This window comes from Actinomadura sp. BRA 177 (genome assembly GCF_013372625.1).
Classification (GTDB): domain Bacteria; phylum Actinomycetota; class Actinomycetes; order Streptosporangiales; family Streptosporangiaceae; genus Spirillospora.
On record NZ_JABXFD010000563.1, the window covers coordinates 1 to 41,539 of the forward strand.

Annotated in this window: 46 protein-coding genes and 3 tRNA genes; 34 read left to right on the forward strand and 15 right to left on the reverse strand. The window is 72.1% G+C overall.

Annotated features, from left to right (window positions below):
* The 5 genes from HUX53_RS31860 to HUX53_RS31880 all read right to left on the reverse strand — a co-directional run.
* Positions 1–150, reverse strand: a 150-nt coding sequence (locus HUX53_RS31860) for a DUF202 domain-containing protein (protein ID WP_176406923.1), incomplete at its 3' end; no start/stop codon positions are given.
* Complete coding sequence (locus tag HUX53_RS31865; protein WP_176406924.1) at positions 147–533, reverse strand: YidH family protein; 387 nt, start codon at positions 531–533, stop codon at positions 147–149. The genes HUX53_RS31860 and HUX53_RS31865, both read right to left, overlap by 4 nt.
* Before the next feature lie 94 nt (positions 534–627).
* A complete protein-coding gene (locus tag HUX53_RS31870) occupies positions 628–1,257 on the reverse strand; it encodes a MerR family transcriptional regulator (protein WP_176406925.1) in 630 nt (209 codons plus the stop codon).
* 59 nt (positions 1,258–1,316) lie between these two features.
* Complete coding sequence (locus HUX53_RS31875) at positions 1,317–3,659, reverse strand: glycoside hydrolase family 3 protein (RefSeq protein ID WP_176406926.1); 2,343 nt, start codon at positions 3,657–3,659, stop codon at positions 1,317–1,319.
* 23 nt (positions 3,660–3,682) lie between these two features.
* Positions 3,683–4,402: an IclR family transcriptional regulator gene (locus HUX53_RS31880; protein WP_176406927.1), complete on the reverse strand. Its 720-nt coding sequence runs from the start codon at positions 4,400–4,402 to the stop codon at positions 3,683–3,685.
* Between the two features lie 80 nt (positions 4,403–4,482).
* Here HUX53_RS31880 and leuC point away from each other — a divergent pair, with 80 nt between their 5' ends.
* From leuC to HUX53_RS31900, 4 genes are all read left to right on the forward strand, one after another.
* Positions 4,483–5,880 (forward strand): 3-isopropylmalate dehydratase large subunit, encoded by a 1,398-nt coding sequence (gene leuC, locus HUX53_RS31885; RefSeq protein WP_176406928.1) that lies wholly within the window; start codon positions 4,483–4,485, stop codon positions 5,878–5,880.
* Between the two features lie 10 nt (positions 5,881–5,890).
* A complete protein-coding gene (leuD, locus tag HUX53_RS31890) occupies positions 5,891–6,478 on the forward strand; it encodes a 3-isopropylmalate dehydratase small subunit (RefSeq protein WP_176406929.1) in 588 nt (195 codons plus the stop codon).
* 259 nt (positions 6,479–6,737) lie between these two features.
* Positions 6,738–6,926 (forward strand): hypothetical protein, encoded by a 189-nt coding sequence (locus HUX53_RS31895; RefSeq protein ID WP_255205843.1) that lies wholly within the window; start codon positions 6,738–6,740, stop codon positions 6,924–6,926.
* Positions 6,927–7,084: 158 nt separating this feature from the next.
* The gene (locus HUX53_RS31900; RefSeq protein ID WP_176406931.1) at positions 7,085–7,363 is read left to right on the forward strand and encodes an HU family DNA-binding protein; all 279 of its coding nucleotides are present in this window, start codon (positions 7,085–7,087) and stop codon (positions 7,361–7,363) included.
* 48 nt (positions 7,364–7,411) lie between these two features.
* On the opposite strand, the gene HUX53_RS31905 is transcribed toward HUX53_RS31900, so the two are convergent.
* Both HUX53_RS31905 and cofC read right to left on the reverse strand, forming a co-directional pair.
* Positions 7,412–7,615, reverse strand: a complete 204-nt coding sequence (locus HUX53_RS31905; protein WP_176406932.1) for a hypothetical protein — start codon at positions 7,613–7,615, stop codon at positions 7,412–7,414.
* Positions 7,616–7,625: 10 nt separating this feature from the next.
* The gene (cofC, locus tag HUX53_RS31910; RefSeq protein ID WP_176406933.1) at positions 7,626–8,300 is read right to left on the reverse strand and encodes a 2-phospho-L-lactate guanylyltransferase; all 675 of its coding nucleotides are present in this window, start codon (positions 8,298–8,300) and stop codon (positions 7,626–7,628) included.
* Between the two features lie 101 nt (positions 8,301–8,401).
* Between cofC and HUX53_RS31915 the strand changes: the two genes are divergently transcribed.
* The 3 genes from HUX53_RS31915 to HUX53_RS31925 all read left to right on the forward strand — a co-directional run bounded on the left by HUX53_RS31915 (position 8,402) and on the right by HUX53_RS31925 (position 11,460).
* Positions 8,402–9,268 (forward strand): 1-acyl-sn-glycerol-3-phosphate acyltransferase, encoded by an 867-nt coding sequence (locus tag HUX53_RS31915; protein ID WP_176406934.1) that lies wholly within the window; start codon positions 8,402–8,404, stop codon positions 9,266–9,268.
* A 17-nt stretch (positions 9,269–9,285) separates the two neighbouring features.
* On the forward strand, positions 9,286–10,275 hold the full coding sequence (locus HUX53_RS31920; RefSeq protein WP_176406961.1) for an NAD(P)H-dependent glycerol-3-phosphate dehydrogenase: 990 nt from the start codon (positions 9,286–9,288) through the stop codon (positions 10,273–10,275).
* A 63-nt stretch (positions 10,276–10,338) separates the two neighbouring features.
* Positions 10,339–11,460: a D-alanine--D-alanine ligase family protein gene (locus tag HUX53_RS31925; protein WP_176406935.1), complete on the forward strand. Its 1,122-nt coding sequence runs from the start codon at positions 10,339–10,341 to the stop codon at positions 11,458–11,460.
* Positions 11,461–11,786: 326 nt separating this feature from the next.
* Here HUX53_RS31925 and HUX53_RS43190 read toward each other — a convergent pair whose 3' ends face one another.
* Complete coding sequence (locus tag HUX53_RS43190) at positions 11,787–11,984, reverse strand: Arc family DNA-binding protein (RefSeq protein ID WP_369009222.1); 198 nt, start codon at positions 11,982–11,984, stop codon at positions 11,787–11,789.
* On the opposite strand from HUX53_RS43190, the gene HUX53_RS31935 reads away from it, so the two are divergent.
* A complete protein-coding gene (locus HUX53_RS31935) occupies positions 11,968–13,254 on the forward strand; it encodes an RNA-guided endonuclease TnpB family protein (RefSeq protein WP_176406937.1) in 1,287 nt (428 codons plus the stop codon). The two genes, HUX53_RS43190 and HUX53_RS31935, sit on opposite strands and share 17 nt — an antisense overlap.
* 54 nt (positions 13,255–13,308) lie before the next feature.
* On the opposite strand, the gene HUX53_RS31940 is transcribed toward HUX53_RS31935, so the two are convergent.
* Genes HUX53_RS31940 through HUX53_RS31955 form a run of 4 tightly spaced genes read right to left on the reverse strand, consistent with a single transcriptional unit; the run spans position 13,309 to position 16,700 of the window.
* Positions 13,309–13,680, reverse strand: coding sequence for a carboxymuconolactone decarboxylase family protein (locus tag HUX53_RS31940; RefSeq protein ID WP_176406938.1), 372 nt, complete (start codon positions 13,678–13,680; stop codon positions 13,309–13,311).
* On the reverse strand, positions 13,673–14,512 hold the full coding sequence (locus tag HUX53_RS31945) for an NAD(P)-dependent oxidoreductase (protein WP_176406939.1): 840 nt from the start codon (positions 14,510–14,512) through the stop codon (positions 13,673–13,675). The genes HUX53_RS31940 and HUX53_RS31945 overlap by 8 nt, the downstream gene beginning before the upstream one ends.
* Entirely contained in the window at positions 14,509–15,243 is a 735-nt protein-coding gene (locus HUX53_RS31950; protein ID WP_176406940.1) for an SDR family oxidoreductase, read from the reverse strand. The genes HUX53_RS31945 and HUX53_RS31950 overlap by 4 nt, the downstream gene beginning before the upstream one ends.
* Positions 15,240–16,700, reverse strand: a complete 1,461-nt coding sequence (locus HUX53_RS31955) for an aldehyde dehydrogenase (protein WP_176406941.1) — start codon at positions 16,698–16,700, stop codon at positions 15,240–15,242. The genes HUX53_RS31950 and HUX53_RS31955 overlap by 4 nt, the downstream gene beginning before the upstream one ends.
* A 118-nt stretch (positions 16,701–16,818) precedes the next feature.
* Here HUX53_RS31955 and HUX53_RS31960 point away from each other — a divergent pair, with 118 nt between their 5' ends.
* From HUX53_RS31960 to HUX53_RS32010, 11 genes are all read left to right on the forward strand, one after another.
* Positions 16,819–18,162: a protein kinase gene (locus HUX53_RS31960; RefSeq protein ID WP_176406942.1), complete on the forward strand. Its 1,344-nt coding sequence runs from the start codon at positions 16,819–16,821 to the stop codon at positions 18,160–18,162.
* 209 nt (positions 18,163–18,371) lie between these two features.
* Positions 18,372–18,445 (forward strand) — tRNA-Leu (locus tag HUX53_RS31965).
* A 5-nt stretch (positions 18,446–18,450) separates the two neighbouring features.
* Positions 18,451–18,541 (forward strand) — tRNA-Leu (locus tag HUX53_RS31970).
* Positions 18,542–18,554: 13 nt separating this feature from the next.
* Positions 18,555–18,638 (forward strand) — tRNA-Tyr (locus tag HUX53_RS31975).
* A gap of 67 nt (positions 18,639–18,705) precedes the next feature.
* Positions 18,706–19,434, forward strand: a complete 729-nt coding sequence (locus tag HUX53_RS31980) for an OBAP family protein (RefSeq protein ID WP_309237532.1) — start codon at positions 18,706–18,708, stop codon at positions 19,432–19,434.
* Positions 19,435–19,518: 84 nt separating this feature from the next.
* Entirely contained in the window at positions 19,519–20,109 is a 591-nt protein-coding gene (locus HUX53_RS31985) for a TetR/AcrR family transcriptional regulator (protein ID WP_309237533.1), read from the forward strand.
* 10 nt (positions 20,110–20,119) lie between these two features.
* The gene (locus HUX53_RS42750) at positions 20,120–21,316 is read left to right on the forward strand and encodes a cytochrome P450 (protein WP_309237534.1); all 1,197 of its coding nucleotides are present in this window, start codon (positions 20,120–20,122) and stop codon (positions 21,314–21,316) included.
* The gene (locus HUX53_RS31995; RefSeq protein ID WP_176406945.1) at positions 21,317–22,096 is read left to right on the forward strand and encodes an SDR family oxidoreductase; all 780 of its coding nucleotides are present in this window, start codon (positions 21,317–21,319) and stop codon (positions 22,094–22,096) included.
* Complete coding sequence (locus HUX53_RS32000; RefSeq protein WP_176406946.1) at positions 22,093–23,433, forward strand: cytochrome P450; 1,341 nt, start codon at positions 22,093–22,095, stop codon at positions 23,431–23,433. Before HUX53_RS31995 ends, HUX53_RS32000 begins: the two co-directional genes overlap by 4 nt.
* Positions 23,430–23,660, forward strand: a complete 231-nt coding sequence (locus HUX53_RS32005; RefSeq protein WP_176406947.1) for a ferredoxin — start codon at positions 23,430–23,432, stop codon at positions 23,658–23,660. The genes HUX53_RS32000 and HUX53_RS32005 overlap by 4 nt, the downstream gene beginning before the upstream one ends.
* Positions 23,657–24,211 (forward strand): nuclear transport factor 2 family protein, encoded by a 555-nt coding sequence (locus HUX53_RS32010; RefSeq protein ID WP_217920156.1) that lies wholly within the window; start codon positions 23,657–23,659, stop codon positions 24,209–24,211. Before HUX53_RS32005 ends, HUX53_RS32010 begins: the two co-directional genes overlap by 4 nt.
* Here HUX53_RS32010 and HUX53_RS32015 read toward each other — a convergent pair whose 3' ends face one another.
* On the reverse strand, positions 24,212–24,670 hold the full coding sequence (locus HUX53_RS32015) for a DUF3515 domain-containing protein (RefSeq protein WP_255205845.1): 459 nt from the start codon (positions 24,668–24,670) through the stop codon (positions 24,212–24,214).
* Positions 24,657–24,890, reverse strand: coding sequence for an Lrp/AsnC family transcriptional regulator (locus HUX53_RS32020; RefSeq protein WP_176406949.1), 234 nt, complete (start codon positions 24,888–24,890; stop codon positions 24,657–24,659). The genes HUX53_RS32015 and HUX53_RS32020 overlap by 14 nt, the downstream gene beginning before the upstream one ends.
* A 133-nt stretch (positions 24,891–25,023) precedes the next feature.
* Between HUX53_RS32020 and HUX53_RS32025 the strand changes: the two genes are divergently transcribed.
* The 3 genes from HUX53_RS32025 to thiD all read left to right on the forward strand — a co-directional run bounded on the left by HUX53_RS32025 (position 25,024) and on the right by thiD (position 27,726).
* Positions 25,024–25,938, forward strand: coding sequence for a thiamine-phosphate kinase (locus HUX53_RS32025; RefSeq protein WP_176406950.1), 915 nt, complete (start codon positions 25,024–25,026; stop codon positions 25,936–25,938).
* A 101-nt stretch (positions 25,939–26,039) separates the two neighbouring features.
* Positions 26,040–26,885: a cellulose binding domain-containing protein gene (locus HUX53_RS32030; RefSeq protein WP_176406951.1), complete on the forward strand. Its 846-nt coding sequence runs from the start codon at positions 26,040–26,042 to the stop codon at positions 26,883–26,885.
* A 40-nt stretch (positions 26,886–26,925) separates the two neighbouring features.
* Positions 26,926–27,726, forward strand: a complete 801-nt coding sequence (gene thiD / locus HUX53_RS32035) for a bifunctional hydroxymethylpyrimidine kinase/phosphomethylpyrimidine kinase (protein WP_176406952.1) — start codon at positions 26,926–26,928, stop codon at positions 27,724–27,726.
* 91 nt (positions 27,727–27,817) lie between these two features.
* Here thiD and rpmB read toward each other — a convergent pair whose 3' ends face one another.
* Positions 27,818–28,012 (reverse strand): 50S ribosomal protein L28, encoded by a 195-nt coding sequence (gene rpmB / locus HUX53_RS32040; protein WP_067632165.1) that lies wholly within the window; start codon positions 28,010–28,012, stop codon positions 27,818–27,820.
* Positions 28,013–28,169: 157 nt separating this feature from the next.
* Here rpmB and HUX53_RS32045 point away from each other — a divergent pair, with 157 nt between their 5' ends.
* From HUX53_RS32045 to HUX53_RS32100, 12 genes are all read left to right on the forward strand, one after another.
* Positions 28,170–29,777, forward strand: coding sequence for a DAK2 domain-containing protein (locus tag HUX53_RS32045; protein ID WP_309237535.1), 1,608 nt, complete (start codon positions 28,170–28,172; stop codon positions 29,775–29,777).
* Between the two features lie 33 nt (positions 29,778–29,810).
* Complete coding sequence (recG, locus tag HUX53_RS32050) at positions 29,811–32,000, forward strand: ATP-dependent DNA helicase RecG (protein WP_176406954.1); 2,190 nt, start codon at positions 29,811–29,813, stop codon at positions 31,998–32,000.
* On the forward strand, positions 31,997–32,563 hold the full coding sequence (rsmD, locus tag HUX53_RS32055; protein ID WP_176406955.1) for a 16S rRNA (guanine(966)-N(2))-methyltransferase RsmD: 567 nt from the start codon (positions 31,997–31,999) through the stop codon (positions 32,561–32,563). The genes recG and rsmD overlap by 4 nt, the downstream gene beginning before the upstream one ends.
* A gap of 24 nt (positions 32,564–32,587) precedes the next feature.
* On the forward strand, positions 32,588–34,045 hold the full coding sequence (locus HUX53_RS32060; RefSeq protein ID WP_255205846.1) for a penicillin-binding protein 2: 1,458 nt from the start codon (positions 32,588–32,590) through the stop codon (positions 34,043–34,045).
* A gap of 119 nt (positions 34,046–34,164) precedes the next feature.
* Complete coding sequence (gene coaD, locus HUX53_RS32065) at positions 34,165–34,647, forward strand: pantetheine-phosphate adenylyltransferase (RefSeq protein WP_176406956.1); 483 nt, start codon at positions 34,165–34,167, stop codon at positions 34,645–34,647.
* A gap of 101 nt (positions 34,648–34,748) precedes the next feature.
* Positions 34,749–35,390: a DUF177 domain-containing protein gene (locus tag HUX53_RS32070; protein WP_176406957.1), complete on the forward strand. Its 642-nt coding sequence runs from the start codon at positions 34,749–34,751 to the stop codon at positions 35,388–35,390.
* Position 35,391: 1 nt separating this feature from the next.
* Positions 35,392–35,571, forward strand: coding sequence for a 50S ribosomal protein L32 (gene rpmF / locus HUX53_RS32075; RefSeq protein ID WP_067632153.1), 180 nt, complete (start codon positions 35,392–35,394; stop codon positions 35,569–35,571).
* Positions 35,572–35,874: 303 nt separating this feature from the next.
* Positions 35,875–36,660, forward strand: coding sequence for a ribonuclease III (gene rnc / locus HUX53_RS32080; protein ID WP_176406958.1), 786 nt, complete (start codon positions 35,875–35,877; stop codon positions 36,658–36,660).
* On the forward strand, positions 36,653–37,531 hold the full coding sequence (mutM, locus tag HUX53_RS32085; protein ID WP_176406959.1) for a bifunctional DNA-formamidopyrimidine glycosylase/DNA-(apurinic or apyrimidinic site) lyase: 879 nt from the start codon (positions 36,653–36,655) through the stop codon (positions 37,529–37,531). Before rnc ends, mutM begins: the two co-directional genes overlap by 8 nt.
* Before the next feature lie 11 nt (positions 37,532–37,542).
* Positions 37,543–37,848, forward strand: coding sequence for an acylphosphatase (locus tag HUX53_RS32090; protein WP_309237536.1), 306 nt, complete (start codon positions 37,543–37,545; stop codon positions 37,846–37,848).
* A gap of 178 nt (positions 37,849–38,026) precedes the next feature.
* The gene (locus HUX53_RS32095; RefSeq protein WP_083946295.1) at positions 38,027–38,224 is read left to right on the forward strand and encodes a hypothetical protein; all 198 of its coding nucleotides are present in this window, start codon (positions 38,027–38,029) and stop codon (positions 38,222–38,224) included.
* Positions 38,225–38,929: 705 nt separating this feature from the next.
* A partial coding sequence (locus HUX53_RS32100) for a chromosome segregation SMC family protein (RefSeq protein WP_176406960.1) occupies positions 38,930–41,539 on the forward strand: 2,610 nt, incomplete at its 3' end.

Sequence of the window (41,539 nt, forward strand, 5' to 3'; positions counted from 1 at the left end):
GCCGCACACGACGGCCGCCGCGACGGCCGCGCCGGGCGCCGACGGCGCGAGCCGCACGCACAGCAGCCCGGCGACGATGAGGGAGAGGGCGGTGCGCGACCAGGCGAGCGCCGTCCGCTCCGGCTGCGCCCCCCGGTCCGCGAGCTTCACTGCGCGACCAGGACGGCGACCAGCAGGACGATCGAGGCGACGGCGATGCCGTAGGCCATGACCGGCGCGAGCGCGGGCGGCGGGAGCGTCTCCTCGCGGCGCAGCGCCCGCTCGGTGCGCAGCCAGCGGCGGAACGCGAGCACGGCGACGAGCGCGCCGGTCGCGGCGAAGACGACCGCGAGGCCGTGCCGGAGCACCGGCTCGACGAAGTCGCCGGCGAGCGCGAGGCCGATGCCGCCCGCGATCAGCGCCAGCGCCGTCCGGATCCAGGCCAGGAACGTGCGCTCGTTGGCGAGCGTGAAGCGGGGATCGGGGTCGCTGCCCTCGGCGAGCAGGCGGTCGGTCCACCGGCCGCCCGGGTTCGGTTTCCTCGTCGCGGTCATCGCCATTCATATTAGGCGACCGAAGTGAATGCCTTTTGCCCGGCCATGAATGCCAATTCCGATTGATTATCTCGGAAATACCTGGTGGACGGGGTCAGCGGGCGCGGAAGCGGTGCGCCGAGGCGTCCTCCTGCGCCAGCCGGTGCAGCGCCGTGAGGACCTGCTCGTACAGGACGGTGGAGACCAGCAGCGAATGGACGGTCCGGCCGCGCGGAGCGCCGTCGGCGACCCGGCCGATCTCGTGCGCGGCGACCTCGGCCGCGGCCTTCACGTAGGGGCGCAGGTCCTTGAGCGTGATCGGGTAGCCGAGCCGGCGCAGCGCCACGAACGTGTGCGCGAGCAGGTCGCGGGCGGGGGCGTCCGCGCCGACCGTCCAGCCCAGCTCGCGGACGAGGGCGTCGACGTCCTCGCGGGCGGCGCGCCAGTGCGGGTCGTACGGCGCGGCGACGTGCGGGCCGATCGCGTGCTGGGCGGTGGCGAACAGGTCGTGCAGGCTGACCCGGTCGTCCTCGACGGCGGAGATGATCTGCTGGATCGCCGCCACCGGCAGGTCGCCGACCTCGCGCAGCGCGCTGATCAGCCGCAGCCGCTCCAGATGCCGGCCGTCGTACTCCGACCGGGTCGCGCTCACCGCCGAGCCCTTCGGGAGCAGGCCCTCCCGGATGTAGAACTTGATCGTCTGGACCGTCAGCCCGCTCCGATCGCTGAGCTCGGAGATCTGCACCGGCGTACCCCCTTCACCGAGGGTCAACGGTATCGAGGTCGGGGGATTGGATACCGGCACTATCCAATGTCTGTCCGAGTTGTACCGGTTCTCAGGTCGGTGACCGAGCGGCCCGCCCGGAGCGCGCAGGGGACGGGGAGCCGCTCGTCCAGCGTGATCCGGACCGTGACCGAATCGCCGGGCGCCGCCTCGGCGACGGCGGAGCCCGCGAGCCGGACCGTCCCGCCGGCGAACGCGTAGCACTGGACGACCTCGCGGCCGGCCCGGCTCCCGGTGTTGTGGACGGTCACCTCCGCGACGCCGCCGGAGACCGTGAGCGACTCGTACTCCCACGTCGTGTAGCCGAGCCCGTGCCCGAACGGGTACGCGACCTGGGCGGACGTGTAATGCCGGTAGCCGATCGCGGTGCCCTCGGCGTAGTCGAGCGTCCCGTCCTCGGCGGGAACCGGCGACAGGACACCGTCGTGCGACGCGGGGAACGTGGTGGGCAGCCGCCCGCCGGGCTCGGCCGCGCCGATGAGGACGTCCGCGACCGCGTCGCCGCCCTCCTGGCCGGGCAGCCACGCCCACAGGACGGCGGCGACCTCGTCCCGCCACGGCATCAGCACGGGCGCGCCCGCGTTCACCACCACGACCGTGCGCGGGTTGGCGGCGGCGACGGCGGAGACCAGTTCGTCCTGGCGTCCGGGCAGCGCGAGGGACGTGCGGTCGAAGCCCTCGCTCTCCACGTCGTCGTTCGTCCCGACGACCACGACGGCGGCGTCGGCGTCGCGGGCGGCGGCCACGGCGGCGGCGAGCGCGTCGTCCTCGGCCGGGCGCGGCTCGTGGTAGCCGATGCCGAACGCGGCGCCGAAACTTCTGGGCGCGGGGGTGTAGCGCAACTCGACCGGAACGGGCGCGCCCGCCTTGAGATCCACCTCGACACGGTGTTCCGGCGGGCGCAGCAGCGCCTCCACCGGGTCGCCGTGGTCGGGCGTCAGGGTCACCGCTGCCCGGGTCTCGGCCACGCGCAGCTCGTACTCGCCGGCGCCCGCGATCGCGAACGTGTGCACACCGTCCTCGGCCGGGGTCATCGACGTGCGGGCGACGATCCGGGCCGTGCCACTGGGGATCCCGCCGAGGAAGACGAAATGCGCCGCCTTGCGGTGCTGCGACTCGATCAGCGTTCCACCGGCGTCGAAGAAATCGAGCCGCACACCGCGCTCACCCGTCTCCGGTTCGGTCGTGAGTGCGAGCGGCAGGGGAGCAAGCCGTGGATGCGGATAGACGCCCGGACGGACGATCAGCTCGGTGCCGTCCCCCAGCGCCCGGCGCAGCCCGTCCACCGGCGTCACGACACGATCGGGATTGACGTGCGCGCTGCCGCCGCCCTGCGCGCTGAACCGCACCGCGTTGGGGCCGATCACGGCGAGCCTGCGCGGGGCGTTCAGCGGCAGCGCACCGTTCTCGTTCCGCAGCAGCACGGCGGCCTGGGCGGCGGCCTCCCGCAACTGCGCGCGGGCGTCGGAAGGCGTGGTCACCGGCGGCGGGTCGGGGAAGCCGTCGAGCGCACCCACGCGCGCGGCCAGCCGCAGGACGCGCAGCACCTTGTCGTCGATCAGCTCCTCGGCGACCCTGCCGGCGCGGACGGCCTCGACGAGCCTGTCCCGCCACGGGCTGGTGGGGAGGCCGGGCATCTCCACGTCCATGCCGGCGCCGGCGCTCTCCTCGGTCGAGCGGATCGCCGTCCAGTCCGAGACGACGACGCCGTCGAACCCCCAGCGCTCCTTCAGCACGCCCGTCAGCAGCTCGCGGTTCTCCGTCATGGACGTCCCGTTGACCTTGTTGTACGCGGCCATCACCGCCCACGCGCCCGCCTTCACGGCCTCCTCGAACGGGCGCAGGTACAGCTCGTCCAGGGCCTCCTCGCCGATGCGCGCGTCGTAGGACATGCGGGCGGTCTCGGAGTCGTTGCCGACGAAGTGCTTCACCGTCGCCGCGACGCCCGCCGACTGGACGCCCTTCACGAACGCGGCGCCGACGCGGGCGGTGAGCAGCGGGTCCTCGGAGAAGTTCTCGAAATGCCGGCCGCCCAGCGGCGTCCGGTGCAGGTTGATCGTCGGCGCGAGCTGGACGTGCACGCCCTTGTCGCGCGCCTGGGCGCCGTTCAGCCGCCCGATCCGCTCGGCGAGCGCCGGGTCCCACGTCGCGGCGAGCGCCGTCGGGTTCGGGAACAGCAGGCTCGTGTGACGTTCGTCCCAGGTGGTGCCGCGGACGCCGGACGGTCCGTCCGACATGACGAGACCCCGCAACCCGATCCGGGGGATGGGGCGCAGGGTCCAGAACCCGTCACCGGTGAGCAGATGGACCTTCTCCTCAAGGGTGAGGTCCGCGAGCCGTTCACGAAGGCGGGATTCGTCCATCCGCCGACTCTACGTTCCGGGGGTCAGGAGGCGGTGCGGCGCATCCCCTCGGAGATCTTCTCGGCGGCGGCGGCCACGGGGGGAGCGTGCAGGCGCCCGGGCGAGCGGGTCAGGCGTTCGAGCGGCCCGGACACGGAGACGGCGGCGATCACCCGTCCGCCCGCGCCGCGGATGGGGGCGGACACCGATCCGACGCCCTGCTCGCGCTCGCCCACGCTCTGCGCCCACCCCCGCCGCCGGACGGCCGACAGCGTCGTCGCCTCGAACTTGGCGTTGCGCAGCCCCCGGTGCAGCCGGTCGGGCTCCTCCCAGGCGAGCAGGATCTGCGCGGCCGAACCCGCCGTCATCGGCAGCGCGGCGCCCACCGGGATGGTGTCGCGCAGGCCGCTGGTGCGTTCGGCGGCGGCGACGCATACCCTGACGTCCCCCTGGCGGCGGAACAGCGAGGCGCTCTCACCGGTGAGGTCGCGCAGCTGGGCGAGGATGGGCTGGGCGATCGCGAGCAGGCGGTCCTCGCCGGCGGCGACGGCCAGCTCGGCGAGCCGCGGCCCGAGGATGAAACGCCCCTGCGTGTCGCGGTGCACGAGGCGGTGGTGCTCCAGCGCGACGGCCAGCCGGTGGGCCGTGGGGCGGGCCAGCCCCGTCGTCTGGACGAGCTGGGCCAGGGAAGCCGGGCCGGCCTCCAGCGCGTTCAGAACGAGAACGGCTTTGTCAAGTACGCCGACTCCGCTAGAGTTGTCCATGTCTTGATATTGCCGTCTCGTAATATGAGATTGCAAGTCGAGGTGACCGAGACCACGGCGATGACGAAGAGGTGGGAGCCATGGGCCGAACACTGGCCGAGAAGGTCTACGACGCGCACGTCGTACGGCGCGCCGAGGGTGAGCCCGACCTCCTCTACATCGACCTGCACCTCGTCCACGAGGTCACCAGCCCGCAGGCGTTCGACGGGCTGCGGATGGCCGGCCGCCCGGTCCGCCGCCCCGACCTGACGATCGCCACCGAGGACCACAACGTCCCGACCACGGACCTGCTCAAGCCCATCGCCGACCCGGTGTCGCGCACCCAGGTCGAGACGCTGCGCAAGAACTGCTCCGACTTCGGGGTCCGGCTGCACCCGATGGGCGACGACGGCCAGGGCATCGTGCACGTCATCGGCCCGCAGCTCGGCCTGACCCAGCCCGGGATGACCGTCGTCTGCGGCGACTCGCACACCTCCACGCACGGCGCGTTCGGCGCCCTCGCGTTCGGCATCGGCACCAGCGAGGTCGAGCACGTCCTCGCCACCCAGACGCTGCCGCAGGTCCAGCCGAAGACGATGGCCGTCACCGTGGACGGCGCGCTGCCCGAAGGCGTCACCGCCAAGGACCTGATCCTCGCGATCATCGCCCGGATCGGCACCGGCGGCGGCCAGGGCCACATCATCGAGTACCGCGGCGAGGCCGTCCGCTCCCTGTCGATGGAAGGCCGCATGACGGTCTGCAACATGTCCATCGAGGCCGGCGCCCGCGCCGGCATGATCGCGCCGGACGAGACGACCTTCGAGTACCTCAAGGGCCGCCCGCACGCCCCGCAGGGCGCGGACTGGGACAAGGCCGTCGAGTACTGGACGTCCCTGCGCACCGACGACGACGCGGTCTTCGACAAGGAGATCGTGATCGACGCGGCCGAGCTGACCCCGTTCGTCACCTGGGGCACCAACCCGGGCCAGGGCCTGCCGCTCGGCGGCTCCGTGCCCGACCCCGCGTCGTTCACCGACTCCGTCCAGCGCCAGTCCGCCGAGCGCGCCCTGGAGTACATGGGCCTCACCGCCGGGACGCCGCTGCGCGACATCAAGGTCGACACCGTCTTCGTCGGCTCCTGCACCAACGGCCGCATCGAGGACCTCCGCGCCGTCGCCGGCGTGCTGCAGGGCCGCAAGGTCGCCGACGGCGTCCGCATGCTGGTCGTCCCCGGCTCCATGAAGGTCAAGAAGCAGGCCGAGGAGGAGGGCCTCGACGAGGTCATCGCCGCGTCCGGCGCCGAGTGGCGCGAGGCCGGCTGCTCCATGTGCCTGGCGATGAACCCCGACAAGCTCACGCCCGGCGAGCGCAGCGCCTCCACGTCCAACCGCAACTTCGAGGGACGCCAGGGACCCGGCGGCCGCACCCACCTGGTGTCGCCCGCCGTGGCAGCCGCCACCGCCGTCACCGGCCGCCTGACCGCGCCCGCCGACCTCTAAGGACAGCCCAATGGAAGCGTTCACCACCTACACCGGGCGCGCGGTCCCGCTGCGCCGCAGCAACGTCGACACCGACCAGATCATCCCGGCCGTCTGGCTCAAGCAGGTCAGCCGCACCGGCTTCGACAAGGGCCTGTTCTCCGCCTGGCGCGAGGACCCGGACTTCGTCCTCAACCAGCCCCGGTACGAGGGCGCCGGCGTCCTGGTCGCCGGACCCGACTTCGGCACCGGCTCGTCCCGCGAGCACGCCGTCTGGGCCCTGCAGCAGTACGGCTTCCGCGTCATCATCGCGCCGCGCTTCGGCGACATCTTCCGCAACAACTCCACCAAGATGGGCCTGCTCCCGGTCATCCTGACCGGCGACCAGGTCGAGGACCTCCAGACCCGCGTGGAGAAGGACCCGACCCTGGAGATCACCGTCGACCTCGACAAGCGCGAGGTCCGCTACGCCGACGTGGTCGCGACCTTCGAGATCGACGACTACACCCGCTGGCGCCTCATGGAGGGCCTCGACGACATCGGCCTGACGCTTCGCCACGCCGACACGATCAACGACTTCGAGAAATCCCGCCGGACCTGGTTCCCCACCACGGTCTGACCGGAGCCTCCACCGTGGGTCACCGCCGCTGACCAGCGGCGACGCGGTGATCTTGCGTGGGAGCGGTGGTTCTACGCGTGGCCCGTGCCGCCCGGCGCCCCAAGGCGCCGGGCGGCACGGGCCACGCTTAATACACCCCGGGCGTGTTGAGCGGTAGGGGCACCAGGGACAATTTCCGTGATGCCATGCTCGCCGAGCGTTTGGGGGAAGGGAATTGAGTGCGGTCCCGTGGAGCGGACCCAAGTGGGACGATCCCGCGTTGACCCAGCTTGCGCGGCAGTTGCGTGATGCTCACAAGGCGGTCGCGCCGCTTCCGCCGGAGACCCGGCAGCGCCTCATCCGGCACCTGCTGGCGATCACCGATCTGGCGAAACGGGACGCGGGGCTGGCCGCCCGCAGGCTGGACGCGTTCCTCGCCGATTTCCAAGACGGCCCCGACGTCGGTTAGCGTGCGCAGTGGCCGGATCCGGTCCGGTCACCCGGCGAGACGGGGGCGAGGCCGACAAAAACGCCAGCGACACGCCAACTTCTGCGTGCAGGTGATTGTGTCCACGCTGACGCTCCCTTAGTTTCGTTCGGGCAAGGGGGGAACTAGAGGAGTAACCCATGAACAAGCGTGAGCTGGTCGACGCCATCTCTGACCGGCTGGGCAGCAAGAAGGCCGCAGCCGAGGCCGTCGACGCCATCCTGGAGGCGATCCAGACCGCCGTCGCCAAGGGCGACAAGGTCGCGATCACCGGGTTCGGTTCGTTCGAGAAGGCCGACCGGCCTGCCCGTACGGCCCGCAACCCGGCAACGGGCAAGACCATCGACGTTCCCGCGACGTCCGTGCCGAAGTTCAAGGCCGGCGCCGACTTCAAGAACCTCGTGGCCGGCAAGAAGTAGCCTCACCGCGACAGCGCCCGGGACCGCCAGGTTCCGGGCGCTGACGCATTACGAGGGCAGCGGGAACGTCGAGAGCGTCACCGCCGAGACGCGGCCGCCGTCCAGGGCGAGCCTGACGCGCTGGCCGAAGCGCAGCAGCCGCAGCCCGCCCGCCGCGAACGCGTCCGCGTCGAACGGCAGTTCCGTCCCGTCGTCGAGCAGCACGCTCCCCGTGCGGGTCTCCGCGTCGAACGCCTTCACCGTCCCCTGCATGAGCGGAACTCTAGGCCAACGAGGGGAGCCGGGACGCGACCTCGGCGGTGCGGGGGCCGGTGCCGAGGGCGAGGGCGGTGCGGAGGTCGTCCGGGGTGTCGACGTCGCGGCGGACGCTGTCGGTGCCCGGGAGGAGGATCTCCGCGGCGCCGCGGGAGCGGTGCGCCGCGCGGGAGCCCCCGCCGAACGCCGGGGCGAACGGGACGCCCGGACGGGCCGTGTACAGCGTCGTGCCGACGCCCGCCGCGTCCGGGACGCGCCTCCGGCACGGCGGCCGCGGCGCCGAGGCGCGGGCGAGGTCGTCCGGCCGCAGAGCGGGCAGGTCTGCCGAGAGGGCGCCGACGCCCCCGTCCGGGGACAGCTCGCGGCCCCGGCCGGCGCCGTACACCAGCGCCGGGTTCAGGCCGGCGTCCGGCACGTCGGGCACCACGCGGGCGCCGAGGGCGGCGAGGTCGGCCGCCGGAAGGGGATCGTCGGTGACAACGATCACGTCGCGGACCCGGTCGCAGCGCAGCGCCGCCGCGACCGTGTCGGCCGCCACGGCGAGCGCGAGCGCCTCCCGGTGCGGGCCCGCGGCCCCGGCCATGCGGGTCTTGGCCCTGGCCAGGACCTTGACGGGAACGACGAGCGACCAGTGGAGATGAGGCGCGCCGTGCGCCGCGGAGGACCCTGCTGCTGTAGACATGGCAACTCGACACTATGCGCACGCAACCGCGACACTTGAGGACACCCCATGTTCATCCGGGGGATGAACCGAGGAGGGGACGGAATGAGGAGGGGACGGGCATGAGCCACGGGTACTCGCCGGGCTGGCGGAAGCTCACGATCGTCATCCTGCGCCCGCTGCTGTTCGGGCTCCTGAAACGGGACTGGCGGGGCCGGGGCAACGTACCCGGGAAGGGCGGCGTCATCATCGCCGCCAACCACATCTCCGAGTCCGACCCCCTCGCGCTCGCCCATTTCGTCTACGAGTCGGGCCGCTACCCCGTCTACCTGGCCAAGTCCACGCTGTTCGACGTGCGGTTCATCCGCGCCGTGCTGCGCGGCACCGGCCAGATCCCCGTGTACCGCGACCGCGCGGACGCGGCGCAGGCCCTGGAGGCCGCGGAGAAGGCGCTGGTGGACGGCGAATGCCTGATGTTCTACCCGGAGGGCAGCTGCACCCGTGACCCCGAGCTGTGGCCCATGACCGGCCAGACCGGCGTCGCCCGGATGGCGCTGAAGACGGGCGCGAAGGTCGTCCCCGTGGCGAGCTGGGGCGCGCACGAGCTGATGCCGTACAAGAAGGGCGTCGAGCAGAAGGGCCTCGCGGGGAGCCTGAAGAAGGGCTTCCACCCGCTGCCCCGCAAGACGATGCAGGTGATCGCCGGCCCGCCCGTGGACCTGGCCGGGTACGCGGGGCTGCCGCTCAGCCGGGAGACGCTGCGGTCCGCGACCGACGACATCATGACGGCGATCGCCGATCTGCTCGGCGAGCTGCGCGGCGAGGACCCGCCCGCCGAGCGCTACGACCACCACCGGGTGCTGGAGGAGCGCCGCGCGGCCGCCGCGCTGAAGGCGGCGGTGCCGGAGCCGGCGCCGCCGTCCGGCCCGGAGGCCGGGCCCGGACCGGAGTCCGGGTCCGCCGCCGAGCGGAAGGCGGCCGACTCGTGACCTTCCGTACCGCGGTGATGGGCGCCGGATCCTGGGGGACGACGTTCACCAAGCTGCTGCACGACGCCGGCGGGGAGGTCGTCCTGTGGGGCCGCCGCCCCGAGGTCGTCGAGGCGGTCAACGAGCGGCACGAGAACCCCGACTACCTGCCCGGCGTGACGCTGCCGGAGGGCGTCCGCGCGACGCTGGACCCGGCGGAGGCGCTGAAGGGCGCCGACTTCGTCGCTCTGGCCGTCCCCGCCCAGACCCTGCGGCAGAACCTGCGCGGCTGGCTGCCGCACCTGCCGCCGGACGCGGTGCTGGTCAGCCTGATGAAGGGCGTCGAGATCGGCACGTCGCTGCGGATGTCGGAGGTGGTCTGCGAGGTCGCCGGCATCGCGCGGGAGCGCGTCGGCGTGTTCTGCGGGCCCAACCTCGCCCGGGAGATCGCCAGCGGGGAGCCCGGCGCGGCGGTCGCCGCCTGCGTGGACGAGTCCGTCGCGCAGCGCCTGCAGGCTGCGACGATGACCCCGTACTTCCGCGTCTACACCTCCACCGACATGGTCGGCTGCGAGCTGGGCGGCGCGGTGAAGAACATCGTCGCGCTGTGCGTCGGCATGTCGGTCGGGCTCGGGTTCGGCGCCAGCACCCAGGCGCTGCTGATCACCCGCGGGCTCGCCGAGATCACCCGGCTGGGCGCCGCGCTCGGCGCCGACGAGCACACCTTCGCCGGCCTCGCCGGGATGGGCGACCTCGTCGGGACGTGCATCTCGCCGCTGTCGCGCAACCGGACGTTCGGCGAGAACCTCGGCCGCGGCATGACCCTGGAGGAGGTCATCGCCGTCACCAGGCAGACGGCCGAGGGCGTCAAGTCGTCCGAGGCGGTGCTGGAGCTCGCCCGCAAGCACGGCGTGGAGATGCCGATCACCGAGGCGGTCACCGCCGTCCTGCACCACGGCATGCCGATCAAGGAGGCGGCCGTCTCGCTGATCTCGCGCTCCCCGAAGCCCGAGCGGTACGGGGTGTGATGCGGGGCCGCGCCCGGTCCGCTCGTGGCCCGCGCGGGCTGATCACCGGTAGGGTCGGACGTCATGTCCCAGGTTTCTAAGATCCGCGTGGCCGTGGTCTTCGGCGGGCGCAGCTCCGAGCACGCGATCTCCTGCGTCACCGCCGGCGCCGTCATGGCCGCGATCGACCGGGACCGGTACGAGGTGGTGCCGATCGGCATCGCCCGCGACGGGCGCTGGGTGCTGCCGCCCGGCGACCTGCGGCTCGCCATCGAGGGCGGCCGGCTGCCCGAGGTGACCGGCGCCGGCAGCGTCCTGGCACTGCCGTTCGACCCCGACAGCCGCGGGCTGATGGTCGTCCAGCCGGGGGAGATCCCGGAGACGCTCGCGGAGGTCGACGTCGTCCTGCCGCTGCTGCACGGCCCCTACGGCGAGGACGGCACCATCCAGGGCATGCTCGACCTGGCGGGCGTCCGCTACGTCGGCGCCGGGGTGCTGGCCAGCGCCGTCGGCATGGACAAGGGCTACATGAAGCTCGTCTGGCAGGCGCGCGGCCTGCCCGTCGGCCCCTACGTCCTGGTCGGCGACCGGGAGTGGCGGCGCGAGCGCAAGCGCAAGATCGACGAGATCAAGGAGCTGGGCCTCGCGGACGGCACCGCGGTGTTCGTCAAGCCGGCCCGCGCCGGGTCGAGCATGGGCATCACCCGCGTCACCGACGAGGCCGGCCTGGAGGCGGCGGTCGACGCGGCCCGCGAGCACGACCCGAAGGTGGTCGTGGAGGCCGCGATCGAGGGCCGCGAGATCGAGTGCGGCGTCCTGCAGGGCGAGGACGACGGCCCGGCCGAGGCCAGCCTGCCCGCCGAGGTGCTGACGTCGGGCGAGCACGACTTCTACGACTTCGAGACCAAGTACCTCGACGGCGCCACCCGGATGGAGATCCCGCCGGACCTGCCGGCCGACGCGATCGAGGAGGTCCGCCGCGTCGCCGTGCAGGCGTTCGAGGCGCTGGACTGCGAGGGCCTCGCCCGTGTCGACTTCTTCCACACGCCCGACGGCCGCTGGATCCTCAACGAGATCAACACCATGCCGGGCTTCACCCCGGCGTCGGCGTTCCCGCAGATGTGGGCGGCGACCGGGCTGCCCTACCCGGCGCTCGTCGACCGGCTCATCCAGACGGCCCTGAAGCGCTCGACCGGCCTGCGCTAGCCGAACGGCAGCCAGTCGCCGTCTTTGAAAGTGGCCGCGTCGGATTCCTGTGCGTGTTGTCGGAGAGCGCCTGAGGTGCGCCGCTAACGATCACTGAACGGACGGTGGCGTTGCCTGGGCCCGGATGCCGGAGGCTCCGCCCTTGGCGATAGCAGCGGCGGCGACCTTCGGGCGAGCGCCTTCTGCGGTCCGGTGCCCGGCCGTGGCGACGACAGGACGGTGAGGCCGAACTCCGGGCGTGCAGGGAGGCGTGCGGGTCGAGTCCGCCTGCATGGTGGCCATGGGCAGCGTGTAGGTCTCGATCCCGCAAGCCCGCCGGTAGACATCTACACATCTCGGGCCGGGCGATGCTCGCTACCCCCGACCTCGCGTCGCACGAGTGAGACGAGCCAGGAGTTTAGGGATCGGTCGTCAGCAGCGGCGGCGCTCTTGGCTCGTTCGAAGAGGTCGTCGGGGAGCCGGAGGTTGAACTTGGTCATCCACCGAGTATGGCCCTGGAATGGGGCCATGTCACGTTTCCGCATGTATCCGACGGCTGAGCAGGAGCAGCAGATGCTGCTGCACTGCGCGCACGCCCGGTACGTTTGGAACTTGGCCGTCGAGCAGCACTCCAACTGGAAGCCCGGCCGCAAAGCCGCGCCGACCTTCGCCGGGCAGTGCCGCCAACTCACCGAGGCGCGCGCGGAAAGCGAGTGGCTACGTGAGGGAAACGTCACTGTTCAGCAGCAAGCGCTGAAGGACTTCGCCAAAGCCAAGGCCGCAATCTTCACCTCCGGGTTCGGTGAGCCGACTTGGCGCAAGAAGTTCGTACACGAGGGCTTTCGCGTGATTGGCACCGATCGTGTGCCGGCCCGTCGGCCGGACGGTGGCCCGCTGCTGAACGCTAAGGGCAAGCAGGTGATGAACCGTAGGGTGATTGTGAGCAAGCTCAACCGCCGCTGGGCTCAGGTGAAGATTCCCGGCTGTGGTTGGGTGCGGTTTCGTCTTACCCGCCGAGAGTTGCCCGTCGCGAAGACCTTCCGCGTCACCTTGAAGAACGGTCAGTGGCACGTCGCTTTTGCGGTGATGCCCACACCGATCCCGGCGCCAGGAACCAGCGAGGTCGTCGGCGTCGACCGGGGCGTGAGGATCACCGCTGCGCTGTCGGATGGGCGGAAACTGAACTGTCCGGGGTCCACCCTGAGGGAACGAGCCCGGATCCGCAAGTATCAGCGGCGAGCGGCACGGGCGCCGAAGGGCAGCCCGGCAAAAGCAGCCGGGCACGCAAGGGCCGCGAAGCTAAAGGTGCGTGAGGTAAACCGGCGCAAGGACTGGTGCGAAAAGACATCAACGATGCTCGCCAGGTCATATGACCTGATCCGGTTCGAGAAGTTGAACATCATCACCATGACCGCATCTGCCAAAGGAACGGTCGAACAGCCTGGTCAGAACGTGCGGCAAAAGGCCGGGTTGAACCGGTCGATCCTCGCCCAAGGCTGGGGCCTGCTCCGGCAGCGCACCGAGCACAAGGCTCCCGGCCGGGTCGAAGACGTCCCGGCCCGCTACACCTCACTGCGATGCAGCGCCTGCGGATGGATCGAGAAGAACTCGCGCAAGAGCCAAGCCGAGTTCCTCTGCGTATCCTGCGGGTTCAGTTGCAACGCGGATGAGAACGCAGCAGTCAATGTCGCGGCAGGACAGGGCGGCGCGAGCCGACCCGTGCGTCGAGCACGTGCCGGAGGGATGACACCGCGTGATCAGCGGTCGAGCGTCCGTGAACCGCAACCCGCTCGGGTTGGAATCTCCTTCGTCTAGGGGGAGAGGATGTCAAGCATGGACGTTGGACGCTCGCACCGGCCGCGCGGTTGCCTATTCGTCCTTCTTTTGCCGCTTTTCGTGCTTGGCGATCAGTGTGTCGATCTGGACGCTGAGCCGGGAGCCGAGCGGCCAGCCGATGTAGTGGGTCAGGAAGATGCCGATCTCGCGCAGCTCGTCCGGCGACACCTCCCCGTTGGCCAGCGCCGCCGAGATCTGGATGTCGAGGACGTCGTTGAGCCCCTGACCGGCGAGCATGCCGATGAGCAGCAGGCGCCGGTCGCGGAGGGTGAGGCCGGGTCGTGTCCAGATGTCGCCGAAGAGATGGTCAACGGTGATACCGAAGAACTCGCCCGGCGCGTCCCCGATCTCCCAGCCGTAGACCTGCCGCATCATCTCCAGCCCGCGCTCGCGGCGTTCATCCATCGGTGTCTCCAGGAAGTCCGAGGCCGGGGCCGAAGCGGTCGCGGGCGATGCGGGCGAGAGGCACGTCCACGCCCAGTTCGTCCGCCAGTTCCAGGGCGAGGGTCAGGTCCTTCTCGCCGAGGTCGCGGGTGTGGCACAGGATGTCGTACAGGTCGTCGTCCGGCGGCAGCGGCGCGGTCGTCGGGCGGAGCATGATCGACCCGGCGCCGCCGGTGATCGCGTCGGTGTGCCGGACGACCCGTCCCAGCTTGCGCAGCGACACCCCCGACGCCTCCGCCAGCCGCTGCGCCTCCGCGGCGGCCGTGAACGAGATGAAGTGCAGCATGTTGCGGGCCAGCTTCGTGCGGGTGCCGGCGCCGACCGGGCCCATGTGCAGGACGAGCTCCGCCCACGCGCCGAACGGTTCGCGGCAGCGCTCGAACGCCTCGTCCGTCCCGCCGACCATCACGGCGAGGTTCCCGGCGCTCGCGCCCATGAACCCGCCGCTGACCGGGGCGTCCACGATCTCGATCTCGTACCGCCGGGCCCGCGTCGCGAGGTCCTCGGCCGTCCTAGCGCGGATCGTCGAGTGGATCGCGAGGACCGTGCCCGGACGGGCGCTGGCGAGCACCTCGTCGCCGACCTCGTTCACCTGGGCGTCGTCCCGCACCATGATCGAGACGAGGTCGGCGTGCGCGGCGACGTCGGCGACGCTCTTCGCCGCCCGCGCGCCCGCCTGCACCAGCGGCGCCATCGCCTCGGCACGCGCGTCGTACACGACCAGGCCCTGGCCGGCGAGGTGGCCCGCCATCGGGGCGCCCATCTGGCCGAGCCCGATGAACCCGACCGTCATGCGCGGAACACCTCGCCGCCGTCCACATTGATGATCTGGCCGGTGATCCACGCCGCGTCGTCCGACAGCAGGAACAGGCAGGCGCCGACCAGGTCCTCGGGCGAGCCCATGCGCTTCAGCGCCATCTTGTCCTGGACGATCTTCTGCGACATGTTGCCGGGCACGACGTTGCGGTTGGCCTCGGTGTCGATCGGGCCGGGCGCGATCGCGTTCACGCGGATGTTCATGCTGCCCAACTCGTGCGCGAGCTGCTGCGTGAGCCCGTTGACGCCGACCTTCGCCAGCCCGTAGAAGCCGGAGTACTGCCACGCCGCCGTGGACGACTGGTTCACGATGGAACCGCCGCCGCGAGCCTGCATGTGGGGGTAGCAGGCGCGCGCGCACAGCAGCGCACCGTCCATGTTCACGGACATGAACTTCTTGTAGTAGTCCCAGTCGACGGTGAAGAGGAAGTCCAGCTTCATCGTCCCGAAGATGGCGGCGTTGTTGACGAGATGGTCGATCCCGCCGAACCGTTCCTTCGCGGCCGTCGCCATGGCCTCCACCGACGCGGGGTCGGACACGTCCGTCCGGACGAACAGGCCCTTGATGTCGTCGGCGACGCCTTGCCCGCGCTCGTCCACGTCCGCGACGACCACGTGCGCGCCCTCGGCCGCCAGCGCCCGTGCGTACGCCTCGCCGATGCCCTGCGCGGCCCCGGTGACGACCGCGACCTTTCCCTCGAACCTCATGCGCCCTCCGCGATCGCCTTGGTCTCCAGGTACTCCTCGAACCCGGCCACGCCCATCTCGCGGCCGATGCCCGACTGCTTGTAGCCGCCGAACGGGACGTCCGCGCCGTACCAGACGCCGCCGTTCACGCTGACCGTCCCGGCGCGCAGCCGCCGCGCGACCCCGCGCGCCCGCTCCATGTCGCCGCCGTGCACCGCGCCCGACAGCCCGTACGGCGAGTCGTTCGCGATCCGCACCGCGTCGTCGTCGCCGTCGTGCGGCAGCAGGGTCAGCACCGGGCCGAAGATCTCCTCACGGGCCGCGCGGGCGTCGTTCGTCAACCCGGTGATCAGCGTGGGCTCGATCCAGAAGCCCTTGTCGCGGCCCTCCGGGCGCCCGCCGCCGCACGCGAACGAACCGCCCTCCTTGACGGCCAGCTCCAGGTAGCCCTCGACGCGCTCGCGCTGCCTCGCCGAGATGACCGGGCCGCAGATCGTCCGGTCGTCGCCGGGGTCGCCGACGCCGAGCTTGCTCAGCGTGCCCGCCGTGATCTCGGCGGCCTCGTCGTAGCGGTCGCGCGGGACGAGGATCCGGGTCGTGATCGCGCACCCCTGCCCGGCGTGCGCGACCCCGGAGAACGCCGCGTACGAGCACGCGGCCCGCAGGTCGGCGTCGTCCAGTACCACGAACGCCGACTTGCCGCCCAGCTCAAGGAAGACCCGCTTGAGGGTGGCGGCCGCGCTCGTCATGACGTTCCGGCCCGTCGCGGTGGATCCGGTGAACGACACCAGATCGACGCGCGGGTCCTGCGTCAGCTGGGCGCCGAGCCCATGGTCGGACGACGTCACCACATTGACGACGCCGGGCGGAATGTCGCTCTCCTCCGCGATGACCTCGCCGAGCACCGCCGCGCACCAGGGCGTGTCGGGCGCCGGCTTCAGCACCACCGTGTTCCCCGCGGCCAGCGCCGGGCCCAGCTTGGCCAGGTTGATCTGGTGCGGGAAGTTCCACGGGGTGATGGCGCCGACGACGCCCACGGCCTCCCGGCCGACCCGCCGGTGGCTGGGCATCCCCATCGGCTCGGCCCGGCCGAGGTCCCGTTCCCACTCGTAAGACTCGACGAGATCGGCGAACCAGCCCAGATCATCGACGGGCGCGTCCAGCTGGGCCCCGAACGTCAGGAACCGGGGCGCGCCCACCTCCTTGATCGTGAGTTCGCGCAGCTCGTCGGCGCGCCGCTGCAACCCCTCGCGGAGCTGCCGCAGGCACCGCACGCGGAACGCGTGGTCGGTCGCCCAGGCCGTCTCGTCGAACGCGCGCCGGGCGGCGCCGATCGCGCGGTCCATGTCGTCGGCGGTGGCGTCGGCGGCGGTGCCGAGCACCTCCTCGGTCGCGGGATTGATCGTCTCGAAGGCGCCGCCCGTCCCGGGGACGAGCCGCCCGTCCAGCAGAAGCAGGCGTTCGGTAGTTCTGGACACCTGTCCAGACTACAGTTCAGCCCATACCGGTGCGCAAGGGGCACCGGCATCGGGGACCGGTTCGCGGGGGAGTGTGACAGGCTTGTCGCGGCGACCCCCGAGCTGAGGAGAACGTGCCGTGTCACACCCCGGCCTGCCGGAACGCATCGGCCCCTACCGGGTCGTGGACCGGCTCGGCGAGGGCGGGATGGGCACCGTGTACGCGGGGACGGACGCCACCGGGCGCAAGGTCGCCATCAAGGTCATCAGGCGCGAGTTCGCCGCCGATGGGCGGTACCGCGCGCGGTTCGAGGCGGAGGTCGCGGCGGCGCAGCGCGTCCGGCCGTTCTGCACCGCGCCGGTCCTGGACGCCGACCCCGCCGCGGACCCGCCGTACCTGGTGACCGAGTTCGTGAACGGCCCGAGCCTCGACGCCGCCGTGGCGAAGGACGGGCCGCTGCGCGGCGCCGACCTGGAGGCGGTCGCGGTCGGCATCGCGACCGCGCTGACCGCCATCCACGACGCGGGCGTCGTGCACCGCGACCTGAAACCCGCCAACGTGCTGCTGTCCACGTTCGGGCCGCGCGTCATCGACTTCGGCATCGCCCGGTCCCTGGACGGGACGCGCCTCACCGCGACCGGCGGCATCGTCGGCACGCCCGCGTTCATGGCCCCCGAGCAGCTGGACGGCCGCGGCGCCACCCCGGCGTCGGACGTGTTCGCGTGGGGCGCGACCGTGGCGTTCGCCGCGCGCGGCGGACCGTGCTTCGGCGGCAACTCGCTGCCCGCCGTCATCCACCAGATCATGAGCGGCGATCCGGACCTGAGCGGGCTGGACGGCATGCTCCTCGGCGCCGTCCGGGCCGCGCTGGCCAAAGACCCGGAGCGGCGCCCGTCCGCGCAGTCGCTCCTGGACGGCCTCATCTCCGGCGACGTCCGGCACCAGCCCACCCAGGCGCCGGCGGCGCACCCGTCCACCCCGGCCCCGGCTCCGCGGCTCGCCGCCGGGGAAGCGGCGGCGCTGGTCGAGAACCAGTACCGGCAGGCCGCCCAGGCCGGCGACCCGTCCGCGATGCGCAGCCTCGCGATGCTGCTGACCGGGCAGGGCCGCACAGCGGAGGCCGAGTCCTGGAACCGCTACGCCGACGCGATCGCCGCCCGCCCGGCCGCGCACCGGCAGCCCGCGGCCTACCACGGCTACCCGACGCAGCCGCCGCACGCCCGGCAGTACCCGGCCGCGCCGGGCAAGCCGCCGGTCAACAGCCTCGCGATCTATGCGGTGTCGATGGGCGCGGTCGGGCTGATCACGTGCGGGCTGCCGTCCATCCCCGCGATCATCGCCGGGCACATGGCATGGGTCCGGGTACGGCGCTCGGGCGAGCGCGGCATGGGCCTCGCGGTGACCGGCATCGCGCTCGGCTGGATCATGGTCGCCTTCTGGGCCCTGGTCGCCTTCGGCTGGTCCCTGCCCGACGAGACCTGAGCGAAAAACACGTTGCGGCCCCACCGCCGCCGATGGCACCGTAGGCGCTGTCAGCCCGTCCAAGACGGTGGAGAGGAGGACCGGCCATGGCTCTGGAGCAGTATCGACTCCGACTGCCCTCGGCGTCGCACGCCCGCCCCGGCCGGTATCCCGCCTCGTAACGAGCCCCCGGCCGAGTCGCCGCGAGTGACGCCTTTCTCGCGATCCATGCGGCTCTACCCCAACCGGCAGAGGGGCCACTCTCAGGAAGTGGACGCTCCGGGTTCGAATCCCGGGGGCCGCACGCACGCCTCCGTAGTCCAACGGTAGAGACAGCGGCATGAGGTGCCGTGTGCTGGATCTGGTTGGCCAGGGCTAGCACTGAATCCCTCCGGAGGTACGACGCAAGTCATGGGGCGGCGCCGACGTTCGGAGAGTCGGGCCTGGCTGTAACCCAGGTGCCTCGCGCTGAGTGGGTTCGAATCCCACCCGCCCCACCGATGTTTCCCTCGTCCCTCCAGGGCAGGAGGGCACCGAACGGCAACCGATATGAGGGGGCATTCGGTGAACCCCAAGGTGAAGGAGCGGCACAGCCCGACGCATCCGCCCGGCAAGGGCAAGGGGGCGTGGCTGTCGACGCTCGAACAGGGCGCGAACCTGTTGCAGGATCCGACGCCGCTGAAGGACTTCGACGTCTACGTGGTCGGCTTCCACTGCGCCAAGGACGAGCCGCACAACCAGATGGAGGCGCACCACTACTGCCGCGTCGTCAACGACGACCTGCTGCAGTGCGTCCTGTTCGACGGCAACACGCGCGACGCGAACCTGATCGGCATCGAGTACATCGTCTCCAAGGAGATGTTCGACTCGCTGGACGAGCAGGAGAAGTCGTACTGGCACCCGCACAACTTCGAGATCCTGTCCGGTCAGCTCGCCGCGCCCGGCCTGCCGGACGTCGCGGAGAAGGCGTTCATGAAACGCCTGATGAACTCCTACGGCAAGACGTGGCACACCTGGCACACGGGACGGCATGACGGCGAGCCCGGCCATGCCCTTCCCGTCGGCGACCCCATGCTGATGTGGTCGTTCAACCGCGAGGGCGAGTGCGACGAGTCCCTCAAGCGCGACCGCGACGAGAACATGCAGCTCGACACGGAGCAGAAGCGCCAGGACCGCCAGGACTTCGTCCCGCTGGCCGGGCCGCAGTGCGGCGTGGACGCGATGCGCGACCAGTTCACCGGCACCGAACCCATCCCGGGCGTGGTCGACGCCGACGGCCACTCACCCGCCTGACCCCGGCGGGCCGCCGCCGGCACCGCTCCGTCCCGGCGGGCCCACCGTTGCGCGGCCGAAGTTTCTGAACTATTGTCTGGACACGTGTCCGGAAAACCGCAGGAGCTGACGACCGAGCCCACCCGGCGCCGCCTCACCGAGCGGCAGGCCGACACGGTGCGGCGGCTGACCGACGCCGCCGTGGTGGAGGTCGGCGAGACCGGCTACGAGGGACTGACCGTCCGCAACGTGGCCAAGCGCGCCGGGGTCGCCCCGGCGACCGCCTACACCTACTTCGCGTCCAAGAACCATCTGATCACCGAGGTGTTCTGGCGGCGGCTCAGCGCGCTGCCGCCGGTGGAGGCGGACGGCGCGCTGCTCGACCGCGTGGTGGAGACGCTGCGCGACATCGCGCTGCTGGTGTCGGACGAGCCGGAGCTGGCGGCGGCGTGCACCACCGCGCTGCTCGGCACCGATCCCGACGTGCGGGAGCTGCGGGTGCGGATCGGCGTCGCGATCCGCGAGCGGCTGCAGGCCGCGCTCCGCGACCACGACGACCCCAAGATCCTCGGTGCGCTGGAGCTGGCCTACACCGGCGCGCTCGTGCACGCGGGCATGGGCTACACGTCCTACGCCCGCATGGCCGACCGGCTCGCCGAGATGGCGGAGCTCATCCTGCCCGACCCCCCGGAGTGAGGTGACGGCCGTGGACCCTGCCGCGCAGGTCTCCTACAGCCCGTTCGACTACGCCGTCCACGAGGACCCCTACCCCGTCTACGCGCGCCTCCGCGAGGAAGCGCCGTTGTACCGCAACGACGAGATCGGCTTCTGGGCGCTGTCCCGGCACGCCGATGTCGCGGCGGCGTTCCGCGACCACGGGACGTTCTCCAACTCTCATGGCGTCTCGGTGGAGCCGAGCGCCTGGGGGCCGCACGCGCCGCGAACGATGTCGTTCCTCGCTCTTGATCCGCCGCGCCATACGCGGATGCGCGCGCTTGTTTCGAAAGGCTTCACGCCGCGGCGGGTCAAGGAGATGGCGGACGGCATCCGTGAGCTGACCCTGCGCCACCTGGAGCCGGCCCTGGAGAAGGGCGAGTTCGACTTCGTCGCCGACTTCGCCGGGCTGCTGCCCATGGACGTCATCTCCGAGATGATGGGCGTCCCCGAGGCCGACCGGGTGGAGGTGCGCCGGCTCGCCGACACGGTCGTGCACCGGGAGGAGGGGCTCAACGACGTCCCGCCCGCCGGGATGGACGCGGCCCTCACCCTCGTCGGCTACTACCAGGACATGGTCGCCGAGCGCCGCCGCAAGCCGACCGACGACCTGACGTCCGCGCTGCTGGACGCCGAGATCGACGGCGACCGGCTGGACGACACCGAGATCATCGCATTCCTGTTCCTGATGGTCGTCGCCGGCAACGAGACCACGACGAAGCTGCTCGCCAACGCCCTGTACTGGGGCGCGCGGAACCCCGGCCAGGCGGCGAAGCCGCTGCGCGACCCGGCGCGCGTGGACGACTGGGTGGAGGAGACGCTCCGCTACGACACCTCCAGCCAGATGCTGGCCCGGAAGGTCGCGCAGGACGTCGAACTGCACGGGCAGCGCGTTCCCGAGGGCGATCGCATACTGCTGCTGGTCGGGTCGGCCAACCGCGACCCGCGCGTGTTCGATGAGGCCGACACCTACGACCTCGACCGGGACACCTCGCAGCTCGTCAGCTTCGGCGGCGGACGGCACTTCTGCCTCGGCGCGAACCTGGCCCGGCTGGAGGCGCGCATCGCGCTGACCGAGTTCGTCCGGCATGTCGCGTCCTATGAGGTCGACTTCGCGAAGGCGGAGCGGGTGCATTCGGTGAACGTCCGCGGATTCGCGGCCCTGCCGGTGCGTGTGGAGGTGCGGTAGATGCCCCGGTTCGACCCCCATCCGGAGCGGCGCCCGGCCGTGGTGACCGGCGCGTCGTCCGGGATCGGCGCGGCGACGGCGACGGCGCTGGCGACGGCCGGGTACCCGGTCGCGCTCGGCGCCCGGCGCGTCGAGAAGTGCGAGGAGCTGGCCGCGACGATCCGGGCCGGCGGGGGAGAGGCGTTCGCGCACCCCCTCGACATCGGCGACTCCGACTCCGTCAAGGCGTTCGCGGCGGCGGCCGGCGACGCGCTCGGCCCGATCGAGGTCGTTGTGTCCAGCGCCGGCGACCTGGCCGCCGGCCGCGTCCACGACCTGAGCCCGGACGAGTTCCTCGCGCAGGTGCAGATCCACCTCGTCGGCGCGCACCGGCTCGTGTCGCACTTCGTCCCGCCGATGGTGGCGCGGCGGCGCGGCGACATCGTGTTCGTCTCGTCCGACACCGTCCCCGCGCCGCGCTCCTGGACGGGCGCCTACGTCGCGGCGAAGAACGGCGTGGAGGGCATGGCGCGCACCATGCAGATGGAGCTGGAGGGGACGGGGGTGCGGGCGTCCATCGTCCGGCCCGGACCCACCGCGACCGGCATGGGCATGACCTGGGACGCCGGCACGACCGGCGCCGTCCTGGAGGACTGGGTGAAGTGGGGCCACGCCCGCCACCCCTACTTCCTGCGCCCCTCCGACGTCGCCGCCGCGATCGCCGCGATCGTCGCGACCCCGCGCGGCGCCCATCTGCGGCTCGTCGAAGTACAGCCGGAAGCCCCCCTGGAGGAATCATGACCGCTGTGGTGGAGCCGCGCGCCGTGTCGGGCGGTCCCGACCATCTGGAGGAGCTGCGCACCGACCCGATCGGGCTGATGCGCCGCGTCCGGGACGAGTGCGGCGACGTCGGCGAGTTCGTCCTCGCCGGGCGGCGCGTCGTGCTGCTGTCCGGCGCCGAGGCCAACGAGTTCTTCTTCCGCGCCCCGGACGAGGAGCTCGACCAGGCCGAGGCGTACCCGTTCATGACGCCGATCTTCGGGGAGGGCGTCGTGTTCGACGCCACCCCCGAGCAGCGCCGCGAAGCCCTGCACAACCAGGCGCTCAAGGGCTCGTTCATGAAGGGCCACGCCGCGACGATCGCCGCCGAGGTCGACCGGATGGTCGCCGGGTGGGGCGACGAGGGCGAGATCGACCTGCTCGACTGGTTCGCCGAGCTGACCATCTACACCTCGTCCGCCTGCCTGATCGGGCGCAAGTTCCGCGAGCAGCTCGACCGCCGGTTCGCCGACCTGTACCACGACCTCGAACAAGGCACCGACGCGATCGCCTACGTCGACCCGTACGCCGACATCGAGAGCTTCCGCAAGCGGGACGCGGCCCGGGCGGCGCTCGTCGAGCTCGTCCAGGGGATCATGGACGGCCGGGAGCCGAAGCCGCCCAAGGAGGACCGCGACCTCCTCGACGTCCTGATGTCCATCAAGGACGAGGACGGGACGCTGAAGTTCGATGCCGACCAGGTCACCGGCATGTTCATCTCGATGATGTTCGCCGGGCACCACACCACGTCCGGCACCGCCGCCTGGACGCTCATCGAGCTGCTCCGCCACCCCGACGTGCTGGACGGCGTCGTCCGCGAGCTGGACGAGCTGTACGACGACGGCCGCGAGGTGTCGTTCCAGGCGCTGCGCGCCATCCCGAAGCTGGAGTCGGCGATCAAGGAGGCGCTGCGGCTGCACCCGCCGCTGATCCTGCTGCTGCGCGTCGCGAAGAACGACCACGAGGTCCTCGGCCACCACATCCCCGCGGGCACCATGGTCGGCTGCAGCATCGCCGTCTCCAACCGGATCGCCGAGGACTTCCCCGACCCCGACGCCTTCGACCCCGGCCGCTACATCGCGCCCCGCGAGGAGGACCTCCTGCACCGCTGGACGTGGGTGCCGTTCGGTGCGGGCCGGCACCGCTGCGTCGGCGCGAACTTCGCGATGATGCAGCTCAAGGCCATCTTCTCGGTGCTGCTGCGGGAGTGGGAGTTCGAGCCCGCGCAGCCGCCCGAGACCTACCGCAACGACCACTCCAAGATGGTCGTCCAGCTGGCCCAGCCGTGCGCCGTCCGCTACCGCAGGCGGCGCCGGTGAGGGTCGAGGCCGACCTGGACCTCTGCCAGGGACACGCCATGTGCGAGCTGGAGGCCCCCGACGTCTTCGAAGTCCCGCACAAGGGCCGAGGCGGTAGGTCGGGGTCGGTTGGTCGGGGCGAACAGGTGCGCGTCCTCGACGCCGAGCCGCCCGAGGACATGCGCCGCGAGGTGACCGCCGCCGTCCGCTACTGCCCCACCCAGGCCCTCAAACTGCTGGAGACATGATGCCGTCCTTCCCCCGAGAAGAACTCGACGCGATGGTGGAGCACTGGCTGGCGGAGAACCGCCGGTGCGAGGAGCTCGGCGACTGGCGCCCGCTCGCCGACCTCTACACCGAGGACGCCACCTACGGCTGGAACATCGGCCCGAACCAGGACTTCATGGCCGTCGGCCGGGACGAGATCCGCGACATCGCGCTCGGCGCGGAGATGGGCGGCCTCGACGGCTGGACGTACCCGTACCAGAGCATCCTCGTCGACGAGGCCAAGGGCGAGGTCGTCGGCTTCTGGAAGCAGGTCGCCGACGCGAAGCGCCCTGACGGGACGCCCTACGAGGTGCTCGGCATCGGCGGGTCCTGGTTCCGGTACGCCGGGGACCGGCGGTGGTCGTGGCAGCGCGACTGGTTCGACCTCGGCAACGTCACGTCCGTGTTCGTCGAGATGATGAAGGCCGACGTGCTGTCGGACGGGATGAAGCGGCGCCTCGACCGGGCCGCCGCCGGCGAGCCGATCCCCGGCTACTACCCGCGCGGAGAGAGCCCCGTCCCCATCTGGTGATCAGATCTGGCCTTCGGGCTTCGCCGGGATCGTCGCCTTGATCGACGGTCCCAGCTCGATCAGCACGTCCCCGGCCGGGTTGTACTTCGGCGGCACCGTCACCTCGACGTACGCCTGCCGGCCGACCGCCGTCCAGGTGACCGGCCGGTCGGTGGGCGTGCCGAACCAGTCGAGCCCGTTGATCGTGACCAGCTCGGACCGGGGCTGAAGCGCGGCCGGCCTTGGCACGCCGCAGCGCAGCGCGATCGCGGGCGACCCCCACGCGGCGGTCAGCGGCGTGCTCGGGGAGGTGTCGCGGCGCTCCTGGCCGTGCACCTTCTCGGGCAGCCGCAGGCCCTGGCACAGCCGCGCGGTCGCGGCGTCCGGGCTCGGCACGGGCACCTGCACGGCCCCGTCCCCGCACCCCGCCGCCAGCACCGCCACCCCGGCGAGCGCGGCAAGCCGCTTAAATGTGAACAATCGGGCAGGTGAGGGTCCGGGTGATGCCGTCGACAGCCTGGATCTGCGCCACGACGAGCTTGCCCAGCTCGTCGACATTGCGCGCCTCCGCTCGGACGATCACGTCATAGGGTCCCGTGACGTCCTCCGCCAGGGTGACGCCCGTCACGCCGGAGATGTGGCCCGCCACCTCGGCGGCCTTACCGACTTCTGTCTGGATGAGGATGTAGGCCTGCACCATCACGTCCTCCCCGAGCGGGAATCGACCGTCGGACGGTTCACCGTATCGTGTTACGCGCCGCCGCGGGGGACCGGGGTTCCGGGTCCCCGGACAAGGCGGGCGGACCAGGCGGAACACGGGGGAACGGGCGCGGATGGGCACGATCGGCGAGCTGGGCGAGTTCGGGTTGATCGGCCGGCTGACGCGGCGGCTGCCGCAGGGCCCCGCGGTCCGGCTCGGCCCCGGCGACGACGCCGCCGTGGTCGCCGCGCCGGACGGGCGCGTCGTCGCCACCACCGACCTGCTCGTGGAGGGCCGGCACTTCCGCCGCGACTGGTCCGGCCCCTACGACATCGGACGCAAGGCGGCCGCGCAGAACCTCGCCGACGTCGTCGCGATGGGCGCCCGGCCGACCGCCCTGCTGATCGGGTTCGCGGCACCGGCCGAGACCGACGCCGCATGGGCCGAGCGGCTCTACGACGGGTTCGCGGACGAGTGCCGCGCCGCCGGGGCGTCCGTCGCGGGCGGCGACGTCGTGTCCGCGCCGCAGATCACGCTCGCGGTCACCGCGCCCGGCGACCTGGGCGGCGCGGCGCCGCTCCAGCGGTCCGGAGCCCGTCCGGGGGACGTCGTGGCCGTGCGGGGACGGCTCGGGTTCGCCTCCGCCGGGCTCGCGCTGCTCACCGGCGGACGCGGCGAGCCCGAAGAGCTGATCGCGGCGCACCGGCGCCCTGAGCCGCCCTACGGCGCCGGGGACGAGGCGCGGGCGTACGGCGCCACCGCGCTGCTGGACGTCAGCGACGGGCTCGTTCAGGACCTCGGGCACATCGCGGACGCGAGCGGCGTCCGCGTCGAGATCGACTCCGCGGCCGTCCCCGTCCCGGAGATCCTCGGGCCGGACGGGCTGCGGCACGCGCTCACCGGCGGCGAGGACCACGCGTTCGCCGGGACGTTCCCCGGTGCCCCGCCGCCGTCCTGGTCGCGGATCGGCGTCGTGGCAGCGGGTTCGGGAGTGCGCGTGGACGGACGCGAACCGCCGTCCGGCGCGTGGGATCACTTCGCCGTCTGAACGGCGCGTGCACGGAGCGCGTACAGCCGTGTGCGTTGACGCATCCGGTAGGCAGGTTTGGTACGGGTTTGGTATACATCCTGTGATCGAAGAGGGATGGGATGGGACGACACACGAGGAACGAGCCACCGGACGACGAACCCGTACCGGGCGCCTCCCGGGGTCCGTACTACGGCGCTCCCGCCGACCCGTCCTACGACATCTTCTCCGGGCCGACCGACGACCGCGTGTTCGTGTCGTCGTACGAGCGGCCCAGGTCCGGCCCGCCGCCCGCCGCGGAACGCCAGCACGGCCCGCCCGGCGGCGGCTACCGGTTCGACCCGCTGCCCGGCGACTATCCGGGCGACTACCCCGGCGCTCCCGCCTCCGCCCCCGAGAGTCCCCGCGACCGTCCGAAGCCCCGTCCGGAACCGTCCGACGGGCGCAGCTGGACCAAGTTCATCTCGATGCTGCCGCTCCCGCTGCTGCCGATCGTCGCGCTCGTCATCGCCGTCGGCATCGTCTCCTACGCGCTGAGCACGCAGCAGATATCGCTCAACTTCGCGGGCGGCGGCGCCCCCCGCGACACCGTGACCAACCCGCGCGACAGCCAGGTCTCCCAGCGCGGCCCGGGCGAGCGCGCCGGCCGCGGCACCGGCCGCGCCGACGGCCTCATCATCGCCTTCCGCGTCTCCGCCAAGACGCCGGGCGGCTTCAAGGCCACCGCCACCATCGCCAACAAGGGCACGCAGCCCGTCGCCAAGTGGGCGCTCGCCTTCAAGATCCCGAACGCCTCGGTTACCGCGATCAGCGGCGCCACCGTCGTGAAGACCGGCAGCGTCGCCTTCGTCCGGGGCCGCAGCGGGATCGCCCCCGGCGACAAGGTCAGGATCGTGTTCACAGCGCAGGGCACCGCCTCCAGGCCGTCGTCCTGCATCCTGAACAAGCTGCCCTGCGCCCTGGTCTGACGAATCGCCGAACCGCCCAGATCACCATAAGCTGGGCGGCATGTCGCATCCTCCGTCCCCGGCCCTCGTCCTCACCATCGCGGGCTCGGACTCCGGCGGCGGCGCCGGCATCCAGGCGGACCTGAAGACCATGCTCGCCCACGGCGTGCACGGGATGAGCGTCATCGCCGCCGTCACCGCGCAGAACTCCCTCGGCGTCCAGGGCTACTGGGAGCTGCCGCCCGAGGCGGTGCGCGCGCAGCTCGACTCCGTCCTGTCCGACATCGGCGTGCACGCGCTCAAGACGGGGATGCTGGCCTCCACGGCCCTCGTCGAGACGGTCGCCGAGGCCATCGCCGCGTCCGACGCCCCCGCCGTCGTCGACCCGGTCGGCGTCTCCAAGCACGGCGACGCGCTGCTGGCCCCCGACGCCGTCCACGCCGTCCGCTCGACTCTGCTACCGGCCGCGACCGTCGTCACCCCGAACCTCTACGAGGTGGAGCAGCTGACCGGCGTCAAGGTCGTGGACGAGTCCGGGCTGCGCGAGGCCGCCGAGGCCGTCAAGGCGCTCGGCCCGCAGTGGGTGTTGATCAAGGGCGGCCACCTGCCGGGCGATCCCACCGACCTGCTGTTCGACGGCGAGCACGAGCACCGCTTCACCGCCCCGCGCCACGACAACCGCCACACCCACGGCACCGGCTGCACCCTGGCCTCCGCGATAGCCTCCAACCTCGCCTTGGGCGAAGACGTCCCCACAGCAGTAGCAAAGGCCAAAAAGTACGTAACAGGCGCAATCGCCGCAGGCTTCCCCCTGGGCGCCGGCATAGGCCCGGTAGACCACGCCTGGCAAACCCGCCCCTAACTCCACCCGGTAAAGACTCCGGGCATGCAAAAGTCGGCTCATCGGAGTGTCGATGAGCCGACTTCGAGTCCTGCGGTGGCCTGGGGGCCGTTCAGACCGTGGGCTTGACGATCTTGCCGGCCTTGATGCAGGACGTGCAGGCGTTGATGCGCTTGGTGCTGCCGTTCACGACGGCGCGGACGCGCTGGATGTTGGGGTTCCAGCGGCGCGGGGTGCGGCGGTGCGAGTGGGAGACGCGCATGCCGAAACCGGGTCCCTTGCCGCAGACGTCGCAGACGGAAGCCACGGGAAACTCCAAGTGGTGTCGATGCTCTGACCGGAGCGCCGCCCGATGCCGCCGACGGGCGGGCCGGGCATCATGGGTGCTCACTGACGAGCGCCTCGGACGAGGCGCACGGATCAGAGTAGCCGACAGCCGGTCGCTAGGCGAATTGCCGGCGGCGGTGAGCGAGCAGGGGAGCGGGTTCTTGGGCGAGGTGCTCGACGGTGCGGCGGTGCGGCGGTGGTGCAGGCTGGCGGCGGAGGCGCTCGGCCGCACGCGGGGCGAGATCGACGCGCTGAACGTGTTCCCGGTCCCGGACGGCGACACCGGCACCAACCTGCACCTGACCGTGATCGCGGCGGCGGACGCGCTGGACGAGCTGCCGGACGGCGCGGGCCTCACCGAGACGTGGCGGGCGCTGGCGCAGGGCGCGCTGCTCGGCGCGCGGGGCAACTCGGGTGTCATTCTCAGCCAGGTGTTCCGCGGCCTCGCGGACGTCCTCGGGCCGTTGGAGGCACCGCCCGACGGTGCGGCGTTCGCGGGGGCGCTCGGGCACGCCTCGGGGCTGGCTCGTGGTGCCGTGGAGCATCCCGTGGAGGGGACGATCCTGAGCGTGGTCGCCGAGGCCGCCGCGTCGTGCACAGGGGCCGGGCTTCCTGACGCGTGCCGCGGAGCGGCCGGGGGAGCGCGGCGGGCGCTGCGACGGACCACCGGGCAGCTGGACGTCCTCGCCCGCAGCGGTGTGGTCGACGCGGGGGCGGCCGGGCTGTGTGTTGTGCTCGACGCGCTCGCCGCTGTGATCACCGAGGAGTATCCCGAGCGGTACGAGGTGCCCGCCCGGGTCGGCGGGACGCCCGCCGTCGTGCCTGAGCGGCCCGAACCGCAGGGGCCCGGCTACGAGGTCATGTACCTGCTGGACGCCCCGGACGACGCCGTCCACGCGCTGCGGGAAAGGCTCGACGGTCTCGGCGACTCGCTCGTCGTGGTGGGCGGCGACGGGCTGTGGAACGTCCACGTCCATGTGGACGACGCCGGGGCCGCGATCGAGGCGGGCATGGCGGCGGGGCGCCCGCACCGGGTCCGCATCAGCTACCTGCACGCGGCTCCGGGAGAGCCGCACGCGCCGCACACCGGGCGCGCGGTGATCGCCGTGACCGCCGCCGACGGGCTGGCCGCGCTGTTCGAGGAGTGCGGCGCGCGGGTCGTCCGCCGGGAGCCGGGCACGGTGCCGCCGCTCGCGGTGCTGTCGGAGGCGATCCTCGCGGCGGGAGACGAGGTGACCGTCCTGCCGAACGAACCCGAGGTCCTGGCGCTCGCTGAGGCTGCCGCAGAGCGCGCGCGGGACGGCGGTGCGCATATCGCCGTGGTCCCAACGAAAGCGTCCGTGCAGGGGATGGCGGCGCTGGCGGTGCACGATCCGCTGCGCCGCTTCGGCGAGGACGTCATCGAGATGACCCGCGCGGCGGGCGCCACGCGTTTCGGTCACCTGGAGGTCGCCGAGCAGGAGGCGGTGACGAGCGTCGGGCTGTGCCAGCCGGGCGACGTCCTGGGCCTGATCGAGGGCGACGTCGCGACGATCGGCGCGGACATCGCCGAGGTCGCCCGGCGCGTCCTGGACCGGATGCTGTCCGGCGGCGGCGAACTCGTCACGCTGATCGCCGGCACGTACGCCCCGCCCGGTCTGGCCGAGGCGCTCGAAGAACACCTCCGCCAGGAGCACCCCGATGTGGAGGTCGGCGTCTATGAGGGCGGCCAGGAACGATATCCGTTGCTCATCGGCGTTGAGTGATTCCCGTCCCTCCCATGGGCTAGAAAAGAATGCGTGGCGAATCTCGACGAGCCGTTGCGCAAGGTCCTCGGCGACAAGACGGCCAAGGCGCTGGAGAAGGGCCTCGACCTGCACACGGTCGGCGACCTGCTGCACCACTACCCGCGCCGCTACGCCCACCGCGGTGAGCTGACGCAGCTGAGCGGGCTGGAGGACGGCGAGCACGTCACGGTGATGGCGGAGGTCGTGAAGGTCCAGGGCCGGAGCCTCACCCGCAACCCCGGCTACGTCCTGGAGATCACCGTCACCGACGGGACGGGAGAGCTCAAGCTGAGCTTCTTCGGCCGCAAGGGCTCCTACCGGCCCGAGAAGGACCTGTCGCCCGGCACCCGCGGCCTGTTCGCCGGCAAGATCAGCACCTACCGGCCGCGCAGCGGGAACGTCGTCCGGCAGCTCACCCATCCGCAGTACAAGGTCGTCCACGAGCGGAGCGCCGAGCAGGCCGCGCAGGAGTGGGCGGACGAGATCATCCCGATCTACCCGTCGACGAAGTCGCTGCCCATCGAGACGATCGGCACGTCCATCGAGACCGTCCTGACGCAGCTGGACCTTCCCGCCGACCCGATGCCGGAGGGCCTGCTCAGCCGCCGCGGCCTGATCGGCCTGCGCGAGGCGTACGAGGGCATCCACCGCCCGAAGAGCTGGGACGAACTGGGCCGCGCCAAGAAGCGCCTCAAATGGGACGAGGCGTTCGTCGTCCAGATGGCCCTCGCCCAGCGCCGCCTCGCCGCCGCCGCGCTCCCGGCCAAGCCGCGCCCGCCGGCCTTCGGCGGCATCCAGGCGGAATTCGACGCGCGCCTCCCCTTCGAACTCACCGAGGGCCAGCGCGAGGTCGGCGACGAGATAGCCGCGGACCTGGCCAAGGAACACCCCATGCACCGCCTCCTCCAAGGCGACGTAGGCGCGGGAAAGACCGTGGTGGCGCTGCGGGCGATGTTGCAGGTTGTGGACGGTGGGGGGCAGGCGGCGCTGCTGGCGCCGACCGAGGTGCTCGCGCAGCAGCATTACCGGTCGATCACCGGGATGCTCGGTGACCTCGCCCTCGCCGGGCAGATCGGCGGTGCGGAGTATGCGACGCGCGTCGCGCTGCTGACCGGGTCGCTGGGGGCGAAGGCGCGCAAGGAGGCGCTGCTGGACGCCGCGTCCGGCGCCGCCGGGATCGTCGTCGGCACCCATGCGCTGCTGCAGGAGAGCGTCCAGTTCGCCGACCTCGGCCTCGTCGTCGTGGACGAGCAGCACCGCTTCGGCGTCGAGCAGCGGGACGCGCTGCGCGAGAAGGTCGGCGGCGGGCGCCCCCACGTGCTCGTCATGACGGCGACGCCGATCCCGCGCACGGTCGCGATGACCGTCTTCGGCGACCTGGAGACGTCCGTCCTCGGGCAGCTCCCGGCGGGGCGGTCGGAGATCCAGACGCATGTCGTGCCGCCCGAGAAGCCCGCCTTCTTCGCCCGCATCTGGGAGCGCATCAAGGAGGAGGCCGCGAAGGGGCGGCAGGTGTACATCGTCTGCCCGCGCATCGGCGAGCAGGAGGGCGACGAAGGCGACGCCGTGGCCGCGGAGGAAGGGGAGCGCAGGTCGCCGCTCGGCATAATGGAGGTGCTGCCGAAGCTGGAGGAGCTGCTGGACGGCCTGAACATCGGCGTCCTGCACGGCAAGCTGCACCCCGACGAGAAGGACGCGGTGATGCGCCGCTTCACCGCGAAGGAGCTGGACGTCCTGCTCGCCACCACCGTCATCGAGGTCGGCGTGGACGTCCCCAACGCCACCGTCATGGTCATCATGGACGCCGACCGGTTCGGCGTCTCCCAGCTCCACCAGCTGCGCGGACGCGTCGGACGCGGCTCGCTGCACGGCCTCTGCCTGCTGGTGACCGAGGCCGAGCCCGGCAGCAAGGCCCGCGAGCGGCTCGACGCCGTCGCGTCGACCACCGACGGGTTCAAGCTGTCGCGCCTGGATCTGGAGCAGCGCCGCGAGGGCGATGTGCTGGGCGCCGCGCAGGCCGGCCGCGCGTCCAGCCTGCGGCTCCTCACCCTCCAGCGGGACGAGGACGTGATCCGCGACGCCCGCGAGGAGGCGACCGCGCTGGTCGAGGACGATCCCGACCTGGCGGCCCATCCGGGCCTCGCCACCGTCCTGGCCTCGCTCCTGGACGAGGACCGCGCCGACTTCCTGGAGAAGGCGTGACGCGGATCATCGCGGGCTGCGCGGGCGGGCGGCGGCTGGCCGCCCCGCCGGGCCGGGACACCAGGCCGACCAGCGACCGCGCCAGGGAGGGCCTGTTCTCCACCGTCCTCGCTCTCCTCGGCCCGCTGGACGGGCTGCGCGTCGCCGACCTGTACGCCGGGTCGGGCGCGGTCGGGTTCGAGGCGCTGTCCCGGGGCGCCGGGCACGTGCTGCTGGTCGAGTCGCATCCGCGCGCGATGCGCGTGATCCGGCAGAACGCCGACGCGCTCGGGCTGCCGGGTGCCGTTCCATGCCCCGACAAGGTAGAGCGGCTCGTCCAGCGGAAGCCGGACGAGCCCTACGACCTGGTCTTCGCCGACCCGCCGTACGCGCTGGCGGACGCGTCCGTCACCGCCCTGCTGGAGAACCTGCGCGACCAGGGCTGGGCCGCGCCCGACGCGCTGGTCGTCGTGGAGCGCGCCGCACGCGGGCCCGCGCTGCGCTGGCCGGACGGCTACGAGGCCGAGCGCGACCGGCGCTACGGCGAGGCGATTTTCTGGTACGGCCGAGCGGAAGGCCGTTGACACGGGAGGAGATCGGGTAAAGGCATGCCCATGAGGCCCGGGATCGACCGCGCGTTGGGACGCACCTGGGCCGTCGCCTTGGTGACGGTCATCGCCCTGATGGCGAACATCACGTACGTACAGGGCTTCGAGGCGCAGGATCTGCGCGACGACTCCCTCAACGCCCGCCGGCTGCAGGACCGCTTCAAGGTCGACCGAGGGCCGATCGTCGCGGACGGCGAGCGGCTCGCCTGGTCGGAGAAGACCGACGACGACCGCTACCAGCGCCACTACAAGGACGGCCCGGTGTTCGCGCCGGTCACCGGCTACTTCTCCGTGTTCTCGCAGACCGGCCTTGAGGAGGCCGCGAACCACTTCCTGGACGGCACCGACGACCGCCTCGCCACCAGGAACCTCGTCGACAAGATCCTCGGCAACCCCGTCCCGGGCGGGACGGTCGAGTCGACCGTCGACGTCAAGGCGCAGCGCGTCGCCTACGAGGCGCTGAAGTCCAGCGGCGTGCGCCGCGCGGCGGCCGTCGTCCTCGACGCCGACACCGGCGCCGTGCTGGTGCTGGCCTCGACGCCGTCCTACGACCCGAACGACGTCTCGGTGCTCGACGGGGAGAAGGCCGAGAAGGAGTTCAAGCAGCTCAACAGCGAGAAGCTCAAGCCGCTGCTCGACAAATCCACGCGGGAGCTCTTCCCGCCCGGCTCCACGTTCAAGACCGTCGTCGCCGCGTCGGCACTGGAGGCCGGTGCGAGCGAGAGCACCAAGGTCAAGGCCGGACGCAGCTACCAGCCGCCGGGCGGCGGGCAGCCCATCGCCAACGACGCCGGCGACATCGGCGGCTCCTGCGACCTGAGCCAGATCCCGCTGATCGAGGCGTACGCGCAGTCCTGCAACACCACGTTCGCCTACATGGGCGCGGAGGAGCCAGGCAACGACGCCGTCCACAAGGTGGCGGGCGAGTTCGGGTTCGGCGACCGGATCGAGTACGCCGACGGACTGCTGAGCGCCGCCAGCTCGTTCCCGACGACGGACCAGCCGGTGCTCAGCGCGCTCGGCTCCATCGGGCAGGGCAGCACGGTCGCGACCCCGCTGCAGATGGCGATGGTCGCCGGCGGCGTCCTCAACGGCGGGGAGGTCATGCAGCCGCACCTCATCGACAAGCTGCGCGCGCCGAGCGGCTCCACCGTGGACACCATCTCGCCGAAGCGGATGTCGCGCGCGCTGACGTCCGACCAGGCGAAGCAGATGCGGGACATGATGGAGGCCGTCGTCGATCACGGCACGGGCAAGTCGCTGAAGGGGACGTCCATCCTCGGCGGCAAGACCGGTACCGCGGACGTCGAGGGCGCCGCCTACAACGACCGCTGGTTCATCGGGTTCGGGCCGCGCAAGGACCCCAAGTACGCGGTCGCGGTGATGACCGAGGCGCCGGGCTACGGCATCGAGTCCGGCCCCATCGCCGCCAAGATCATCGACGCGCTGGGGGACTGAACGGGCGGCGGGCGGGAACCGTCCGGGGACGGTGTGCCGGTCCCGGGTGAAACCGGGCCGAATGGGATTTGGTACGTTCACGCCGCAGGTCAGAAACCGGGACCGAAGGGGTTCGCGCCGTGCGCCGTGTCGTCTGTCCGGGATCGTTCGACCCCGTCACCAACGGGCATCTCGACATCATCAGCCGCGCCTCCCGTCTGTACGACGAGGTGGTCGTGGCGGTGCTGATCAACAAGAGCAAGAAGAGCCTGTTCACCGTGGACGAGCGGGCCGACATGATCACCGAGGTCACCCGCGAGTACGGCAACATCAAGGTCGACACGTTCTACGGGCTCACCGTCGACTACTGCAAGGAGCAGGACATCCCGGTCATCGTCCGGGGGCTGCGGGCCGTCAGCGACTACGAGTACGAGCTGCAGATGGCCCAGATGAACCACCGGATCGCCGGCGTGGAGACCCTCTTCATGGCGACGAACCCGGAGTACGCGTTCCTGTCGTCCAGCCTCATGAAGGAGGTCGTGAAGTTCGGCGGGGACATCTCCGGTCTCGTCCCCGACAGCGTCCACGACCGCCTCGTCGAGCGCCTCCAGCAGCAGGGCTGACCCGGCCCGCCGGACGGGCCGGTGGACGGGCCGCGAGTTGGGCCAGTGCCCCGGGGGCGGTACCCTGGGACATCGGCCATCACAGGCGGCCGCCGTTCACCATGCCTCACGAAAGCAGGATTCCGCTGACTCGCCTTGACCCCAACGCCCCTCTCGTGCTCGACACCCGAGCTCTTGGCAGGCAACCCGGGTCGTCGCGGGAGGAGCACCTGACCGTGCCGGCACCGGAGAATTTCGGCGTCGAGATGGTGGGCGTCCCCGAAGGCGCCGCGATCGAGCTGGACCTCCGGCTCGAGGCGGTCCTGGAGGGGGTGCTCGTCACCGGCACGGCGACGGTCCCCCTGAAGGGGGAGTGCTCCCGCTGCCTCGATCCGATCGCCTCGACCTTCGAGGCGGACTTCCAGGAGCTGTTCGTCTACGACGACACCCGCTCGGGCGGGAACGCCGAGGACGACGAGCTCCGCCTAGAGGGCGACCTGATCGACCTCGAACCCGTCCTGCGGGACGCGGTGGTGCTCGCGCTGCCGCTGTCCCCGCTGTGCCGGGACGACTGCCCGGGCCTGTGCCCGGACTGCGGTGCACGGCTCGCCGACGTCGGGCCGGAGCACCACCACGACGTCGCCGACCCCAGGTGGGCGGCGCTGCGAGACCTCGCCGGCGACATGCCGGCCTCCCCCGGACGGGGGAACGGGAGCTCCGGCTCCCGTGGATTCGACCGACGAGAAGGAAAGCAGGAGGGCTGACGTGGCCGTCCCCAAGCGGAAGAAGTCGCGCAGCAACACGCGGCACCGGCGCTCGCAGTGGAAGACCGCGGCGCCGAACCTGGTCGAGTGCCCGACGTGCCGCGACCACAAGCTGCCGCACACCGCGTGCGCGACATGCGGAACCTACGACCGGCGGCAGGTCATCGCCCCGTCGGCCTGAGACCTTCCCGCATCCTGGGGGGCGGATCCGCGCGGACGGCGCGGCCCGCCCCCACAGGTGCGGGACGGACATCCCACCCCGACCACCCCGGCGCGCGACGTCGGCGTGGTGACCGGCGCGGAGACTGAACCAAGCGTTCGCTGCGCCCGGAGCCGTGGTGCACGCCGGGACAATCGACCGGCGCGCACCTCGTCTTCGCGGACATCCTCCCCGCCGCGCGTCCTCGCCGTCCCCGGCCGCTTCGGCCGGCGCGCCGCACCAGCGACCGCGCCATGCGCGGTGCACGGCCTGCGAGGAGGGCCCGTGAGCGCCAAAAGGAGCGCACCTGCGCCGGACCGCGCGGAACTGACCGCGGCGCTCGGCGTCCAAGTGGACGACGATCTGCTCGAACGGGCGCTGACGCACCGTTCGTACGCCTACGAGAACGGCGGCCTGCCCACCAACGAGCGCCTGGAGTTCCTCGGCGACTCGGTGCTGGGCCTCGTCGTCACCGACACCCTGTTCCGGGGGCACCCCGACCTGCCCGAGGGCCAGCTGGCGAAGCTGCGCGCCGCCGTGGTCAACATGCGCGCCCTCGCCGGCGTCGCCCGCGGCCTCGGCGTCGGCGCCCACATCCGCCTCGGCCGCGGCGAGGAGGGCACCGGCGGCCGTGACAAGGCGTCGATACTGGCCGACACCCTGGAGGCGCTGATCGGCGCCGTGTACCTGAACCGCGGCCTGGACGAGGCGTCCGCCCTCGTGCACCGGCTGTTCGACGGGCTGATCACCCGGTCGGCGGGCCTCGGCGCCGGGCTCGACTGGAAGACCTCGCTGCAGGAGCTGACGGCCGTGGAGGAGCTCGGCGTCCCCGAGTACCACGTCGCCGAGAGCGGCCCCGACCACCAGAAGACGTTCCGCGCGTCGGTGCGTGTCGGCGGGAAGACCTACGGGTCGGGGGAGGGCCGCAGCAAGAAGGAGGCCGAGCAGCACGCCGCCGAGGCCGCCTGGAACGAGATCCGCGCGATCGTCGTCCAGCGGGAGGCCGAGGCGCGGGGCGAGCAGGCCGCACAGGCCGCACAGGCCGCGCAGGAGGCCCAGGCCGGTGCCTGAGCTGCCCGAGGTCGAGGTCGTCCGGCGCGGCCTGGAGAGCTGGACGACCGGCCGGGCGGTCGCGTCCGCCGAGGTCCTGCATCCCCGCTCGGTGCGCCGCCACGAGGCGGGCCCGGCCGACTTCGCCGCCCGTCTCGCCGGCCGCACCATGCAGGCCCCGCGCCGCCGCGGCAAGTACCTGTGGATCCCCCTCGACGACAAGTCCGGGGCGGTGCTGGCGCACCTCGGGATGAGCGGCCACCTGCTCGTCGGCGAGCCGGACCGCGAGCGCGAGAAGCACCTGCGGGTCCGGGCCGTCTTCACCGACGGCGGCCACGACCTGCGCTTCGTTGACCAGCGGACGTTCGGCCACCTGATGCTGACCGACCTCGTCCCGGACGCGTTCGACGCCGGCGCGCTCGTCCCCGAGCCGATCGTGCACATCGCCGCCGACCCGCTGGAGGACGCCTTCGACGCCGAGGCGTTCTTCCGCGCCCTGCGCCGCCGCAAGACCGGCATCAAGCGCGCCCTGCTCGACCAGTCGCTGATCAGCGGGGTCGGCAACATCTACGCCGACGAGGCGTTGTGGCGGGCCAGGCTGCACTGGGCGCGCCCCACCGACACGATGACGCGGGCGGAGGCCACGCGCGTCCTGGAGGCCGCACGGGACGTCATGGGCGCCGCCCTCGCCGTCGGCGGGACGTCCTTCGACAGCCTGTACGTCAACGTGAACGGCGAGAGCGGCTACTTCGAGCGCTCCCTGGACGCCTACGGCCGCCGCGACGAGCCGTGCCGCCGCTGCGGCGCCCCGATCCGCCGCGACGAGTTCATGAACCGCTCGTCCTACAGCTGCCCGGTGTGCCAGCCGCGTCCGCGCCGCGCGCGCCACTAGGGTTCCGGAGCGTGATGGACGACGAGGAGATCGTGCGGCTCACGGCCTGGGTGCGGGGGCGCGTGCAGGGCGTCGGGTTCCGCTGGTGGGTGCGGTCGCGGGCACTGGAGCTCGGCCTGGCCGGCACCGCGACGAACCTGGCCGACGGGCGGGTCGAGGTCGTGGCGGAGGGGCCGCGCGGGAAGTGCCTGCGCCTGCTCGACCTGCTGGGCGCCGACGGCTCCGGTGCGACATCCGGGCGTCCGGGCGAGGTCACGGGCGTCACCGAGCGCTGGAGCGCGCCGCGCGGCGGGGCCGCCGGTTTCCTGGAGCGGTGACCGGGTAGGGCGTTTCGGTTTCGACCTGCTAAACTAGTAGAGGAAGGTTGTTACCGGCCTGTGATGTGCGTCTTGACCAGGACACCGGCCGGTGCGACTCTAGACGATACGCGCACCGACTTCAGTTGATTATCGTGCGCGATCCCTGCTGGTTACTCAGCGTGGAGGACCCTTAGTCATGGCGAAGGCTCTACTCGGCCACGTCGGCGGTCCCGACCCCCGGATGGTCGCGGAGATGCGGCGCCTGCAGCAGCGAGTACGTGATCTGGAGGCCGAGCTCGTACGGCTTCAGGCGGAGAACGACGCGCTTGCGACGGCACCGGACGACGATGTGATGTCCCTCGCGGTCAAGGACCGCGAACCCGCGCTGACCTGATCGGCGCTGTACCTGTCTATTCTTTGCTCTCCTCCTTCGGGCCTTGGCGGCCCTCCATCGTCGAGCGAAGGGCGATCGCTGGCATCGCTCCGGCTCGCCCGGGGGGCTCGCTGCGCGATCAAGTTCTCGCAGGCTCGAACTTGCCTTCGGACGCGATCGCAACCTTGAGGCCGTTGCGGGGCTGAGCTGAGAACCCCAGGCCCAGACGCCACCGCTGGTGGCGCTGGGCCTCTACTGTGCGCGTCTGCCGCGTTCCGGTCGTCGCGTGGTCGAACCCGGCACCGGAGCGGCACGGGCGCCATGTCGGCGCGGCGCGTGGTCATCGTCCATTCGGGGACCTGAATTCCCTGGTCGTGGAGTCGGCGGGGGATTGTTCGGCTTCCGGAGTGTGTCGCCCCTTTGACTCGTACGCGCAGTTCGCACGGCGAGTTCACCGCCGGCCGGCCGGAGAGCGGCTCGTTCAAGATGCGGTAAAGATTCTCCCGGTTTCGGGCTGGCCGAATCCGGTCGTTCTGTGTTGATCTATGGAATTGCGGCATCTGACGGGTGTGGGCGTGGACGACACGGGGCCGGCCCGGGCTCGTGGCGGCGCCCGATGCGGGCGGTCGGCGCGACGTCCGGGGTCGTCGGCGCAGGTACGCGATAGCCTCTAGCGTTGCGTTCGGGCTCTGGGCGCCGATGCGGAGCAGGGAGGATGGCGAGGGTTTGTACCTGAAGACCTTGACGTTGCGCGGCTTCAAGTCCTTCGCGTCCTCCACCACGCTCAAGTTCGAGCCGGGGATCACGGCCGTCGTGGGGCCGAACGGGTCGGGCAAGTCCAACGTCGTGGACGCGCTGGCCTGGGTCATGGGCGAGCAGGGCGCCAAGTCGCTGCGCGGCGGCAAGATGGAGGACGTCATCTTCGCCGGGACGGCGAACCGGGCGCCGCTCGGCCGCGCCGAGGTCGTGCTGACGATCGACAACACCGACGGCGCGCTGCCCATCGACTACACCGAGGTGACGATCAGCCGGCTGATGTTCCGGTCGGGGTCCAGCGAGTACGCGATCAACGGCGACTCGTGCCGGCTGCTGGACATCCAGGAGCTGCTGTCGGACTCCGGCATTGGCCGCGAGATGCACGTCATCATCGGGCAGGGGCAGCTCGACCGGGTCCTGCACTCGGGCCCGGAGGGGCGCCGCGCGGTCATCGAGGAGGCGGCCGGCGTCCTCAAGCACCGCAAGCGCAAGGAGAAGGCGCTGCGGAAGCTGGACGCGATGCAGGGCAACCTCACCCGCGTCCAGGACCTCACGGTCGAACTGCGGCGGCAGCTGAAGCCGCTCGGGAAGCAGGCCGAGATCGCGCGGCGCGCCGCGGTGATCCAGGCCGACCTGCGCGACGCGCGGCTGCGCCTGCTGGCCGACGACCTCGTCACGCTCGGGACGAAGCTGGAGCAGGAGGCCGCCGACGAGGCCGCGATCCGGGAGCGCCGCACCGACACCGAGCGGGCGCTGGCCGAGGCGCAGCAGCGCGAGGCCGTCCTGGAGGCGGAGGAGGCCGAGCAGGCGCCGAGGCTCGCGCAGGTCCAGGACACCTGGTTCCAGATGTCGGCGCTGAAGGAGCGGCTGCGGGGCGTCGCCGACCTCGCCGCGGAGCGGCACCGCAACGCCGCGGAAGCGCGCGAGGAGGAGCGGCGCGGCCGCGACCCCGAGGAAATGGAGCGCGAGGCCGCCGAGATCCGCGAGCAGGAGGAGATGCTCCGCGCCGCGCTGGACGAGGCGCAGGACGGGCTGGCCGACGCCGTCCAGGAGCGGACGGGCGTCGAGGAGGCCCTCGCGGCCGAGGAGCGCCGCCTGCAGGCCGCCGCGCGGGCCGCCGCCGACCGCCGCGAGGAACTGGCCCGCACGCGCGGCCGGGTCGAGGCGCTGCGCAGCAAGGCGCAGGCCGGGCGGTCGGAGATCGGGCGGCTCACCGAGGCGCGCGAGGAGGCCGAGCAGCGCGCCGACGACGCCCGGGTCGAGTTCGAGGCGTTCGAGGCCGAGGTCGTCGAGGATCCGGCGCTCGCCGCCGAGCACGAGGTCGTGCAAGAGGCGCTCGCGACCGCCAAGGACGCCGCCGAGGGCGCGCGTTCGGCCGTGGACGGCCCGCGCCGGGCGCTGAAGGAGGCGCGGGGGGCCGTGGGGTCGGCGCGGTCTGCCGACCAGGCCGCGCAGAAGAAGGTCACCGCGCTGCAGGCGCGGATCGAGGCGCTGAACCTGACGCTCGCCAGCGCCGCCGACGGCGGGGAGGCGCTGCTGTCGGCGGGCGCGGACGGGTCGCTCGACGGCGTGCTGGGGACGGTCGCGTCGCTGCTGAACGTCCGTCCCGGATACGAGACGGCGGTCGCCGCCGCGCTCGGCAACGCCGCCGAGGCCATCGCCGTCGGCTCCCTGGACACGGCCGAGGCCGCCCTGGCGCTGCTGCGCTCCCGCGATGCCGGACGCGCCGGGCTGCTCATCGGCGGGGGAGCGGTGGCACCGGGCGCCCGGGTTCCCGGTGTCGACTACGCGGCCGACGCGGTGAGCGTCCCGGACGCCGTACGTCCCGCCGTCGAGCATCTCCTGCGGGACGTGGCCGTGGTGGACGACGTACCGTCGGCCGCGTCACTCGTCCGCCGGGAGCCGTCCCTGCGCGCCGTGACCCGCGAAGGCGAGCTCGTCGGCGCGCACTGGGCGCAGGGTGGCGCGGCCGGCGGGCAGGGCCTGCTGCAGATGCGCGCGACCCTCGATGAAGCCACCGAAGACCTTGCCGCCGCCGAGACCGCTGCCGGGGTGGCCGCCGACGAACTCAGTGCATCGATAGAGCGCGAGCAGTCCGCCCAGACAGCGCTGGAAGCCGCGGAGGCAGCAGCTGGCGAAGCCCAGTCGAGCGTCAACCAGGCCCAGAGCGAGCTTGACCGCGTCCGCGCGCGCTTGCGTGAGTTCGACGCGCAGGCCGCGCAGGAGGCCAAGCGCGCTGCGCGCCTGGAGGCCGACGTCCGTGCCGCGCGCGGGGAGGCGGAGCGGCTCACCAAAGCGCTCGACGCCGCGACCGAATCGCTGGAGCGCGACACCCAGGCGGCCGAGGAACTGGCGATGCGGCTCGCCGAGTCGGAGGAGGCCGCCGAGGTCGCCGACGAGGCCGGGCACGACACCGAGACGCGCGACGAGCTGAACGCCCGCGTCCAGGAGCTGCGCTCCGCCGAGATGGAGGCGCGGCTGTCGGTCCGCACCGCCGAGGAGCGCGTCCAGGCCATCACCGGCCCCGCCGCCGCCCCGGAGCGCGGCGCCCGCCCCCGGCCCGCCTCTCGCTCCTATCAC

Excerpts from the sequence above, each read along its gene's own strand:
- HUX53_RS31995 (WP_176406945.1), top strand. The coding sequence starts at position 21,317 with ATGCCCCGGTTCGACCCCCATCCGGAGCGGCGCCCGGCCGTGGTGACC.
- HUX53_RS31940 (WP_176406938.1), bottom strand. The coding sequence starts at position 13,680 with ATGGATGAACGCCGCGAGCGCGGGCTGGAGATGATGCGGCAGGTCTAC.
- HUX53_RS32060 (WP_255205846.1), top strand. The coding sequence starts at position 32,588 with ATGCCCATGAGGCCCGGGATCGACCGCGCGTTGGGACGCACCTGGGCC.
- HUX53_RS31935 (WP_176406937.1), top strand. The coding sequence starts at position 11,968 with ATGTCACGTTTCCGCATGTATCCGACGGCTGAGCAGGAGCAGCAGATG.
- leuD (WP_176406929.1), top strand. The coding sequence starts at position 5,891 with ATGGAAGCGTTCACCACCTACACCGGGCGCGCGGTCCCGCTGCGCCGC.
- cofC (WP_176406933.1), bottom strand. The coding sequence starts at position 8,300 with ATGTCTACAGCAGCAGGGTCCTCCGCGGCGCACGGCGCGCCTCATCTC.
- HUX53_RS31945 (WP_176406939.1), bottom strand. The coding sequence starts at position 14,512 with ATGACGGTCGGGTTCATCGGGCTCGGCCAGATGGGCGCCCCGATGGCG.
- HUX53_RS31880 (WP_176406927.1), bottom strand. The coding sequence starts at position 4,402 with ATGGACAACTCTAGCGGAGTCGGCGTACTTGACAAAGCCGTTCTCGTT.
- HUX53_RS31915 (WP_176406934.1), top strand. The coding sequence starts at position 8,402 with ATGAGCCACGGGTACTCGCCGGGCTGGCGGAAGCTCACGATCGTCATC.
- HUX53_RS31875 (WP_176406926.1), bottom strand. The coding sequence starts at position 3,659 with ATGGACGAATCCCGCCTTCGTGAACGGCTCGCGGACCTCACCCTTGAG.
- HUX53_RS31865 (WP_176406924.1), bottom strand. The coding sequence starts at position 533 with ATGACCGCGACGAGGAAACCGAACCCGGGCGGCCGGTGGACCGACCGC.
- HUX53_RS31925 (WP_176406935.1), top strand. The coding sequence starts at position 10,339 with ATGTCCCAGGTTTCTAAGATCCGCGTGGCCGTGGTCTTCGGCGGGCGC.
- HUX53_RS32020 (WP_176406949.1), bottom strand. The coding sequence starts at position 24,890 with ATGGTGCAGGCCTACATCCTCATCCAGACAGAAGTCGGTAAGGCCGCC.
- HUX53_RS32000 (WP_176406946.1), top strand. The coding sequence starts at position 22,093 with ATGACCGCTGTGGTGGAGCCGCGCGCCGTGTCGGGCGGTCCCGACCAT.
- HUX53_RS31920 (WP_176406961.1), top strand. The coding sequence starts at position 9,286 with ATGGGCGCCGGATCCTGGGGGACGACGTTCACCAAGCTGCTGCACGAC.
- HUX53_RS43190 (WP_369009222.1), bottom strand. The coding sequence starts at position 11,984 with ATGCGGAAACGTGACATGGCCCCATTCCAGGGCCATACTCGGTGGATG.
- leuC (WP_176406928.1), top strand. The coding sequence starts at position 4,483 with ATGGGCCGAACACTGGCCGAGAAGGTCTACGACGCGCACGTCGTACGG.
- HUX53_RS32070 (WP_176406957.1), top strand. The coding sequence starts at position 34,749 with ATGCCTCACGAAAGCAGGATTCCGCTGACTCGCCTTGACCCCAACGCC.
- HUX53_RS31900 (WP_176406931.1), top strand. The coding sequence starts at position 7,085 with ATGAACAAGCGTGAGCTGGTCGACGCCATCTCTGACCGGCTGGGCAGC.
- HUX53_RS31950 (WP_176406940.1), bottom strand. The coding sequence starts at position 15,243 with ATGAGGTTCGAGGGAAAGGTCGCGGTCGTCACCGGGGCCGCGCAGGGC.
- thiD (WP_176406952.1), top strand. The coding sequence starts at position 26,926 with ATGTCGCATCCTCCGTCCCCGGCCCTCGTCCTCACCATCGCGGGCTCG.
- HUX53_RS32030 (WP_176406951.1), top strand. The coding sequence starts at position 26,040 with ATGGGACGACACACGAGGAACGAGCCACCGGACGACGAACCCGTACCG.
- HUX53_RS32095 (WP_083946295.1), top strand. The coding sequence starts at position 38,027 with ATGGCGAAGGCTCTACTCGGCCACGTCGGCGGTCCCGACCCCCGGATG.
- HUX53_RS31905 (WP_176406932.1), bottom strand. The coding sequence starts at position 7,615 with ATGCAGGGGACGGTGAAGGCGTTCGACGCGGAGACCCGCACGGGGAGC.
- HUX53_RS32010 (WP_217920156.1), top strand. The coding sequence starts at position 23,657 with ATGATGCCGTCCTTCCCCCGAGAAGAACTCGACGCGATGGTGGAGCAC.
- HUX53_RS32025 (WP_176406950.1), top strand. The coding sequence starts at position 25,024 with ATGGGCACGATCGGCGAGCTGGGCGAGTTCGGGTTGATCGGCCGGCTG.